Below are 57671 nucleotides of genomic sequence, written 5' to 3'. Positions count from 1 at the left end.
CCAACGTTTTTCCCGTTGCCAGCATCGGGTCGGTCAATATCAAGGTTTTTCCCTCAACGGAGGGCGATGCCAGATAATTTACGATCACTTCAAAGGCATCGCCGCCATCGGGATGGTGCCGAAATGCAGAAATATAAGCGTTTTCGGCCTTGTCAAAAAAACTTATAACCCCCGTGTGAAGGGGCAGGGCCGCCCGTAAAATGGAACAAACTACAATATCCGTTTCGGGTACTTTCATTTCCTTTTCCCCCAACGGCGTTTTTACCACTTCCGTTTTATAGTGCAGTGTTTTGCTCATTTCATAACTGAGAATTTCTCCAATACGCTCAATATTTTTCCGAAAGCGCATGGAATCCTTTTGAATGGAAACATCGCGCATTTCCAGAACAAATTGGTTGAGAACAGAATTTTCGTTGCTGAAGTCGTGGACTATCATAATCTAACTGAATAGGTACGAAGTTATAATTTCTTGCCGATGAATGGAATATTTCAATAATAATATTTCTGCTGTGTAACAAAAGTTACTGTTTTTTCAAATAAATAAAATCAATTTTGAAGAGTCTAATTGTCTCAATTTTATATGATTAAAATCATTTTAGGGTTTTATTCATTGATGTAAATTAGACATTTAAAACTTTCGAAAAATGTCAAAAATCGTAATATTGGGTGCAGGAATCTCGGGTCACGTAGCTGCCTCACACCTTCGCAGAAAACTGGACAAGACCCACGAAGTAATCGTGGTTTCGCCCAATAGCAATTATCAGTGGATTCCCTCAAACATCTGGGTGGGCATTGGCCGAATGAAATCAAAGGAAATACTTTTTCCGCTTGCGCCTTTATATAAAAAGAAAGGAATTGGTTTTAAGCAGGCGAAAGTTACCTCCTTTTATCCCGAAGGCGATAGCGAAACTGAAAAGCCATTTGTGGTGGCTGAATATGTTTCCGCAGAAAAAAAAGGCGAAACCGAAAGAATAACTTACGATTACCTCATAAACGCCACAGGTCCCAAACTCAATTTTGAGACTACCGAAGGATTGAACCCCGGAACAAACAAAACGTATTCGGTTTGTACCTATACCCATGCAGACCACGCCAATGAAGGTTTACAGGCCCTAATTGCTGAAATGAAAAAGGGTAAAGAGGCAAAAATTGTTATCGGCACAGGCCACGCAAAGGCTACCTGCCAAGGTGCTGCCTTTGAATATATATTGAATGTGGAACAGGAGCTTCGCCGTCAAAAGGTTCGCGACAAAGCTAAAATCACTTGGATTTCCAACGAATATAAATTGGGAGACTTTGGAATGGACGGTATGTTGCTAAGCTACGGCAGCAACATTATGAAATCGCACGAAATGGTCGAGATGGTTTTTGAAGATCGCAATATCGATTGGATTCTGGGCGCTGGCGTAAATAAAATTGAAGACGGACTTGCACATTATGAAACTTTGACCGGGGAATATAAAACCATTGAATACGATTTTGCGATGCTGATTCCATCCTTCTCTGGCCACGGATTCAAGGCTTTTGATAAAAACAATAACGACATTACGGATAAACTTTTTAAAGGATTTATGATCGTGGATGCAGACTACGCGCCAAAACCTTATGAAGATTGGACGGTGCAGGACTGGCCCGAAACCTATCAAAACCCAAACTATCAAAACATTTTTGCACCGGGGATTGCTTTTGCACCGCCGCATAGCATTTCCAAGCCCCGCAAAAGTCCAAATGGCACCGAAATCTTTCCAGCGCCACCAAGAACGGGGATGCCCTCTGGAATTACGGCCAAATTGGTTGCCGATAATATTATAGACAGTATAAAAAACAATACGGAATCCTTGCACCATAAAGGCTCTATGGGCAATATGGGCGCGGCCTGTATCGCCTCTGCGGGCTTTGGGATCACAAAGGGCAGTGGGGTTAGTATCACTACCTTTCCCATTGTGCCAGATTACAAAAAATATCCAGATACCATGGGCAGAAAACTGGGAAAAACCTTTGGAGAAATCGGGCTGGCAGGCCATTGGCTGAAACTTATGTTGCACTATGCCTTTATTTATAAAGCCAAAATGAGACCTTTTTGGTATTTAATTCCTGAATAATTAGGCATTAGGCAGTAGATAGTAAAGTGAGAATCATAGGTAGTATTCAAGAACCAATAATAATAGTAATAAAAATAAATAATAAGAAATGACACAGAGAATATCAAAATTCAAACGTTTTGTGATGATGAATCCCATCATCCAATTTTTTAAGTTTATTTTTTTAAGCATTAAAGTATTGCTCATTGTGGCCGGAGGTCATGGGGGTACGCGTGAAGTTCACAAGTAATCTTATTTCTATGCGCCTACTATTCATAATTATTGACTAATTTTACCTTTTGAATGAAATCACTGTTTGCCATATCATTTTCCTTGCTTGTCGTTTTTCAAAGCGTAGGTTTTGGCATGCAAGATATTTTTCTGCTTGGGCGCTTGGTCCAGCACGCCGAATATCACTCTGAAAATTACGGCGACGATTTCTTCACTTTCGTTGAAAAACACTACGGCTCCTTAAAAATGGAGCACCAGAAAAATCACAATGAGGAAGACGAGGAGCACGAAGAATTACCTTTTCAGCATATTTCCTGCCACCATCTTTCAACAGATGTGGTGCTGGTTCCTTTTGAAATTTCTATTGTAAAGGTGGAAATACATGCACGGCAATCGCACACCTTCCACTATCAAAATCTATACTCCTCACTTGAAAAATTCTCAATTTTTCAGCCACCTAAGTTTGCATAACAAAACGGGCCTTATTCGGAAATAATCGTTTCCAATTTCTTCTAGAGGCCACCATTTATCGCTTTAAAAGCGGTCAGTATCAATTTTTATTATTTCGATTTTCAACAGTTTTATGTTGAAGTTGATAAAACCATAATTTGTTATGCTAACTAAAATCATTCAATTCAGTATAAACAACAAGCTCATTATCGGCTTGCTTACTCTTGTGCTCATAGGATTTGGGGTGTTTTCGCTCACCCAGCTTTCCATTGGTGCCGTGCCCGATGTTACCAACAACCAGGTGCAGGTAATTACCACTTCCCGCAACCTTTCCACCCAGGATATGGAGCAATTCATTACCTATCCCGTGGAACTGGAAATGGCGAATTTGCCGGGTGTAAAGGAAATCCGTTCCGTTTCAAAATTTGGACTGTCGGTGGTTACTATTGTTTTTGAGGAAAATCTAGGCACCTATCTGCCACGCCAACTCATAGCCGAAAAGATACAATCGGCCTCCGAAAACATTCCCGAAGGTTTCGGCACGCCGCAAATGGGCCCGATAACCACGGGGCTGGGCGAGATATACCAATACATTCTCGACGTGAGACCGGGCTATGAGAACGCCTATACCGACACCGAACTGCGCACCATCCAGGACTGGATCGTAAAACGCCAACTCTCCGGCATTCCCGGGGTGGTGGAGGTAAACACTTGGGGCGGCCATTTAAAACAGTACGAGGTGGCCATCAACACCCATAAGCTGAACGCCATGAACATCACGGCCACGGAAGTCTTCACCGCCTTGGAAAAGAACAACAGCGTTTCTGGTGGAAGTTATATTGAAAAGGAAAACCAAGCCTATTTTATTCGGGGCGAAGGGCTGATTACCTCTTTGGAGGACATCCGAAATATAGTGGTAAAAAACGAGAACGGCTTTCCTATTTATGTGAAGGATATCGCCAAAGTGCAATTTGGAAGCGCCCCCCGTTTTGGCGCCATTACCGGCAACGGCCAAGGCGAAAAAATCCTCGGCCAGGTAATGATGTTAAAGGACGCCAACTCCAATCAGGTTATCAAGGATGTGCAGGACCGGGTGGCCGAAATATCCGAATCCCTGCCCGAAGGCGTGTACATCAATCCCTTTCTCGATAGGAGCGTGCTCATCGGGAAAACCACCTTTACCATTGCCGAAAACCTCATTCTTGGGGTGCTGATAGTGATTTTTGTAGTAGTGCTATTGTTGGGGAATTTCCGCTCGGGGCTCGTGGTGGCCTCGGTTATTCCGCTGTCGCTACTCTTCACGCTCTCCATGATGTATCTCTTTGGCGTGGATGCCAACTTAATGAGTATGGGCGCCATCGACTTTGGAATTATCATAGACGGGGCAGTAATCATCGTAGAATTTGTCGCCTTTAAAATCAGCAAGCACGCACCAAAGCTAAATGCCCTTCCTTCTTCCGAAAGGCAAATGGAAAAAGACGAGCTTACCGTGAAAAGCTCCTCAAAAATGATGAATTCCGCCATTTTCGGGCAGTTGATTATTTTGATTGTTTTTATCCCAATTCTCTCCCTCAGCGGGGTGGAGGGCAAAATGTTTATCCCGATGGCGCAGACCTTCAGCTTCGCCCTCATCGGCGCCATGCTGCTCTGTTTCACCTATGTGCCCGTGGCCGCCTCGGTGTTTTTAAAGCCCACGGTAGCTTCCAAAAGAAATATTTCCGTCCGCATTATGGCTTTCCTAAATCGCTTTTACGAACCCACAATCCGCTGGGCCTTGGGCGCGAAAAAGTTGGTGTTGGGCGTTGCGGTGCTGATACTTGCGGCAACCATCTATATCTTTTCAACTATGGGAGGGGAGTTTATCCCAACCTTGGACGAAGGCGATTTTGTTATCCAGCCCGTGCTGAAAACGGGAACCTCCCTTAGCAATACCATTGCCATCACCACCCAGATTGAAAAAATCCTGATAGACAATTTCCCCGAAGTGGACCAGGTGGTAAGCCGTATCGGTGCCGCCGAAGTGCCCACGGATCCCATGTCTATGGAGGAAAGCGACGTAATCATCACCCTAAAACCCAAAAAGGAATGGGTCTCTGCCAAGAGCAAAAACGAACTGGCAGAAAAATTTAAGGAAGCCCTCGCGATAATCCCCGGGATGGAAGTGGAGTTCACCCAGCCCATCGAGATGCGCTTTAACGAGCTTATCACAGGGGTTCGCGCCGACATCGCCATCAAGATTTTTGGGGAAGACCTCGACCTGCTCAGCAGCCTTGGCAACGAAATAAAAAACCTTGTGGAAAATGTGGAAGGCGCAGATGATATTATTGTCGAAAAAGTAGCCGGCCTGCCAGAGATGAACGTCTCTTTCAACCGTGCCAAAATTGCCCGCTACGGCCTAAACATTGAAGATTTAAACGAAATGATTGCCATGGGCTTTGCGGGGAAATCCATGGGCAGCATTTTTGAGGGCGAAAAGCGCTTCGACCTCGTGGTACGGCTGGACGAAAACAACCGCCGCGACCTTTCAAACCTGCAAAACCTATATGTGGATACCCCTTCCGGGGAAAAAGTGCCCCTGCGCGAACTGGCGGAAATTAAATACGCAAAGGGCGCGGCAAAAATCTCACGCGACGATACCAAACGCAGGATTGTAGTCGGCATCAACGTGCGGAGCCGCGACCTGCAAAGTGTGGTGGACGATGTACAGGAATTGATTGACGCCAACATCAAGCTGCCCGTGGGCTACACTATCGATTACGGCGGGCAATTTGAAAACCTACAAAGCGCCAAGGACCGCCTGCTGATAGCCGTACCCGTGGCCTTGCTGCTGATATTCGTGATGCTGTATTTCGCCTTTAATTCGGTCAAGGAGGCTCTGATGATTTATTCCGCCATACCCTTGGCGGCGGTGGGTGGCGTTTTGCTGCTCTGGCTGCGCGATATGCCCTTTAGCATCTCGGCAGGGGTCGGCTTTATTGCCCTCTTCGGAATTGCGGTGCTCAACGGCATTGTGCTGATAGAACATTTTAAGGAACTCAAAAAAGAAGGTATGACAGATAAAAAGGAACTGATAGTACAGGGAACAAAAGACCGACTGCGGGCGGTGCTGTTGACTGCTTCGGCTGCCGCCCTTGGGTTTTTGCCGATGGCCGTTTCAACAAACGCCGGGGCTGAGGTGCAAAGACCCTTGGCAACCGTGGTCATTGGCGGCTTAATAACCGCTACCATTCTAACCTTGCTTGTGTTGCCGGTGCTCTATTCAATTTTTGATTCAGATAAAAAAATAATCAGTTTAAAAAGAAAAGGTAAAAAGTTGCCTGTGGCCATACTTATTTTCTTGTTTGGTTTTTCGGGAATGGCGCAGGAATCCCCGAAAACATTGGAAGACTTACAGCAAATGGCTTTGGAAAACAATGCTGGCCTAAAAGCCGCTTCGCTTCAGAAAGAGGAAGCAAATGCCCTGATAGGGAGTGCTTTCAGTTTTGATAAAACTACGGTCTTTTATGAATTCAATGAAAATGATTTAGGACCAAACAACGAGCCGCTCGAAGTTTTTGGCGTGCAGCAGGGCTTTCTTTTTCCAACGGTTTATTTCGCTGAAAAAAATGTAAACAAGCGTCAGTTTGAAATGCAAAGCAGTCAATACGAACTTCAAAAGCGAAAAACGGAAGGTTTGGTGGCCGCTGCCTATTATCAGTTTCAATTTGAAAAAAACAGGGAACGTGTTTATCAAAGCTTGGACAGTCTCTACCAAAATTTTGCCCACGCTGCCCAACGCCGTTTTGAGCTTGGGGAAACCAATTATCTGGAAAAGATAACCGCCAGGGCAAAACAGCGACAGTTGGAAACCGATTATAGGCAGAGTAGGGAAGATGTGCGGATTGCAAGGGAACGTTTGAAGGCAGTTGTTCAATCCCAGGATAGCTTGCAAGTTTCAACCCAAACTTTGGAAAAACTGAAACTTTCACTTTCAAGTATGGAAGCGCACCCAGCAATAGATTATTATGAAAATAGAACAGATTTTTTTAATGCAAAGCGCAGTCTTGAAAAACAGCATTTGTTACCAGATATCAGTCTTTCCTACTCTCTGGGAAGCAATTCCGGTTTGAGCCAAAATCTGTATGCCTATCAAATAGGGCTTAAGATTCCGTTGCTCTTTAGCGGGAATGCCTCAAAAATAAAAGCTTCCAAAATTGCGGCGGACGTAAGCCAGCAGCAAGCTGAGGATTATAAAATCCAACTCAATTCACGAAAACTTCAATTGCTCAACGAGGTTTCAAAATATGAAGAAGCACTGAGTTATTATGAAACCGAGGGAAAATCTCTTTCCGAGGAAATTTTAAAAACGGCAAACATCGGTTTTAAAAATGGGGAGATAGACTTCTTTCAATACATCCAAAGCCTTGAAAACGCTTATGAAATTGAACTGCAATACCTCGAAAATCTGAACAATTACAATCAGGCGGTCATCGCCCTTAACTATTTAATACTCTAAAAATATTCGTTATGAACTATATAAAATCACTTTTGTTGCTTTCCATTTTAGTTTTGGCGGCCTGCAACAATTCAAAAACAGAAGAAGCCACTCTTGAAATGGCTTCGGAAGAAAATAATTCAGGAATAATCCATCTTTCAAAAGCACAGTTTGAAAATGCAAAGATGGAGGTAGGCCAACTCACCGAAAAACCCTTTGCGGAAACCGTGCAAACCAGCGGGATGATTGACGTGCCGCCACAGAGCCGGGCGGTGATAAGTGCCTTCGCGGGCGGATATATTAAAAACACGCCGTTGTTGGTTGGCAATAAAGTCTCCAAGGGGCAGCGTTTGGTAACCCTTGAAAATCCTGAGTTTATCACCATGCAACAGAATTATCTGGAAACCGCCGAGCAGCTTTCCTATTTAAAATCGGAGTTCGAGCGGCAGAAGATTATGTTTGATGAAAAAATCACTTCCCAAAAAAGTTTTCTAAAAGCCGAAAGCGAATACAAATCCAATTTGGCGCGCTACAACAGCCTCAAGAAAAACCTTGAAATGTTGAATATAAATCCAGCATCGGTCCAAGCGGGAAATATCGTTTCAGCTGTAAATATTTACAGTCCCATAGACGGCAACGTGACCCAGGTTTTTGTAAACACGGGTACCTACGTTTCCCCGGCCGATAAGATTATGGAAATTATGAATACAGACCATATCCACTTGGAATTAAAGGTTTTTGAAAAAGATCTCCTACAGCTTAAAAAGAAACAGGAAATTTTATTTACGGTGCCTGAGGCCTCAAAAGAAGTTTTTAAGGGCGAGGTACATTTAGTGGGAACTTCCATTGACCCGAACAACAGAACTTCTTTGGTCCACGGGCATATAGATGAAAAGGATGAGCAAAACTTCACTGCCGGAATGTTTGTTGAGGCGCAGATTGTTACGGGCACTTCAGACCAGTGGGCGCTTCCGGAAAACGCCGTGGTGGAAATGGAAGGGAAACACTACGTGTTAAAAATTGAAAATGAAACTGCCGACGAATTTGAAATCCTTCCCGTGGAAGTAAAAATTGGAGCAACTTACAATGGCTTCACAGTGATTGGGAAATCTGAGAAATTTAAACCTGAAACCAAGTTTTTAACCAAAGGTGCATTTGTGCTCTTACAGGAAGAAGGAGGGGGGCACGATCATTAAGAGCCGAAGGTCATTGCGAAGCGAAGCAATCTCCCCTTGCCTTCATTGCGAGCGCAGCGAAGCAATCTCCTGAGGGTTAGGCAATGCAGCCAACAGACTGCTTCAGTCGCTCCTTGGGTCGCTCCTTCGCAATGACCTCCTTTAACCATGCGCATAAGCGTCATTGCGAACGCAGTGAAGCAATCCCAAGCGCTGTTAACACCACCCGCTATAAACATTCAAAACATTTGTGTAGATCCCTGGGCACATCAGCATCGTCAGATCCCTTTAAAGGCTGGGTTAGAAAATTTTTGCTTTGTAGCACCTTATAGAACTCCAAAGCATAACGATCCAAATTGTTACGCCGAGCAATTAAAATATCCCTTATTTCCTTGCCATGCAATTGATGAATTTCCTTTGGCCAAGTGGCTAATGCGTGGTCTATAGCCGCATCTGTTAAATGGGTTTTGATATATGCTGCCTGAGCCTGGAATGTTTCCTTTGGCACCCCCTTTAAAAAATAGATATCAAAAGGATATACCAGCCCGGGCATATAATCTACTTCCTCCTGAAATGGACGCAATCGAGGCTGTACATTTTTGGATGAAATAATGCTGGGTAACAGGCCGTCAATGGTAAAAAAAGCATTGTCCCTATCACTTGCAAGTGGTATGGCGATATATTGGTCTTTCTTTTTTTGTAAAAACCATCCCCATTGCTTGGCGTGGCGATCCCAATCGCCTATTACAATATCAAAAAGCCTGTTTCTTACCAGTGCCGGGGTATCAATATGTAATTTATCCCGGTGTTTGAATTTTTGCTCCTGTAATTCCTCCGTGTCGATTATAGAAATAATATTTTCAAACGCTGACCAATTTTCTTCACCTTCGGTTTCATATTCCAGCCAGTACAGTTTATTGCCAAAGCCTTCATTGTATTTTCCCAAAGCCTCTTGGTTAGGAACAAATACCAACCGTGGGTGCGTATGAGGCAAGTGGACCGCCTCAGCTAGTTTTGCCACAACCATGGCTCCATAAGGATGCTGGGCGGTAATGCCGTCAATTATTAAATTCTCAATTCCCAATGTTTTGGCGAATTCAGGTATGAGCGGTTCAGGATCTTTTGCAACACTTCGTAAGGTGTAAACCAGACCTTTGCCACTTTTAAGTCGTAACGATTTTGTTTGTTTTCCACCTCCTTTTTTTAATATGGTTAGCCCTCCATAGGTCCGGTCCAAAAGAAGCACAGGTACCTTCACCGGGACTGCCCATTCCGCTCTGTATTGCTCACCTTGCATAACCTCTTTTAGCAACGCTCCCTCATACATGGTTGCCGCAGCCACGTTAACGCTATCCAGATCTTTAAAATTTAAGGTTTCCACATTTTGTTTCCCCACTAAAACATCAGTGTGTCCGGTATCGGGATGACTCCATAAGGAGAAGTAAATTATGGCGATAATAAATAAAATAAGGCCGAGTAAAATCAGTATTATTTTTTTCACATCTGGGTATTTTTAAAAAGTAAGAAAAGATTATAATTATATACAACTAATTTAATACTGGTACATAATAATGGAATTAAGACCTTTTTCCCAAAGCAGGTCTGTAGGTAATAGACCATTTTAATGTGTCAATATATTAAAATAGGGGAGTATGGTAGCTCCCCAATTTATAACTGTACATTATGCTGGAATAGTAGCTGCAATATCCATTCGGTCCCAATTGCGGTGTTTTTTTATGGCATCCTTAAATGTCTTGGCATCAACATTTATCAAAACCGCCTTGTCGTCGGTATGCTTTCCGGCATAGGTATTTTTTAGAAAGTCTTCACCTTCATTATCCACAGCTATTGCCTTGCAATGTTTAAAAGCCTCATTTACGAATTTGGTAAATTTGGCATTTTCCCCCAAGGCTTTGATTGATTTTTTCCCACCGGGAATATAAACGGCATCAAAAAGTACACTTTCGGTGGTCATAATGGAAGCGTCCACCGTATGCTCCATATTTTTATCGCATTTTATACTTCCGCCCATAGGGGCTATGATTTTTAGCACGGCTCCGTCTTTATTGGCAAGGGACTGCATTTTTTTCAAATTGGCCATATTAAAACCATCTGCGGCCAATACCGCAATCTGTCGGGTAGCAATGCTGTCGAATTTGGTTTTCGCTTGGCTCAGTGCAGGAGATTCATCCAAATAATTCTTTTTTGCCCCGGGCTGGTGTTTTTTCACATCCGCATCGGCCCCAATGGCTTGGTTAATGGGTTTCTCAATATTTTTTGGCACCTTTAAACCCAAACCTTTTGCCACTTGGGAGGCCAAATCATTGTCAATTTGATTTATAACCCAAAGCATGCGTTGCTTAATGGCATCCTGTTTACATTTTCCCAACTCAAAGGTATAGGCATTCGCAACGTGATCTTTTTCCCATTTTGATAAGCTGCGATAAAATAAGGCGGGTTGTGAAAAGTGATCGCTAAAGCTCTCGCTTCGAGTCCTGATTTTTCTAGCATCTATTCGTTCCTCATAACTCGTAAAAGCACCTTCTGCCATTTTTGATAGATGGGGACAACCCCCGCTGAGCATATTTGGGAAATAGGCTGTTTGACCTTTCGGGATTTCCATTTGCATGTGTCCGTCCCTTTGATTGTTATGATTATCTACCACTGGTCTATTGATGGGGATCTGGTGGAAGTTTGGACTGCCCAATCGTGATAATTGCGTGTCGCGATAGGAGAATAAACGGCCTTGGAGCAGTGGATCGTTTGTGAAGTCGATACCCGGTACTATATGTCCTGGTAAAAATGCTACTTGTTCGGTCTCCGCAAAAAAGTTATCGGGATTTTTGTTCAATGTCATTTTTCCAATAATCTTGACGGGTACCATTTCTTCAGGTATCAATTTGGTAGGATCCAGCAGGTCAAAATCAAATTTATGTTCGTCTTTTTGTGCTACCAGTTGTACTCCCAATTCCCATTCTGGATATTGGCCCGCTTCAATGGCTTCCCATAGATCACGGCGGTGGAAATCGGAATCGGCTCCGTTTATTTTAACTGCCTCGTCCCAAGTAACCGAATGAACCCCAAGCAACGGTTTCCAATGGAATTTTACAAAGTGCGATTCTCCTTTATCATTAATAAAACGAAAAGTGTGGATTCCAAAACCTTCCATCATTCTATAACTACGGGGAATGGCGCGATCGCTCATCACCCAGATTTGGTTGTGAAGGGTTTCGGTGGTATGGCTTACAAAATCGTAAAATGTATCATGTGCCGAAGCCGCCTGCGGAATTTCATTATTGGGCTCTGGTTTTACGGAATGGACAAGGTCTGGAAATTTCATCGCATCCTGAATAAAGAATATCGGCATATTATTTCCCACTAAGTCCCAAGTACCTTCCTCGGTATAGAATTTAGTGGCAAATCCGCGCACGTCACGAGCCAAATCTGGAGACCCCTTCGAGCCTGCAACAGTTGAAAAACGAACGAATACTGGCGTTTTTCGCTTTGTGTCATTAAATATGCCCGCTTTGGTATACTCAGGGATGGGTTCGTATAATTTAAAATAGCCATGGGCGCCACTTCCGCGGGCGTGTACTATGCGTTCCGGAATTCGCTCGTGATCAAAATGGGTTATCTTTTCGCGTAAAAGAAAATCCTCAAGCAGGGTAGCGCCCCGTTCTCCGGCTTTTAAAGAATTATTGGTGTCGTTTATCTTAAGACCTTGGTTGGTTTTCATGGTAGCTTCTTTTACTTCCCAAGAGTCTTTTTGTAGGTCTTCAATTTTTTTAGAGTGTTTTTTTTCGTCAGTTTTCTTTTTCATAATTTAATTATTGGATGAATAGCTTCCTTAAAATTAGATATTATAAAAATCGAAAAAGCACAAAGATTTCTTAAACTTTTTTCGATCAAGCGGATTTACTGTGTTTTAGATATTTATTTTACGATAAAAGTTTGTCTAGACTTTTAGAGTGTAGAAATAGATTGATAGTATCGCTAAAGCTACGGAAATACTGCCAATGCAAATTATAAAGTACTTTATGGCATTGGCCACCAGCCAGTTCCTCTTCATTTTGGTAAGCAACATACATAAATAAGTATAAATGGTATAGGTCAGCTTACTTTCGATTTGGGGATCATTAAGTAGGAGGTTAAAAATATTGTTCAAATTTCATTGCCGTTAACGCATTTCGAGATTTTCTTAACGGAAGAAAAAAAAGTCAATATTGGATGCACAAAAGAAGTAATCTATTAGCCTTGGTCTGGGATGGGTAAAGGATATATTTGGAACAGTAAATGTTCTTGCCGGAAATACACTCCCATAAATTAAAAAACCATCTTTAAGATGGTTTTTTTTTAGCTAATTCAGTTTATACTTTAAAATTATTGTGCTTTACAAAGCTTTTTAAAATAAGGGGTGCAACAATAAAGTCAAACCCCAAGTCTTTTCTTATTTTTTCATACATAACCTCCTTTTTTTTTATCTGTTGTCCTCTTAGCGGTATTTACAAAAATAAGTACCTATACCAATGTTTATTAACGGAATAGCGTATTATTTTACCTCAAAAATGTAGAATCCATTATAAGCTATGTATGGAATAAATTTAATTGATATTACTTCAATATCAATATCTTAAAAAATCCTTATTTAGATTTAATATAAATAATTTGCATATGTCGAGTCTGGGAAATACTTTTGGCGAAATTTATTATTTATATAACACCTTCACGGCCTTTAGAAGGAGCTCATGATTGGCTGCTCATTGTGAAATTTGTATTGTCCCGAATGGGTTAATTATAAAAAATCAAAAATAAAAACAAAGGGCTAAGAACTGAGAAACAATAAAGCTGAACAATATAAATAGAAAGCACCATATTTTAAAGGATGCTTATTTAACTAAAATCAAAGCCGAAATCTAAATCTATTTCATTCCTAGATGTTGCATCTATTGGTTTTTTAAATTGCCCTAATGGGCTTTCCTGCTTTACTAATTCTTCGGGTAGATTTTCAAAAAAATACGCACTTTCTTCTTCATTGGAAGCAAAGGGAGAATCTGTGCTGGCCTTATAGGCGTTTAAGGAATCTGTAGTTCTTGTAATTATCAATTCATTTTTTGCCCTTGTGAGCGCTACGTAAAGAACCCTTCTTTCTTCCTCAATTTCCTCTGAATTTCCTAAACTGTATGAGGAAGGATAGGTTTTGGGGGAAACATTGAGCACAAAACACACATCGGCCTCCAATCCCTTTGCGGAATGGACTGTAGAAATTATTACGTGGTCTTGGTGCTGTGTGGTCTGAATCTTTGATCCCTCCAAAAGATGATTACCTCCCAACCCAACTGAGTTATCCAAAATGCCTTCTGTTATAAACTCCCCCAGCGTAGAATAGTGTTCTGCCAACATTTCTAAAACAGGAAAGTCCCCTTTTCGCTTTTCCTGCCAATCCTTGGCATATTTGAGCGCCAGATCCAGTTCCATTTCTTTATAGAGATCTTTTACTGCAGCTTTCACATTGTGTTTATTCTCACTTACAGCCTCATAATATTTTTTAATTGTCTGCCCTTCCAACCCCGGAATAATAGATTCTAAAAATTCTCCATTGATCTGATCGGGTCCTACGGAAAGGATTTCGCGCAAATAGTTGCTCGCACGTACTTCGCCTATTCCATGAACAAAGGTGAGGTAACGCATCCAGGCTATTTGGTCCAAGGGATTGTTGATGACTCTTAACACCGCCAAAACATCTTTTATATGTGCAGCTTCTAAAAATTTTCTTCCCCCATAGGTTTCATAGGGAATTTTCTTTTGTAGAAAAACCGCCTGTAAAGGTTTGGTGTAATATTGGGAGCGACTCAGTATTAAAAAATCAGAGAATGATTTACCATTTTCACCAAAATCGGTTAATATTTTGTCTGCAATATAATTTGCTTCCTCAAATTGGTTGGAAACGTTTACAATTGTCGGCTTCTTTCCAGGACCTCTGTGGGCATTAAGTTTTTTATTGTACACAATAGGGGATTGCTCTAACAGCCAATTCGAGAGATCCAAAATTTCTTGGGTGGAACGGTAGTTTTTATTTAATTTTTTTATTTCTGAATTCCGTACTCTATCAGTAAAGGAATGCACATTTTTAAAATCGGCACCTCTAAAGGAATAGATGGATTGCGCATCGTCGCCAACGCAGAATAATTTACATATATTTTCAAAGGGCGCCAATAAAAACCATTGCAACGGATTGGTATCCTGCATCTCATCCACAAGAATATAATCGTAGGCATTCGACAGTATCCTCCGGGCATTCTCATCCTTATTTAGCCTATTGCCAACTACCAATAGTAAATCATCATAATCTAAGTACTTCTGTTGTATTTTAAGTTTTTGAAATTCCTTGATAACTATTTCCAAAATGGGGCGCAGTTCCTCTATTTCTTCATTGGTTTCCTCATCATCCTTCCCCTTGTGCAGTAGAACTCTTATGGCCTCGGTAAGATTTGTACGCGTATTTCTTGCAAAGGAAAACAGATCTAATATCTTCTGCGGTTTTATTCGCAATTTACCATATACCGCCTTCGCATTTCCACAGGCCATCTTCATTAATCCTAGCTGGTCGTCCGCATCTATAACGGTATAGCTTGAAGCTCCAAAGAGGTTCGGGAATAATGTAATCAATTGGTTGCACCAACTGTGAAAGGTTGAACCGTTAAGCGCTTGGGCACTGCGCCCGCTAATTCCCGCTTTTACCCGTTCTACAATTTCACTCGCAGACCTTTTTGTAAAAGTTAGGATTTGAATTTTTTCTGGGGGCGTTCCATTTTCTATAAGGTAGGCCGCTCTTCCCACTATGGTTTTGGTCTTTCCCGTGCCAGCTCCCGCCAGTAATAATAAATGTTTTCCGTCGAAGTTTATCGCTTCTTTTTGTTCTTCGTTATATACTTCCAAACTCAATTTTTTTTGTGAATAAAGATAAAGGATATTATTGAAACTTGGAAATATTCCATAATTTTGATGTTTATTCGAATAATATTTATTGTAAGTGAAATACTCCTTCATCGCATTATCTTCCTCAACCCCCAAACTTGCAACAGCCAAAATGCTACAAGTAGCTATAATCAATAAGGATGACGACGGAATTTACGCAAAGGAGGAATATTTTATCAAGCCCATCCCCAGAATTCCCAAACGGGAACTGATTGCTTTGGGAATTAATCCAAATAGTATTAGATCGGCCAGCGTTTTCTGTGATTTAGCCCCATTAATAATTGAAAAAATTGAGGAAACACAGACTGTCTTTTCAGATAAATTTTCGGAGCGATTATTTGTAAAAACCTTCAAGGAGATAGGATATCCCATGGGGAGTGCTACCCATATTTTAGACAAATTATTTAAACAAGCTGTAGGGGGCAAAATTCCTTACTCCTTAAAAAATGCCCAAAAGGCATTAGGCATTAAAATGAAAGTTTCTACTACCTTGGAAAAGTGTGAGCTTATCCAGAAGGTTTTTGAAAATATCCCTGAGATTGGGCGTAGCGTAAAGGTAGCAGGTGGAATTAATAAAACATTGGAAGATGCAATTCCCCATCTTCCAAACACTCCCGGCGTTTATTTTTTTCGAAATGCAAGAGAGGAGGTAATTTATGTAGGCAAGGCTATCAATATTTCCAAAAGGGTAAGGAGCCATTTTTCAAGCAATGCCACTTTTGAAAGAACATTATGTGCACAGACTACAGCGGTAGATTATGAGGAAACGGGTAGTGAATTAATCTCTCTCTTGTTGGAATCCCATTATATAGGTTCACTTTCCCCTGAATATAATTCACAGCAAAAAGAATTGCTACAACCCTACATAATTACTTCAAAGATAGACTCTAAAGGAATTTTAAGGTTACAGCCCATCCAAAAGAACTATGCCGATAGTGAAAATGAGTTTTATTACAATAGGGATTCTGTACTGGTTAAATTGATTGAAGTGCAACGGAAGTTTAAATTGTGTAAAAGATATGCTGGCATCGAGCGTACAAAAACTTCCTGTAGCGACACGATTTATTGTAAAGGAATCTGTAGGGGAGAAGAAGATAAAAACGACTATAATGCAAGGGTTAGGGATGCGCTCAACTATATTGATGGGCAAAGACCAAGCTATATTATAAAGCTAAAAGGCCGTCATAAAAATGAAATGGGTTTTGTAATGGTAAAACAAGGAATTTATTGTGGTTTTGGGTATATAGATTCAGATACCCCAATAAATTCGAGCAATGACATTGCCGGCTTTTTAAAAAATTACGCCCACAATTATTTTACTTCCAGAATAATTGATCAATTTCACAAGACAAACAAAAGGAGAGAGGACAATGTTTTTAAACTCAGCGTCTTGATTGATTAATTTGGCAGGCTGAAGACTTTTTTTAGTTATTTTAAATAGCTTTTTTAATATAACCTTTTATTAACAAGCTAGCGTTTGTAAACTGTCTATTTTAGTAAGAATTAAGCGCTGTACAGATAAGGGAAGTTTGGGTGTACGATAGAATATAATTTGATTGTAATTACTAAAAAAATAGCAAGATGAAAAGGATATTAATGATTATTACCTCTCACGAATTGCTTGATAACACCGATAGCAAAACAGGTTTGTGGATTGGGGAGTTTACAGACCCATAATATGAATTTATAGATAAGGGATACCAAGTTACATTAGCATCTCCTTTAGGAGGAAAACCCCCCATTGATCCAATGAGTGAGCTAACGGAAAACATTACTTCTGCCAATAGGAGGTTTCAAGATGATGAGACCGCGAAAAGGGCTCTGGCCAATACCGAGCGACTCGACGATATTAATGGAGAAGACTTTGATGCGCTATTTTACCCAGGAGGTCACGGACCTATGTTCGACCTTGCATCCAATCAAAAGAGTGGAGAACTGATAGCAGATTTTTTAAATAGCAATAAACCAGTCGCGGCAGTTTGCCACGGTCCGGCGGCTCTTATAAAAGCCGCGGAATTGGATCCCCTTATTTTAAAGGGCAGAAAGGTAACAGGCTTTTCCAATGCTGAAGAAAAATTGGCAATGCGTTATGCCAATATCCCGTATCGCTTAGAAGATCGTTTAAAAGAGTTGGGAGCCGATTATTCCAAAGCATTAATACCTTTTCTTACGCATACCGAAACGGCTGGTCTTTTAATTACAGGACAGAATCCGCTATCTGCGGGTCCTACTGCTCAAAAGCTTATGGAAATTATGGAAAAGGCATAGGTTATGCATCTGTATTCTTTACGGCACCTTTATTAGTGGGCTTCGGCAATTCGCTATTTTCAGCAATATCCTTTTCATCTTTAGCTACCTCACCATATTGGTTATGGCCTCTTTTCTTATCAAAACCATCTGTTGTATCGCTCATCTCATTAAATTTTAAATTATATCTAGCTACTCTTCTTCTTTAGTAGCTTTTGGCTTAAAGCCATCTTCAGTGGAATTATCCTTTTCACTATGTACCTTTTTACTGCCTCTGGCAGTTTTGGAACTTGAATCTGGAATTTTGTTGTAATCTTTTTTATCTGAACTCATCTTTTTATTTTTTAAATTTTTGTAATTATTTTTTTGACTTATCTATAGTATCCGTTTTAATCTCGTATTGCCTTTTTTGATATTCCTGGCAATTTTTAGCCATATCTTCCGGAAAGACCGTTCGGAAAAGATGTTTATCTTGGGGAATTATTTCCACCATTTTATCAATCATTTCTTGGGGGTCAAATTGATTCTCCGCCATTTTTTTTGCCGCCTTTTCTATTGGCTTTTTAGGGGTAAAGTGCAAATCGGTATCAAACCACTGCTTGTAAGTATCGTACATTCTATCGTTAAAGCCTGTTTCAAAAGGTCCTGGGTTAATGGTAGCTACGGTAACTCCCAAAGGTTGAAGCTCATCCCGTAAGCATTGCGCAATTACTTCTAGGGCATGTTTGGAGGCATTATACGGACCTAAAAAGGGATGGGTTGCCAAACCAGCTATAGAAGATAGGAATACTATTTTTCCTTTGCCTTTATCAACCATATCCCTAATTATTGGTTGGGAGAATTCGAGGGTGGAAAAAACATTAGTTTCCATAACTTCACGTATCAATCCTACGGGTATTTCAGCAATGGGACCAGTTTGTCCGATCCCTGCATTGTTTACCAAAATATCAATATCGTATTCCCAAGCTTTTTCGCAATCCATCATATCCAAGATATCGAGCTTGATAAACTCTATATTCTTTTCGTAGTCTTTGCCTTTGGTTTCATCTATAAACCGCGACATCTGTTCCCAAGTATGGGTTGCGGCAATAACGGTATGTCCTTGTTTAGCAAGGCCGATTGCGGTCCCTTTACCTAGACCTGAACCCGCACCGGTAATCATTATCTTTTTCTTTTTCTTCATTTTTTCTTTAAAGATAAACAAGAGGGCACAGCTATTAACCAATTTATAATAACTTTAATAGTTTAGTTCCCATCTTAAATTATTTGAGTTTTTCTTAAATATATTCAGTCCACAGGCCTACACCTGTATTCAAGATGGAAAACATAATGGTGGAGACGTCCATTGCTCCTCTTGATTTCCTAGATTTGATTATCTGGGGAAGAACTGCCAAGGTGGTGCCAACAAGGAAACCGAAGAATTTAAAAAAGCGATAGTAAAGCAGAGAAATTCGGAACGCGTGGAAGTGGCAGAAAAAATTCCAATTAAAGTTGTGATTTACCTGTTTATTTTTGAGTAAACACAATTAACTAAACCTTAACCAGCCTTTCTCATTTATTATGATTTGAGTGATTTACTTTTATAAGAAAATTAACCTTAAAAAATTAAGCTATGAGTGCATTTTCAGACAAAGTAAAAGGTAATTGGAATATTGCCAAAGGAAAAATTAAACAACAATGGGGCGACCTTACCGATGACGATTTAGATTACCAAGAAGGTAAGGAAGATGAGTTAAAAGGTCGTATTCAGAAAAAAACTGGCGAGACCAAGGAAAGAATCAATAAGTTTTTTGACGATATGAAATTCGATTAATTTTATCATCCCATTAAAAACAAGAAAATCTCGCAATTATGCGGGATTTTTATTTTAAAATCAATGCCAATAATGTTTTAAATAGCCAACAGCCGGGGTGTACTGCCCCGGTTTTTTTATCCCATCCCAATAATTACCCCAATTAACAGTTTTTGTTGCTAAAACAATATTTAATTTACTTTTCCACGTATCCAACCATGCAAAAATCCAACTATCCAAAAATTCAACAATCCAACCATCCAATTGTCTAATTACTAATTGTTCATGTTCATGGATTCACCCCTGGCCTTCGAAAAGATTCCGTAGAAAATGAATTTATTGGAGGAGCAAGCAAAAATCCTTTCTTGCACAAAACATCGTGGTATATTATAAACAATAAATAATTAGCTATCAATCTTAGCATTCACCAAGCTTTATTTTTTGCGCCGGAAATAAAGAAATTTTCAGGAAACTTTTCGTAAGCCTAGCGTTTTTTGTTTCTTTTTTGGGCGATGCAAAAAAGAAAAGGAAACTGCTCTACTATTTACCCAAAATTGCAAAAACAACCATCAACCATCAACCATCAACCCCCAACCGTCAACCATCAACCATCAACCATCAACCATCAACCATACTTTTCATCGATAAAAACACTTTTATAACACAACACTTCCCAATAATTAATATATTTATCCCTCTCCCCAGAAAATTTGTCGCCATTGCGGAATCCCGTAATGGGATGGATTACTATTGTTTTATATTTGAACCCAAACCATTAAATAATGATATTAAAAAAAGCTGCCGCCAAAATTATCCAAGGAAATTTGATCATATATGCAACTAGTTTATGCGTATCGGATTTATTGGAAAAAAATTTCTTTCAAATAGACCGCCTTGATGCAAATTTGAAAAATGAAAAGGGCTATCAAAGGGTATTGGATGAAAGACGAAAAAAAAAGTTTGCTGATTATTTAATAAATGCGTGGAAAGAAAATGATGCTTATTTGCCAACCTCAATATTCCTGGCTACAGATAAAGATATTATTTATGATAAAAACACTAATACAATTTCATTTGATACAAATGAAATCGGCTCATTTAATGTAGTTGACGGGCAACACAGAATTTCAGGATTAATTGAAGCTGTTGGTAAAATCCCTGAATTAAAAAATTTTCAAATTCCAGTAAATATTGCTGTCAATTTGGATGTTATTAGTCAAATGTGTCATTTTTTGATTGTGAATTCCACGCAAAAAGCCGTTGATAGAGCTATTGTCCAGCAAATTCAGGCAAGACTTACTAATATGATCCAAATTGAGGATACGCCAACCTTACCAAGGTGGATTCAACGGCAAGTTGATAAGGGTGAGGATAGAGATGCTTTAGTTATTGCTGAATATTTAAACAATCAAGATGACTCTCCATGGAAAGGAAAAATTTTAATGGCTAATGAAACTAATAGAGCAGCTACTACTATCAAACAAAATAGTTTCGTAACATCCATTAAAAAATATATCTTAAGCGCAAATAATCCTTTAATGCATACAGATGAAACTATAAAGCGCAATAAGATATTAAACAACTATTGGAAGGCTATCTCTAATATTCTAAATGAGGATGATACACTTTCGGATACAGCATTGTATAAAACTATCGGTTTGGACTTATTCAATCAAATTTCTCCTGCGGTTTTTGCACAATTATTTTTAGTCAAGGATTTTAGGGTTGAGAAAATTGAAAGTGTATTGCGAAATGCCTTTCGTAATTTGGATCCAGAATATATCAAAGTTGGTTTTCCAGATTTTTGGAAAAAAGGTAAAGACGCCTCAGGATTAAATCAAGCAGCTGTAAGTAAATATGCATCTGAATTAAATAAGGCTATTACCAATGAAAAAGATGATTTATCTGAAATTGAGATTTAAGATATGTTGATTGAAAATTTAAATCCAAAAATTGATATCACTTTAGAGTTTAAGCTATCAAACTATAAAAAAATTCCTACCTCTTTTGGATGTTATGTAATTTCTAATTTTAATTTTGAAATTATGTATGTTGGAAAGGCATCGAGCATCCAATTAAGATTTCTAAATCATTTAGATTCGCAAGAAAAATTAAGCCTTACACCATTGGGAAAAGCGTATTGGTTCTCTTTTAAAAATTGCCAAAATGAATACGAAATCTCAAAGTTGGAAAGAGGTTGGTTAAATAGTTATAGTTTAGAACACGGAGCTAAGCCCATTTTTAATAAAATTAATGCAAGTATATAATTCTATAATAATATGCCAACACTCAATTGGATAGGAAAAGAAAAGGTCGTTAGTCATCATCAAGATGTACCGTATAAGATATTAGAACACAAGTATGGTTTTGATGAGAATGGACAAACAGCAAATGAAATAAATAGCGGTAACAAAATCATTCACGGAGATAATCTTGAAGCTTTAAAGGCTTTATTGCCTGAATATCAAGGTAAAATTGATGTAATCTATATTGACCCACCTTACAACACAGGTCAAGAGAATTGGGTCTACAACGATAATGTCAACCATCCAAAAATTAAAAAATGGTTAGGAGAAATAGTGGGAAAAGACGAAGAGGATTTTACAAGACACGATAAATGGCTTTGTATGATGTATCCAAGACTTAAGATTCTAAATAAGTTGTTATCAAACGAAGGTGTGCTTTTCACCTCAATCGATGATAATGAGCAAATAAATCTTAAATATTTATGTGACGAGATATTTGGTAAGAGAAATTTTATTTCAACTTTCAGTTGGGAAAAGAAAAAAAAAGGTTCTCATTTGGATAACTATATAACGACTGTAAAAGAATATGTGCATTGCTATGCAAAAGACAAAAAATCCTTTAGAGGTTTAATCGGTGAAATAGTTACTAAAAAAGAAACTTATCCTTGTATTAATCCAGGTAATGCAATTAGTGAACGAATCATTCCAGCTGGAGTTCGGTCAAATTATAGTTCCAAAAATCATTTCCTTCCTAAAGGTTCTATAATTTCATCTGGTAATATGAGTCTTGTTTTGAAATCAGATTTAGAAATCAAAGACGGATTTTTATCTAAAGATGTTATTATTGAGAGTGAATGGCGTTATGGGCAAGACAAGATAAATGAATACGCAAGTACGGGTGCTTTGTATTTTACAAGAGACTTGTATTTGAGACAAACAGTAACAAAGCCACGTTACAAAAAGCTAAAGAACTTTTTGCCAAGAGTAGATAATGATGAGCTATTGAGATTGAAGGAAGAACTTATAAAACTTTATAAAAATTCTGCTTCTGCATCAAAAATTGAAAAAGTCAATAAAAAAATAGCAGAAATTGAGTCTTTAGGATTTTTAGATTTTGATATTGAGAATCTAAATTCTGGTGGTTGGGGTTCAAATGAAGATGGAGATGAAGAATTAAGAAACATTTTTGGCAAGAAGATTTTCGATTTCCCAAAGCCATCTAAATTAATCTCGAAGCTTATAGCCTCATACAGAAAAAAAGACGCAATTGTCTTAGATTCATTCGCTGGTTCTGGCACAACTGCACATAGTGTCATAAAATTAAATAAAAAAGATGGTGGTAATCGAAATTTCATTTTGATAGAGATGGAGGATTACGCAGATGATATTACTGCTCAGAGAGTCAAAAAAGTAATTGAAGGCTACGGTGAGTCAAAAAAAGTTAATAAGAACGTGAATGGATTATCAAGTAAATTTAACTTTTATACATTGGGTCAACCAATCTTTAAAGACAATGAAAACTTAAATGAAGAGGTAGGCGAAGATAAAATTAGAAATTACATCTATTATACCGAGACAAAACAACCACTTACAAGACCTCAATCAAAAGAGGCTAAATACCTATTAGATAATTATCAAGATACAGGCTACTATTTCTATTACGAAAAAGACAGTCTAACAACTTTAGATAATAATAGTTTAGGTATTATTTCAGAATTACAAGAGCAGTACATCATCTATGCAGACATCTGCTTATTAGATGAACAGTATATGCTCAATAAAAATATCATATTTAAAAAGATACCAAGAGATATAAAACGTTTCTAAGAATGGAATTAAAGAAATACCAACAAGAGGTTATTAACGACCTTACTCAATTTATAGAAGAGCTTGATAGTACCAGGCATATAGGACAAGCGTTTACTAACTTTTGGGAAAGCAAAGGAATTACAGTTCAGTCTTTAGATAATGACTTTCTTAAACCCTATGATAATTCAGTAAAAGGTGTGCCAAGAGTAACGGTAAAAGTACCAACTGCTGGGGGTAAAACCTTTATCGCTTGTAATGCGTTGAAACCTATCTTTGATAGTTTCCCATTGGATAAGCCTCAAGTAGTAGTTTGGTTTGTACCTTCGGATACTATTCTAAAACAAACTTATGAGAACCTCAACAATCCAACTCATCCTTACCGTCAAAGAATAGATGCGCATTTTAATGGAAATGTAAAAGTCTATGATAAAGAAGCCTTACTATTTGGTCAGGGTTTCAATCCTATAGAAGTTAAAGAGCAATTGAGCATCTTGGTGCTTAGTGTGCAATCTTTCGTAGAAACGGTTAGAAAAGGCTTACCGAGAGCATACAGAGAAAATGAAAACTTAGCAGAATTTGCTACACACTTTAGAGATTTAAAAGCCAATTTGGATAATGTAGATGATACGGCTTTAATTCAAGTAATTGCCTATCTCAATCCTGTAATCGTAATTGATGAAAGTCACAATTTTGAAGCAGATTTAAGGGTAGATATGCTAAACAATATCAATCCAAGTTTTATCTTTGATTTAACTGCTACACCAAGAAATAAGAGTAATATCATAAGTTTTGTAGATGCTATTAAGTTGAAGAAAAACAATATGGTAAAACTGCCTGTAATTGTCTATAATCATCAAGACACTACAGAGGTGTTGAGTAGTGCTATACAAATGCAAAAGACCTTAGAAGCTAAGGCAAAAGCACAAGAAGCTAAAGGCGGAAAGTATATACGACCTATTGTACTGTTTCAAGCACAACCAAAAACAAGTGATGATAACGTAACTTTTGATAAGATTAAAGATAGTCTAATCGAAATAGGTATTCCAGAAAATCAAATCAAGATTAAGACGGCCAATAAAGACGAAATTAAGAAAATAGACTTAATGAGTCGTGATTGTGAAGTACGTTATATTATTACAGTAAATGCCTTAAAAGAAGGTTGGGATTGTCCTTTTGCCTATGTGTTGGCATCCTTAGCAAATAAATCTTCTTCGGTAGATGTTGAGCAAATTTTAGGTAGAGTATTACGCTTGCCTTATGTAACCAAACATCAAGAGGATTTATTGAATTATTCATATGTATTTACATCTTCTAATAACTTCTTAAATACGTTAGATAAAATAATCTTAGGTCTTAATAAATCAGGGTTTAGTGCTAAGGATTACAGAATAAAGGAACAGCAAGTAGAATCTAAAATTGATACTACGACCGGTAAAGGTAGTTTTGAAGACTTGTTTGGAAAACAGCAAGAACAACCTACACCTACAACTACTGCTAATGATGAAGATGAAGTAGAAATAAAAGTAGATGATGTAAAAGAGCTTACAGGTTCAGAAAGAGGAACAAGCCAATTAGAGGACATTTTAAAACTCGCAGGAGATACAAATGCAGAGTTTGAGAAGAAAATGGAAGAATTGGACAAAGAAGATAACTTAATACCAACCGAATTGAAAGAAAAGATAAAATCATTCCCAATCAAAGAGGTGTTTAAAGAAGATGCAGAAAAAGAGGTTATACCAACATTTCATATCAAAACAGCACCTTCACTTATTGAGCCAGACAATTTAATTCCGCTTACCAAGAATTTATTATTGGAAGGCTTTGAATTAGATAAGCAGGATAGCAACATTGACTTAACACGTACAGCATCAAAAATGGCAAGTATAGACCTTGCAGAAGGTAGAAAAGATGAATATGTGCCAGAGTATAAGTATGTAGATAATCACGTAAAGGAAGCGTTTGCAGAATACCTTACAACACTTACGCCAGAGCAGAAAATTAATCAAATTGCTGGTCGCATTACTAAAATCATCAAGAAGATTGACCAAATACCAGAACCGCAAATAATTGCTTATGTAAAAAAGATTATTGGGAATTTAAACAGTGAAAAGATTGCTGAAATCACTAATAATGAATCTATTTATGCTAATATGATTAAGGATAAAATAGAAATTTTAAAAGAGCAATATTCTGAAAAGAAGTTTGATATTTTATTAGATAAAGGAACAATAGTATGCAAGCCTTTATTTAAATTCTCTAAAAAAATTAGTCCCAAAAAACCAATTAAAAGCATTACTAAAAATCTTTACATACAAGAAGAGGATATTAATGATTTTGAAAAACAAGTAATCAATGAAGTAGCAAATCTTGATAGTGTGGTGTATTGGCATAGAAATTTAGAGCGTGGTAAAGGATTTTTGCTAAATGGTTTTATTAATCATTATCCAGATTTTATTGTTAAAATGAAGAATGGAAATACAATACTTATTGAAACTAAAGGAGATTATTTAGATGGTTCTGATAGTCAACAAAAATTACGATTAGGCGAGAAGTGGGCAAGTAAAGCAGGAAATAATTATCGTTACTTTATGGTTTTTAAAGGAGAGAAATTAGACGGAGCAAGAACAGTAGCGCAATTGATAGATATATTAAAGGATATGAAATAGGATTATATATGCAAGATTTTAACGGAGCAAGGTGGTATAAGTGTGATTTACATTTGCATACTACTGCAAGTAGATGTTTTCAAGATAGAGAAGTAACGGCACAACAATGGGTTGATAGAGCGATTGAACAAGGTTTAGATTGTGTAGCAGTTACTGACCACAATAGTGCAAATGGCATTACAGAAATTCAAGAGGCTGCCAAAGGAACTAATCTTACTATCTTCCCTGGTGTTGAAATTACTTGCGATACATCAAAAGTTCATTTGTTGGTATTGTTTGATCCTTCCAAACAAGCAAATGATATTCGTGACTTTTTAATAAGATGTGATATTGATGAAGCAAATTTTGGTAACCAAGATGCAAAAACAAATAAGAGTATTATAGAAATTGCCGATATGGCTTTAAAGTATGGAGCTATTGTAATACCTGCTCATATAGACGAATTTAATGGCTTGGAATCAATTGGTAATCAAATATTAGAAGAGTTTTACAGAAGAGAAGATATTAATGCTGTACAAGTTGTACATAAAGCATTTTATGAGAATGAATATTCTACTGCAACGATAGGTAGTGTGGTAGCAAGTCTAAATGACTATTACAATAATCCTGCACCAGCAATAGATGATGCTACAGCTAAGAAATGGTATAATACAGTTAAACTATCCAAAGAAAACAACTTAGCATTATTAACTTTTTCTGATAATCCACACGAACCTAAAAACCCTAAGCACGGTTTAGATGGCATTGGTTCACGTTTTACATATATAAAAATGGACGAAATACCTTCTTTAGAAGGATTAAGACAAGCATTTTTATTGCCATCACATAGAATAGTTAATGATTTCGTTGATGCAAACTCTGTAACGGATAAGCCTGAGTTTTGGATAAAATCTATAACAATAACTAATACTACTTTAACAGGAATAGAGCCTTTTAAAATTGGATTTAACCCACAACTAAACACTATCATTGGTGGTCGTGGTAGCGGAAAGTCAAGTATTCTAAGATTTATAAGAGGTGTTTTTAACCGCACAAGTAATCTTGCAAATTTTAATGATTTACTTAAAGAGCATAATAGTTTTTATAAAACAAATGAAGTTAGAGGAACGGAGTCAATAGGTGTGTTTAATGATGAATCTACAATTGAAATAGAGTTTATTCGTAAAGATTTTTTATACAGAGTAAAAGCATCACACATAAAAAGCTCAGAAAGTCAATCTATTGAAATTCATAAATTAGTTGAGGGTAATTGGGTTGAAATTGAAGAAGAAGAATTTTTAAGTTTTTTAGAGTTTGAACAGTATTCCCAAAAACAAATATTTGAAATATCTAAAGACCCTAATGCTTTATTGGATAGAATTGACTTAAATGTTCAAGAAATAAGTGAGTTAAAGGATAAAAGAAAGGTTGCTAAAGAAAATTTCTTAAAATCTTGTAGTACCATTAGGACTTATCAGGTAAGCTTAAAATCAAGACTTAAATTAAAAACTGACATTGAGGATTTAAAAAAGAAATTAGAAACTTTAGATAAGGCAGGAATCAAAGAGTTAATGGCAGAAAAGAAGACATTTGCTGAAGAAGAAAAATTGCTCAATGATTACAAGGAAAAAATTCAGGATTTAGTTAATCAATTAGAGAGTTTAAAAGCTGAATTTGAAATTGAACAACCAAAGGAAGAAAGTTTTTCAGAAGAAAATAAAGAAGAAATTCAAGATATACTGTTTGAAGTTAAGCAATCTCTATCTGCAAAGGCTACAGAGTATGAAGCATTAATAACATCTATATCCCAAATTAAAAATGATTTAGCGACTAAATTGGCATCTTCACAATGGCAACAAGCATATTCTACAGCAATAACAAATTATGATACTAAGAAAGCTGAGCTTGAATCGGAAGGCGTAGAGAATATTGACCAATATGAAGCTATATCCAAAGATATTGAAGATAAAGAAGAAGAATTAGTAGCACTTGATGTAATAAAAGAAAAAGAAAGATTAGAGCTTATAGAGAGAGCTAAATATCAAGAAGAATTTATTCAACTATGCAAAGATATTACAGATAAGCGTAAAGAGTTTATCGATGCTAATGTAACAGACGATAAAATTAGGGTGAAAATTAAACCATTTAGAAATCAAACAAGCTTCGAGTTACAAGTCCGTAAAATTATTGGCAAGGATACATCTTTTGAAGAAGATTTTAGAAAACTCAAAGATTTATGCTTTAGAGGTCAAGTAGAACAAAAAATAAAAGAGGTAAAAGATGAACTACGTAAAAATTACTTTGATGATAATGCAGATATAGTTGGTGGGCATTTCAAGAATGCTGTTAAAGGTATTACCGATGCTGGTATGGATGAATTAGAGTTATTTATGCCAGAAGATGAGGTTGTTGTAGAGTATAAACCTGAAAATGCTACTGTGTTTAAATCATTATCAACAGCTTCTGCTGGACAACGTACAACGGCAATATTAACTTTTCTGCTTTCATTTGGGTCTATACCCTTATTATTAGACCAACCAGAGGATGATTTAGATAATAGGTTAGTCTATGATTTGATTGTAGATAGACTAAAAGTAGCTAAAGGTAGTAGGCAAATTATTGTAGTCACACATAACGCCAATATTCCTGTTAATGGAGATGCTGAATACATTATTTCAATGGATTCAGAAAGTCAATATACATCTGTATTACACTCAGGAACTGTAGAAAGAGAAGAGATAAAGAAAGAGATTTGCGATGTTATGGAAGGAAGTGAGAAAGCTTTCAAAATGCGTTCAGATAGATATAAAATAGTTTAAACATATATGAAAGGATTTAAGCTAATTGCATTAAAAACAGGAGCGGAGCAAAAACGTTTTATTACTATACCAGATAGTAATAGAAAAATTGACCCATACAAGGTTTTAGAAACAAATACAGTATACCCCTTCTATGCAAATTATTTCTTTCCAAATAAGGATTTTAGTAAAATAGGTATTAATAGTGATTCATTTGTAGATTTATTTTCATTAGATATTGAAGGTCACGAAATTGAAGTTAATATTAGTGCGGTAGTTGGCAAAAATGGGTCAGGCAAAAGTTCACTTATAGAATTGCTTTATTTAGCTACTTACAACTTAGGTGCATTTTTAAAACTTCTTAGAGATCCCAAAAGCAATAGAGTTCTTACACCATTTAAGGAATTGGAACTTGAATTGTTTTATTTAGTTGGGAATGATTTTTTTGTAGTCAACTTTTCAGAGGGTACTATTACTAAGAGTGTATTAAGTTTACAAAACGATTATCTGATAAAAAATAATAATGAATGTTTAACTTTTACTCAGTCTGATTTCAAAGAATATTTTTACACTATCACTGTCAATTATTCTCATTATGCTTTGAATGCTTTAGAAGTAGGTAGATGGGTTAATTCTTTATTTCATAAGAATGATGGTTATCAAACACCTATAGTACTCAATCCTATGAGAGACAATGGTAATATCGACATAGTAAGAGAAAATAAACTATTAAAGAGGAGACTTCAAGCTAACCTATTACAGGACATAAAAAATCAAGAGCCAATCAATTCTTTAAGAAATATTGCAAACAGTAAGATTGCGGAAAAAATAGAGATTAGCTATAATTCTGATAAATTGAAAGGGTTTGAGTTAGAGGCTCAGAAGAATAAGGAATTAAGGAAAAAGGTTATCAATTCTATTGAAAGGATTTTTAACTTTAATATAGCTAAAAAAGACTTAGATTCAAACTTGTTCTTTAATGTGTGTATTAATTACATCTGCAGTAAACTTTTAAAAATTGCCACATACTATAGACCATATCATAAGTATTACAACGAGATAGAGGATAAAAAACTACTTAGAAATATCAATGCATTTATAAAAACTGTAAATGAAAGCAATAGTCACATTTTTTTTAAGGTAAAAGGTGCTATTCTTTACCTTAAATATTATGAATTATTATTCGGTTCTATCGATAATATTAAATCTAAACGAAACGAAATTGTAATAAATGAGTTTGCAAAAAAAATCCAGCAAATTATAGATAAAGAATCATTCTTTGTTAATACTTATATGTTAGCGCCCCCTTCATTTTATGATACAAATATCATTTTGGAAGACGGTTCAAGCATCGATGCTCTTAGTTCAGGCGAGAAACAGAAAGTGCATAGCATAAGCTCTATTATCTATCACATCATCAACTTAAATTCTGTCAGTAATTATAATGCAAAGAATGTTTCTAACAATGAATTTCATAGTTACCATTATCTAAATATTGTATTGGACGAAATAGAATTATATTATCATCCTGAATGGCAGAGAACTTATATAAATGATATGTTAGATGCTATTGGTAAAATAACTTTTACAAATATTGCATTTATCAAAGGTTTGAATATACTTTTCTTAACTCATTCGCCATATATCCTTTCAGACATACCAATATCCAACGTTTTAAAATTAAATGAAGGTAATCCCTTAAGTTCATTGACAGAACCTCAAACCTATGGAGCAAATATTTACGATTTGCTTACTGATAGTTTTTTCCTTGAAAAATATTACATAGGCGAAAAAGCGAGGCTTGATATTGAGAAGATTATTAATACACTTCGCTCTAATGAAAAGAAAGAAATTGAACCTAATTTTAATGAGAATCCACAAGAAATAAAAAAGAGAATTGAAATAATATCAGAAGATTTCCTGAGAAATAAACTTATTCAAATGTATTTAAAAAAATATGATGACGATAAGGCGTATCAAAGAGAGCTATTACTACAACAATTGAGAGATTTAGATAATTAGTATGATACCACTTAAATCTGCCAATAATCTAATAGTTGACACTCATTTTGATAGGGTTTTCGAAAGATTACAAAAGAGCATAAAATATGTTCTTAAAAATGGATGTAAATATAAGAAGGTTAGATACACACCTGATGCAACTGAAAGAGCTTTTCTAAATACTTTAAAACAGAAAATAATTTTAAAAGGTTTGGTTACTGCAAGCCCTGAAAGATTACAATTGCTACGGCGCTATATGTTAAAACGCTTTCCTCACATTCATTTAAATACAAATAATTTAAACCGTTTGTTGTATAAGATTTTTGTTTTAGATGCTTATAGTACATTAGATAAGCACTCATTTATAGCTAAATTGGATACTGACACTTGTTCATATTGTAATAGGAATTACATCTATAGTCTTTCAAAGTCATCTAAAATAAAACCTGAATTAGACCATTTTTACCCAAAGAGCCTTTACCCTTATTTTGGTGTTAGTTTTTATAATCTAATACCAAGTTGTCAAACTTGTAATGGTTTAGGCGTAAAAGGAGAATTAGACCCTTTTTCGAATGAAATGGTTTCACCATACCTTACGAAAGATGATGACTATAAATTTACGTTTGATTTAACCAAGTTAGATTATTTGTCGCCACTTGACGGGAGCAGTAGTGTTGATGTAATATTGTTAAAACAGATAGATGGCAATGTTCAGATATTCAAGCTTGATGAATTATACAAACTACACAATGACCACGTTTTAGAACTTGTAGTCAAAGCGGAAGTAAATTATACCGCCAGGTATAGGGAATATTTAAATAATTACAAAGGCTTGACTTTTTCCGATGCAGAAATAGACAGGGTACTTATTAGTAATTATACATCACTAAATGAACTTCATAAAAGACCATTTTCAAAATTATACAGGGATATAGCTTTAGAATTGGGTTTAATCGTTTAAAAGAAAATAAGAGTTCTATTTGAAAACAGATATTTTAGTTCGCCTCGGTTATAGTCAAATCTTCACCCAAAGACATACCATTAAATCACTTCTAAAAGAAGTTGATATAGTGGATTCCTTAATACTATTAACAGCAATAAATAAGTACGAATATAAATTAAGAGAAAAAGACAATACAGAACTTCACTTTATATTGTCTGAGTGGCTGATAGAGGATAACTCAGATTTAAGGAATAAGATTATTGGTGCTTATGCAAAACACTCTGAAAAATTTGTTATAAATAATAAACCGCAAGCAAAACTGAAAACTGTTGTACTTGTCAATAGAATTTCAACGTTACGAGTTATTGAAATTTTGTGTTCGCTTTCACAAATAGATACTCAAGGTAAAGCAATAACAAGAAAGAGAAGTAGGGAGAATTTACTCAAACTATACCTATTGATTAGTGATGAAATAGCTGAAAGGCAGGATAGTGTTTTTAAGCAATATCATAGTAAGAATCCTTCTTATTTTGATGATATTCACTTTTATCTATTTTTTGGGATAACACAGCCGCTACATCATTACTATAGGGTCGATGCTTTGCAACCTGAGATATATAAATTTTTATTATTTGAAAAATGGTTTAGAGCTAATCCAAAGTATTCGAAATTACTTAGTGATTATATAGTTCACATCGGATTAGAAAATTGGTATCAATATTTCAATGATGTTTTTCAATTAAGTAAAATAGCAACAACTTCTAATATTGTTTCACTTGAAGATTATCCTGTTATAAAAACATTAGTAGAGCATTTAAAGATTAATACATCTAATAATCCCTCTTGGGATGAATTTGTTCAAATAAGAAAAAGTCCATTATTTAAGATTAGTGAGCATAAATATGCAGTATTAGATTTTGAGTTTTTATTAAATAAGTTCTTTAGCAGTTTATATCACGACATTCTTGGATATAGTAAAGAAAATGGTTTTACCAAGTTTGCTCAAGACTACGTAAAAGAATTTGTTGAGGTAATACTGCTTGAAAACGTATTTCAAACATCATTTGGTAAATCCTACATTCAATTTCCAGAACATCGCATAAAACAATTAGGCGGAAAAAGGATTGAAAATATTAGCTTGCCAGATTACTATATCCGTAATGGTAATAATATTATAATGTTCGAATGTAAAAACTCATTCCTTTCTAATAATAAAAAAATTTCTCTCAATACGCGCAAATTAATAAAAGAGATTCAGGATAAATTTTACTTCACTATAAACTCAAAAACAAACAAAAAACGTCATAAAGGTATTTTACAATTACTTGATTATGTTATCAACTCAATGAATGGCCAGTATCAATTTTTCGATAGAGTTAAAAAACCGGAACGTTCAAACTATTTTCCAATATTAATAGTGTTAGACCATTCATTTACTTCATTAGGCTTTACTCAGCTACTGAACTATTATTTTCAAGAAGAATTAAAAAAATCGTCCATCAAAAATAAGGATAAAGTCAAACCCATAACCATCATTCATATTGATGATTTTTTTAAGCATCAAGTCCGGTTAAAGAATCTAAAAAAACTCATAGTCAAATACCATAAGTACATTAAAAAGAATGAACTTTTTGATTCAATGATTTCTTTTTCAGACTATTTAAGTATTGAAGAGTTTCCAAAATCGTTAAATTCTAAAAGAGAAAACATTAAGCATATATTGGAAGATTCATTGTTACCACCAGAATAATAATTCCCCAGACAATAAAACCCAGTTTTTTAAAATTAAAAACTATGAAAAAAAGTAAAATTTTATTCTTTGGAGGATTGGTATTTCTATTTCTTACCTCATTTTCTTATGATGTTTCCGATGTTTATATCTGCAAAGGGCCTCAAAGCAAAAAGTACCATTATAAAAAGGATTGTAGAGGTTTAAAAAATTGTTCAACTGATACTTATTCAGTGTCGTTGAGTGAGGCTAAAAATTTGGGTCGGTCACTTTGTGGGTGGGAAGATTAAGTTGAGAGGTTCTATTGAATAGTAGTATGGATTCTACTTTTTTAATGAATCGTATTTACTTTTTATTGTTGCTTTTAATTTACGATAATATTCTTTTTTTTCATTATTTAATTTTTGATCAAGTTTGAATATTTCATCTACAATTAAAAGTAATTCATTTTGAGGCAGGGGTAGAAATAATTTATTAAAATCAATATTTAATTCTTGACTTAATATGTAAATTTTATCCCATCCACTCACAACTTCTGCACGTTCTATTCTGCCAACAGTTGTGGAAGTTGAATCAATAGCAGCAGCTAAATAATGTTGCGATATATCTTTTCTTAATCGATTTACCTTCAGAATACAACCAATCTGGATATTTAATAATCCTAAATATTTTTTTTCATCCTCATCCATTAAGTAAAAGTTGTAATAAAACAGAATTTTATTCGATACATATTTGTACTGAATAAATATTTTATTATATTGCAGTCTATATTATAAATTTGCGATTCTTCTAAGAGCAAAACATTAGAAGCATTCGCTTTGAATCTCGACTTGAAAACTGGTAATTTTTAGACAACGAGAGGATAAGCAGATTGCTCACGACCCGGGCGTGGGCTCTCTTATCGTTGTCAGGTATACCAGTACCCCAAGTCGGTAAGTTGAGTTCCGCGCCTTTTTGTATTTGGCTTGGTCGCTTTTTCTTCCATCAACTTTCCTTCAAGGCAACTGTTTCTTCCACCAAGAAGCTTCGCGAGTAATATTTAATATAAATGATATTGCTTATGAAAAGTACGAATTGTGAATTGAAGTCATAATCAATCCCCCCTTCGGAGGGGGCTAGGGGGATGTTTTGCTAAGGCAAACATCTCACGCCTCACGCTTCACGACTCACTAAAAAAACAGGGTCCTCACCCCCTTCGGGGGCCAGGGGGACTACCTAAAAAAACAGGATCCTCACCCCCTTCGGGGGCCGGGGGGACTACCTAAAACAGGGTCTTCTCCCCCTTCGGGGGCCGGGGGGACCTACAAAAAAGCCCGCTCCCCGGTTATGAAGACGATTGGAGCAGGCCAGTAGTTAAATGTAAAAGTAAATGAATAGCATTAACAAATATCAAAAACGGCCTACCGAAAAGTTGCCGTATAAAATTTGAAGTGAAGGAGCCGTAAAATTTTAGGCTGTTTAAGGGCCTCGCCCGAGTTCCTAAAATGCTTGTCTCCGACGAGTATGGCGAGAGGAAGGCGTACTTTTTTGGCCTTGCATCCGACGAGGGAGGCACGATAGAGAGGAATGCATAAAAAAGAATAGTAAGAAATTAAAAAAATGACCCACTCCCAGTAGTCGAACACAACGGAGCAGGCCAGTAGTTAAAATAATGTATAACACTTTAACCAATGCAAAATTATGAAAAATAATTACAGGCATAGCCTTGCGCTTGCATTATGTTTTGCCCTTTTACTATCCTACAACTCTCCAATTTTTTCACAGAACCTTCCACAAAAAACCATAAGTGGAACAATTACCGATGCCGATGGCCCGCTCAGCGGTGTCAATGTCTTGGTAAAAAATACCGCCCGTGGCAGCATAAGCGATCTGGAAGGCCGTTATGCCTTAACTGCCACGGAAAAGGATACCCTAGTTTTTACCTATTTAGGATATAAAACCCAAGAGCGAGTAATAGCTAATAATAGCTTCCTAAATATAGTGATGCAACTTAATGAAACCTCTTTAGACCAAGTGGTTATAAATGCAGGCTATTACAAGATTTCCGATAAAGAGAAAACAGGAAGTATTGCCCGTATCACCGCAACTGAAATAGAAAACCAACCCATTTCCAATCCCCTTGCCGCTATGCAGGGCAGATTGGCAGGGGTCAATATAATTCAGAATACGGGTGTACCGGGTGGTGGTTTTACAGTCCGCATCCGAGGCCGCAACAGCATCCGTGCCGATGGGAGTGAGCCCCTTTATATAGTGGATGGGGTGCCGTATCCTTCGCAGTCGTTGGGTAGTTCCTTTGTTTCAACCGTCCTCGGTGCGCCCCAAAGTCCGCTCAACGGTATCAACCCAGACAACATTGCCAGTATTGAAGTACTCAAGGATGCAGATGCTACGGCTATTTACGGCTCCCGTGGCGCAAATGGGGTAGTGCTAATAACAACCAAACAAGGTACTAGTGGTAAAACTACTTTAAGCCTAAATACCAGTACAGGGGTAGGCCAACTGACCCGCCGCATGGATTTGTTAAATACCCAAGAATATCTAGCAATGCGAAGGGAAGCCTTTGCAAACGACGGCATCACCGAATACCCCTTTAACGAATATGACATTAACGGTACTTGGGACCAATCCCGATATACCGATTGGCAGGAAGAGCTCTTGGGGCATACGGCCTACTTTAATGACTATGGACTTTCCCTTACAGGAGGCAATGAAAACACGCGTTACCTATTACGTGCAAGCCACCAAAAACAAACGACTGTTTTCCCGGGCAATTTCAATTACAAAAAGTATGGGGCCCTGGCCACTGTCACCCATAATGCTGCCGATGATAGGTTGTTTGTATCCTTTACAGCGAATTATGTTGCAGATGAAAATGACCTACCCACTACAGCCTTTATTACCCCTGCGCTAAATCTTGCACCAAATGCCCCTGCGCTTTACGATGAAAATGGTGAGGTAAACTGGGAAGATGGCACCTTTTTTAATCCCATTGCCCAATTAAAGGCAAAATACCTGTCAAACTCCTCCACCTTATTGGGGAGCTCCACAATTTCCTATCAACTTTTTAAAGGCTTCAACTTAAAGACTAATCTTGGCTATAACGAAATCCATTTGGAAGAAAGCCGTACTTCCCCCAATACCATTTACAATCCAGCCTATGGTTTGGATAGTAGCTATTCTTCCATATCGGTAAACACCTCCTCCCGAAAGTCCTGGATCGTAGAACCGCAAATAGAATACAACACCCAAATGGGCGATTTGGAAATAGCTGCTCTGGTAGGTACAACCTTCCAAAACGAAAACAGCAACGGCTTACTCCAGTATGCGGGAAATTTTACCAGCAATGCCCTTATTTATAACCTGGCTTCGGCTGCGGAACGTGAAGTGCTCGCTAGTACGGACGATGTTTATAGATACAATGCAGTATACGGAAGGCTTAATTTTAATTGGAATAAGAAATACATTCTTAATCTCACAGGTCGGCGCGATGGCTCCAGCCGCTTTGGCGCCGACACCCGCTTTGCAAACTTCGGGGCGGTGGGAGCAGCTTGGCTTTTTGGCGAAGAAAAGTTCATCAAGGAGAATGTAACCTTTCTAAGCTTCGGGAAAATACGGGGCAGTTACGGTACAAGTGGCAACGACCAAATAGGCAATTATGGTTATCTCGATACCTACATCGGTTCTGGCCTTTCCTATCAAGGCATCCCTACCTTGCAACCAACCCAACTTTATAACCCAAATTTTGGATGGGAAACTAATAGAAAATTAGAGTTAGCCTTAGAACTTGGTCTGTTTAAAAACAGTTTCGACATTTCAGGAGCTTATTACCGCAACCGCTCATCCAGCCAATTGGTGGGTATTCCCTTGCCGGGCACAACTGGCTTTCCCACGCTTACGGGAAACCTCGATGCCACGGTCCAAAATACAGGTTGGGAGTTTGAATTTGATGCCAAATTGCTAAACAATGATAACCTTAATTGGACTGCAAAAGCGCAGTTGACCATCCCCCGTAACGAGCTTATCTCCTTTCCTAATCTGGAGTCTTCTACTTACTCAAACCGCTTTGTGATAGGTCAGCCATTAGACATAGCATTGTTGTACCATTATTCCGGGGTTGATCCGCAAACAGGCTTGTACACCTTTCAGGATTTTGATGGCGATGGTAACATAACCAGTCCTAACGATGCAAAACAGGCCACAAAAGTGGGCGTGGATTATTATGGGGGGATAACAAATTCAGTTTCTTACAAGAATTTTTCTTTGGACTTCCTCCTGCAATATGTAAAGCAAACGGGCTATAACTATTTATATACCTCAGCCCTCGCTGGAACTATGGCAAATCAGCCTACCGCTGTCCTTGACCATTGGGAGCAACCCGGCGATGGGGGTTTTACCCAAATGTACTCCGCAGGCTATAGCGATGCCGCCTATACGGCCTACGGCAACCTCCTAAATAGCGATGCGGTGGTAAGCGACGCCTCTTACCTTCGATTAAGAAATATTTCCCTCTCGTATAACCTCCCCATACAGGCCACCTTAGGCGCTAAATGCCGCCTATATGTCCTAGCCCAAAACCTATTTACAATTACCGATTTTCTCGGTATGGATCCCGAAACCCAATCCCTCGACCAACTTCCGCCCTTACGTGTAATAAATGCGGGTCTTGAAATCAATATTTAACGCTTAAAAATCTAAAGATGAAAACAATAACTATAAAACGATATGCCACAGTTTTACTCTGGGGACTCTTTATTTTTCTTTCAAGCTCCTGTGAGGATTTTTTGGAAGTGGATACCCCCAATTACCTCTTAAGTGGGGAAACAATTTTTACCGATACCAAAACCGTAGAAGCCGCAATGGTCGGTATCTATGCACAGTTGCGAAATAATGTATTATTAACGGGAAATCCGCAAGGTTTGAGCGTCCTGCTGGGTACCTATACAGACGAATTGGATTATTACAGTCCATATCCTTTACCGGAAGAGCCCTTCCATAAAAATACATTGTTGGCTACAAATCCTACGGTTGCTGAAGTGTGGAATGGCTGCTACAATCAAATATATGCGGCAAATGCCATTTTGGAGGGGGTAGCGGACTCCATTTATTTCACGCCCGATGAAATCGCTTCTTTTAAAGGCGAGGCGCTATTTATAAGAGCACTTATTCACTTTTATTTGGTGAATATCTATGGAGATATCCCATACATAACAACTACCAATTATCACATTAACAAAAACGTGGAACGGGAAGCCAAGGAAATTATTTATGCTAAAATTATTTCCGACCTAGAGGAAGCTAGGCAATTGCTACCCGCCACAGATCTAAGCGGGAAAAAGGTTAGGCCATACCAAGCCGTTGCCACTGCACTATTGGCAAGGGTACAATTATATGCCGAAAATTGGGAGCAGGCATCACAATTGGCAACGCTTGTAATAGATGAAACACCTTGGGAATCAGACCCTACTAACGTTTTTCTAAAGGAAAGCCCTTCAATTTTATGGCAGTTTCAACCGGAATTTGAAGGCCAAAATACTTTTGAGGCACAAAACTTTATATTTGAAGCTGCTCCACCTCCTGCTAGGGCATTAACGACTACCTTGATGGATGCGTTTGAGCCGGGCGATTTAAGAAAGGACTTATGGACAGGCGCCGTTACCGATGGTTCACAAACATTTTATTATCCCTATAAATACCAACATCGGGCAGGTGAACCATTTAATGCTGAATATTCAGTAGTGCTAAGGCTTGCCGAACTCTATCTAGTAAGAGCGGAGGCCAATGCAAACTTGGGTAACCTCTCAGCCGCAGCTTCAGATATTAATAAAATTAGGGAACGCGCTGGCTTGTCACCAACTACCGCAACTGCCCAAGAAACACTTTTGAATGCCGTTTTAAAGGAAAGGCGGGTAGAGCTCTTTACCGAACACGGACATCGGTTTTTCGATTTAAAACGTACAGCCAATTTGGATGGAACTTTAATAAGCTCCAAACCCAATTGGAACACTACAGACCGCCTGTTTCCCATCCCTGAAAAGGAACTGCTGTTAAACCCTGCGTTAAACCCTCAAAACCCCGGATATTGATGAAAACTATAATACCTTGGATTAGCATTCACAAACTAGTTTTTATTATTTCTTTTTGCTTGGCTTGCCCTCTATGGGGGCAGGTCAACAAAAAAGACCTTAAGGAAAAAGACTTTGCTTTATGGCATTCGCTTACCGCTCCTTCCATTGCTGCCAATGGAGCGTGGATATCCTATCATAAAATCTATGATAGTGGCGCAGATACCTTAGTCCTTCAAAATACAATTACCAAAACCCGATATCTCTTTCCCGAGGGTGCGAGGGAACAATTCTTAAAAGACAACAATGGATTTCTATTGCTTGATAAAAAAGGACTTACATACTTCAATCTCAAGAACGACGCTCCAACACACTTTGAACAAGTATGGGACTATAAGACCACTTCAAATGGAGATTATTTTGCTGTCTTAAGGAAAGACAATGCTGATACTAAAAAACAAGAGCTTTTACTTGTAAAGAGTGGGGGAGCAGTGCAACGTACCATTCCCGATGTCTATGAATATTCTTTTGATGAATCCAATAGCTACCTCGCTTTTTCACAGAAAATTGCCGATACCTATCAGCTTGGTTATTTGGATTTTCAATCAGCTACTATAATCCCAAAGATTATATACTCCAGCAAAAATCCTTGTAACAAACTTGTCTGGGGAGCTAATGGAGCCCTTGCATTTTTTGAGGAGGTAAAAGAGGGTAAACAGAAAATAGTCCACTGGCTCCCATCAGTACTTAACAAGGAAAAAAACATCTTTGATACCGCCAAGCAAAAGTATTTTGATTTCCCCATAACACTTGTGGATAATTTAAGTACTACCCTTCATTTCTCCCCCGACGCCACTAGACTATTTTTCCATATTAAAAAAGACATGGAAGTAATGCTACCACAAGACCATGGGTCTAAAGTCCAAGTGTGGAACAGCAAGGATATTTTAATAGCTCCTGTTCGGGAAGAAAGCCTTGGTTTTTTTGACAACCCTCCCATAATGGTAGTCTGGAATAGGGAAGAGGATACGCTGTATTCTTTAGGCAATAGAGAAAGTTCCAAAACGGCCTGGGGAAGCGAGAATGCCTTTGTATTTACCTATAGCTTTCTGGATGACCAATCAGGCAGTGATGACCCTTGGGAGGAAAGACCAATCATGGTATATAATACCCGAACCGGAGAAAGCAAATTTGTAGTATCTCGAACCCCTTATATGCCTGTTCAAGTTTCGCCAACTGGGAGATACTTAAGCTATTTTGATGAAAATAATTGGTGGATTTATGATGCGGTAATGGATAGTCATAAAAACATAACTAGAAATATTCCTGCCACTTTCCGAAATAGTGAATATGATTATTCTGGAGTTGCACCGCCTTATGGCTTGGCAGGATGGACCGAAAATGATGTTGAGGTCTTGCTTTATGATCGTTATGATATATGGGCGTTTGCACCAAATGGTGAAAAATTTAGAAAGCTTACAAGTGGAAATACAAATAATATAGAGTACAGGGTTTATAACCCCAAAGCTGTAGTGGATAAGTTTAATGGATATTTGGCAAAATCAATAGCTATGGAACACGGCCTATTATTAGAAATGGAAAACCCCACTACCCACCAAATGGGCATAAGCTTATTATCTAGCAATGGCAACTTACAGCAGCTAATATATGGAGGCTTTTATATTTCAAATTTAGTAACGGATGCTGTAAATAACACGGTTATATATACACAGGAACGTTATGATGTACCCCCAGGAATAATGGCTTGCAATACTAAGAGTAAAAAGAGTGAATTGATCTTCCAGAGTAATCCCCAACATTTCAATTATAAATGGGGCAAGTCAAAATTGGTTGATTATAAAATAGAAAATGGCGATATGCTACAAGGTGCCTTGTTTTACCCGGCCAACTATGTTGCCAATACCAAATACCCAATGGTGGTTTACATCTACGAAAAGTTGAGCAACAAACTCCATAAATATGAAAACCCATCTCTTTTTAATGGAGCCAATGTCAATATCACTAATCTAAGCCAAAGAGGGTATTTTGTTTTTTGTCCAGATATTGTATATGAATTAAACGAACCAGGTATTTCTGCCCTCCGTTGCGTAACGGCAGGGGTAGAGAAGGTGGTGGAAACAGAAAAGGTAGATAAAAAACGCTTGGGACTCTTCGGACATTCTTTTGGCGGCTACGAAACCTCTTTCATTATTACACAGACCAATCTCTTCGCAACTGCCATCAGTGGTGCGGGTTATCACGATACTCCTAGTTTTTATTTATCAGTGGCTTGGCTGTGGGATAAGCCGCAGGCGGGAAGATTTTTAAATGACCAACAAAGATTTGAAAAAACGTATTTTGAAACCCCTGAATTGTATAAAGCTAATTCACCAATGGAGTTTGTAGAAAATATTAAGATACCCCTATTAACCTATACAGGAGATCAAGATACAAATATCAATTGGCAACAATCTATAAAAATGTACAACGCCCTTAGGGTTTTGGGTAAGGAACATATAATGCTCCTTTATCCTAATGAGGGACATGATCTTTTTAGTAATGAATCACAAATTGATTTTACCAATAAAATGTGGGATTGGTTTGATCATTATCTAAAAGGAGCCCTCAAAAAACCGTGGATGCAGGAATTTAAATAAAAAGAAAGGCTGGATTTTCCAGCCTTTCCTTCATGCTACCTAAAGTTTAAAGGCAGGCAGGTCACAACGTGTTCCCGAACCGTTCATCCTAAAGGCGGTTTGTGCCCCACTCTTACAGGCGATAGTTCCTGTTGTGGAACATTGCACCGAGATATGGCAGGGTAGAGGATTATCAATATAACCCAATACTGGCACAGCTTCAGCTGTAGTTGTATTGCTAGCAAAAGCACTGGCAATCGCGATGGCAAATACCGCTATGGGTAGTAGCCATTTTTTTCTCATCGTTTTCATAATATATAAATTTAAATTATTATTAATGCCTACTCTTTTCTACAGGTTTTCGGCTTCATCCCTGGCTTCGCGCAAAGTATTTTTTAGTTAGGATAATCCAGAAACTCATCTTTTAGTTTAAAATGATACAATCTGTTCCCCATTAAGGCATAAAGTTGTCTTTTCATCAGCCAAAATGAAAGCAGCTTTTCAGTTGGGTCGTGATACAGATAGAAACTAAAATCATAAGTTTGCTCCCTTATATTATAAACATCTATGATTGATGCATTTTTTAATATATCATCAGTTTCATACCTACCCAAACGGTCAGAATTGATAAATAAATAATTGCCATAGGTAGCTACTAGCCCGTGTACTCGTACCGATTTTCCTCCCAATTGCTTTTGTTGGGAAGATTGTAATTCCTTAACGTCAATCTGAGGTTCCTTAATAGTATCAATGGTATTGTAGATCTGTATATCTGTTAACTTAGGAGTGCCAACCAGAAACTGATTTTTATAGTAATACACATAAATCATTTTATAAAGTTGGTTATTAAATAATAACTGTCCATCCCTATCAAAATAACCGTCTAAATTGCCTTGAAGAATGTCGGGCTGCAACTTTACTTTAGGGATGGAATCCAATTCAATTATTCCTAAAATATTATTGCCCGTATCGCTACTTACCGAGCGGATGATGAGTGTTTTAAAGTCAATGGGTTCGGCAAAAGTAAAGTAGGCTTTTGGGTGGAAGGTTTTTTGAACCCCCCAATCTTTTATACTGCCAGTATGAACGATGGGCACGGTACCATCAAACAGAAAGAAGGTACTGTCTATGATACGTAGGCGTGGATATTTATAGTCTATATTGCTTTTTGGTAATTGGATATACGAATAGGTAGTATCCGTAAAGTTGTATGAAACTTGCAATACCTGTTTAGGCGCGGTGAAATTCCCTAGATAGAATTGTTTGTCATTTCCTCCCGCAAAATAATAGGAATTATACCTAATATCAAAAGTGTCTTTGGGTACAATAGGATGATGTGGATAACGTCGTAAAAAGGCATTGTTTCGATGCATTTTCTTTTCCGAAAATGCAAACAACAAAGTCACTATTCCTATCCCTATTATAGCAAGTGTCACCAGAAAAAGCAAAATCCTTTTTGGTCTATACCTGCCTGCAAAAAAGACCGCCACCCCTGCCAGAAGTATGAAAAGAACATTAAAGATAAGATGCTGCGTCCAGCTCAGTTTTTCGAGCACCCCACCGCAGGAGCAGGGTATAAAGTCGGAAAAATTAAGAATGATAAAGATATAAGCCGTAAACATAACCATCAAGGTAAAAGCAGCATATTGGGCAAGGGTTCTAAATCGTTTTATCATTAATAATACGGCTATAACTATTTCCACTCCCGGCACCAACCAAGATATAATCCCTGCATAAGCACTTAGTAGGGGAGATTGCGCCAATTGCACCCTAAAGGTTTCATAATCTAAAAATTTACTTGTGGCAGCATATACAAATAGTAATGTAATGGCCATTGTTATAATATCTATAACAAGTGTTTTGTTTTTTCCATGTATAATTCCCATTCTTAACATAGCATGTTCCCAATTGCTTAAAATTAAATCCTTAAAAGGGAATGGAAGTAAGGCTGAACAATAGAAATAGTAAGGTTATAACCCTACTTTTAGGGGGTGGAAACTATGGTTTAAGGCATTATATAAAGCCTTTTTCTCTGGCACGCATTATGAGGTCAACATCATTGCCATCCTCTACTTCAAAAATTTCCTTTAACCGTTTTTTGCGCTTTTCTATACCTGCCATTGATAAGGGAATATATGTAGGTAGATCTTTAGTAAATGTGCCAATGGATATATAATATAGCATCAATCTATCCCACCTATCTAAATGTAATTTGGTGAGTTGCTGTTTTCTCAAAAATTTGGTTACCGCCTTGCTGTAGTAGGGTGGATCTTCCAATACATCCAAAACTGCCTGCGGAAAGTTGGAAGGGGTCACATCGCTTTTTATCATCAACCCTTCTGGATTGATACTTTCCAAAAGATTCTGAATTAGCAAATTATTGTCAAACGTTGTAATAACAATAATTTTGGTGTTTGGAAAACGTCTTCTTATCTCAATGCCTAAATCCTCACCAGTTTGGAATTTCTTATTACTGTATTTGGGCAATTGTATATCTAAAAAAACCAAATGTAAAGGTCGGTAGTTAAAAGTTTCATCCAAATTATACAGCGCTTCTTCAAAGGTGGTGGCATGATATATTTTAAAAGCGTATATAAGTGCTTGTTCGTTTAATACCTCAATCGCACTGGAATAGCCTACCAAGGTCATTTTGTGGTCGTCAATCATTAAAACATTTATCTCTTTTCGCTCCATGTTTTAACTCTTTTTAAAATTTAATTTCCACGGTGGTGCCAATGCCGACTTTAGAGCTTACAGTTAAGTGTCCCTTCATTTTATTCGCTCGAATTTTTAGGTTCTTTAAACCGATTCCCTTGCGCACCCAACTTTTGTTGAATCCTTTTCCATTATCTGCAACTGTAATAATATAATGTGGGTCCTCTACCAAAAATGTAATGGACACATAAGTTGCCTCCGCATGCTTAATGATGTTATGAAGTATTTCGTCCAGTATTCTACAAATATTGATTTTGTACAAGTAATCTAAACTTTCCCACCTATCAGAATCTCCATAGTTCAATGAGGTCTTAAATTGGCCTATTTCGCTTCGCTCTTTTATACAATTTTCAATTTCATTCCTAAATCCTAATTCCTCCCAAATAAGATCGTTTCTTAGGTCGTGGGATACATTGCGAATCTCCGATTCAATATCGGTTAAAAGTGAAATAGATTTTTTATGCTGCATTAAACTTTCTTCATCTCCATCTAATTGTATAAATGACCACTTAAATCGAATGGCAAATAATCGCGCCAAAATACCATCGTGCAATTCCTCTGATATCCGTAATCTTTCTTGACTCCTGCCACGTTCCAAAGTGGTTTTTTGCTCCATGGCCATTAAAAACAAATCTTCGTTATATTGTTGTTGCTCCCGCTCAAAAAGCAATGCTTTGTTTCTAGCACGTTGTCTAGTATTTAGATATATAAATAATAATAGTAGCGTAACGATAATAGCACCTATTGTAATCCAAAGCTTTTGTTTAAAAAGCCATTTGTTCTCCCTGATATACTTATCAGTTTCATATTGGATTGCGGTAAATTTATTTCTGAGATTTCGGTCCCTGGCGCTAAGGGTCTTTCCCAGCGCAATATGTTTTTTAAAATAGTCCACTCTATTTTCTTGGTCCAGCTCTGCCAATAGTTCGAGAGCATCCAGCAAATCACGGGAAAAATAGTTTTGTTCTGCCAAATGCATTGCATCTTCCGCATACTTTATGGCTGAAATAGTGTCGCCAATCTTGGCAAAATAAATCGCAAATCGAAGTCGGCCAATAGTTGAACCCGCACGGTCATCAATACTGTCACGTAGCGTTAACGCTTTTTCCATAAAGGGCCTTACATCCCCATACTTCCCTAGAGCTAAATAACTAAATGCCTTATTGTCCAATAATTTTGCGTAGAGGGATGGAGCTTCACTCAGAGTTTCTTTAAAACCCAAAGCCTTGTCAAAATAGATAATGGCATTTTCGTACTTCCCTATCTTATGTAAACGTACACCCATATTATTCAAAAGCTCTAACTGATAGTATTCCGAATTGTTAATTTTTGGTATAAATTTCTCTGCAGCAGTATAGTAAACCAAAGCTTTATCATATTCCTCCATATCATCAGCGTTGGTTCCCAATAGGTTATAACACAAATAAAGCTGTTTAAAATTGGTGGTGCCCTCAAAATATTTAATGCTGCGAAACAATAGAATTTCCGCACCAGTAAAATCGTTCGTTTGGCTTGATATATAAGCCATATTGTAAAGCATTTTTCCGGCATAATAATTTTTATTTACCTGTTGAAAAAGTTTATATGCACGATCGTAATGGAAATAACTGCTGTCGTATTTTTTTTCATTTAAGTAATAGGCACCGTAATTCCAATGCGCGTCTGCAATGAAAGAAGGATTTTTTAAGTGCTTGGCAAGTTTTAAACCCTCCATAGCAAATTTGTGAAAAAATATAGAATCCTCGAGATGGGATGATGCTACCACCACTTTACTGATGCTGGAATATTTAAGACTATCTGTAGGGGTATATTTTAAAGCTTCATACGCAATATGTAATAGCCTAATTCTGGTATTTAATGACAGCGAGTCTATCTGGGCTTTCTGATAATATTTTTCAAAAAGTTGCTGTGTCCGATCGGGTTGGAAAAAATTGGGCAATGAGAATAAGTGTAGTGATAACAGCATCACAAGAGGAATCTCCCAATAATATGATAGCTTAATTATGCTCATATTCAATGTATAGGGGGAGTTTACAAATGTAAGAAAAGCCTTTCTAAAATAAAAGGCTTCTCTTGTATTCAGGATGTTATAAATCTCAATCCTTATCATTATCAGGTTCGGCACTGTGTTCTCCCCCCGTATTATAAATTGGAGGGGTTTGTGCACTGGTTTCGTCAATTAACGCATTGGGTGTACAATTGGTGAGCAGGCTAGTAAATATTACTAGACCGAGAAAAGTAATTTTTGTTTTCATCGTGAGCGATTTTAAGTGAATAAAATAGTTTTCCCTTTTTAGGAGGGCGCCCATTGTGCACAATGAAACTAGAACTAGAATTAAATGTAAGCTAGTTCCTTAGTGCTAAGATAATTGTGCATTTATAAAAAATGCATTCGGAAGGTGGTTAGTAAGTGAAAACCACAGTTGTAAAAGCAAGAAGTGAGGCTATGGCAGTAAATGAATCGACTTTTGTCCAAAAAGCGGATTCTCAGGATCTGCTAAAATCCGTTTTACTGTTTCTATATTGTTAGTATAGGTTTTTGAGAATTTGAGAACCTGTTCGGAATAATGTAAAATGATTTCCTTTTTCCCATAATCAATCCGCTTTACATAGTAAGAATTTATAACGTAACTTCTATGGATTCGCTGGAAATTATGGGGTAATTGATGATGTGTGTTTTTAAGGGTTTTGTAGCCGTGTAAGATAGTCCCGTCTTTTAAAATAAAATCAGTTGTGTAATTGTCCGCTTTTAAAAATAAAATATCGTCTAAATGAAGATATCGATATTTATAATAATAATGAATACAATATAATTTAGTGGGAAAATTTGCAGAGTGATAACGAGAGATGGCTCTTTCAATTTCTTTCGGTGTTTCCCACTTGTCAACTACATCCACGGCACCCTTTTTATATGCTTTAAAAGCTTTTTTGTAACAAGAGGTCAGCACTATGTATTTAGGAGGAATACCAAAGATTTTATTTATTTGTTTTATGGTTTTAAATGGGTTCGCGCTTATTGCATCAAAATTGATAAGTATTAATTCCGGATTACATTTTAAACTGTTATTCAGTTCTAAAGAAAAAGAACTATTTATTCCTGCACAACTATATTCAGATAGTGCAGAAAAAGCCTCTTGAATAAATTCAATTGTCTTTGTATTGCTATCGATAATTAAATAATATCTCAAAAGGAAGGATTAATACCCGAATATTAAGAATTACCACTGTTTAAAGAGTAAGGTTCAACCTTACTCTTGCTATGGATTATTATAGCTTCAAATAAAGCCTTATTGCTAATTTCATAGTATTAAACAAAATTAGCCCCAGCATGAAACTTTTTCAACAAGAACTTACGCATCTGGAAAATAACCTGGAACAACTGGAATTGAACGCTACTCATATGTACTCCAGTGCGGGAACTGCGATTCAGTTATGCACGGATACAATAAACAATATGCGCGAACAGGTTTTAAAAAAAGGTTTTATAAACCTCCGTGACGAATGCCTTTTTTTTAAAACTATAAAACCAAAAGTCGTAGGGTATCTTATTTATTATTGGAATTTGGTACATATTAAACGCTATAGTCCACTGGAAAGCTGGAAGGAGAAACACAAATTTTATATAGAATATATTTCCATTTTAAAAAATTACTTTATCGAAAACCATGAGATATATGAGTATTATATCCGCAACCTTACGCATCTTGATGATCAATATTTTATAAGGAATTCTTCGCCTGTTGAATTGCATTGCGATTCAATTGCATCATTGATCGATATTAAATTTTCTACCGCCAAGGATATGGTATTTGCCCAGATAATGGGAAATACATTAACCATAAATTTCCTTAAACATAAAATTTCACGAAAAACAAAAAACCCATTTTCTAATATTGAAAATACCAATATGTTAAAATGGACTGGCGCAAAGGTAGATTTGGTCGAACTGGTATATGCGCTCCATTCAACTGGCTCAATAAATCACGGCCGTGCAGATATTAAGGAAATTGCTAAAGCTTTTGAATCTGTAATGCACATAGAATTAGGGGATTATTATAGAATCTTTCTAGAAATAAGAAATAGGAAATTGCATCCAACTAAGTTTTTGGATCACCTAAAAGATTGTCTGCAAAATCGTATGATAGAAGCTGATGGATAATAATTTAGAGGCTATTTGAATACGTTGTCATTTTTATTTTTACACTCAATCGGACAAACATCCAACAACCCCCAGTTAACTGAGAAATAATAGCTAACTGTTAAAGTATCGTAAACTGCTGTTTTCTATCCAAATTTTGGTTTTAATTTTAAAGAAAAAGGATATTATGAGATCAATCTGGAACGGTTCAATCAGCTTTGGCCTAGTGTCAATCCCCATAAAAATGTACAGTGCTTCCGAAGATAGAAAACTTGACTTGGATATGCTCGATGTACACGACAATGCACGTATTCGATACAAGCGGGTCAATGAGGAAACAGGAAAGGAAGTAGAGTGGAAAGACATCGTAAAAGGGTTTAAAAAGGATGATAAATATATAGTCTTGGAAAAAGAGGATTTTGAAAAAGCGAATATGAAAAAGAGCAAGACCATCGATATAGAAGAGTTTGTTGAGGAGGCTGAGGTGAGCGATCTACTTTTTAAAAGTCCGTATTTTTTGGAGCCCCAAAAAGAAGGTGGAAAAAGCTATAATTTATTGCGAGATGCCCTAAAAAAAACGAAAAAATTGGGAGTAGCAACTTTCGTAATGCGCCAAAAGGAAAATTTAAGCCTTATTGGAGTATACAAAAACGCTTTGGTACTGCACGTTATCCGCTTTGCAGATGAAATTCGTGACCCTGCCGATTTAAAACTCCCATCTTCCAAGGTCTCAAAAAAGGAAGTGGATATGGCCCTTTCGCTTATCGAAAACTATACTACAAGTTTTAAACTGGATAAATACAAGGATGTTTACAATAACCAATTGATGAAAATCATTAATAACAAAGCCTCGGGCAAGAAAACCCGTGCAAAGAAAGTAGACACCACGCCTACCCAAGCTGACGATTTAATGGCAAAACTTAAAGCCAGTCTGGAAAAGAAAAAGAAAAAAAGTAAAGCCTCCTAACCGTGGCATTAGACGATTATATAAAAAAGCGCAAATTCAACTCCACGCCTGAACCCACGGGCGAGTTGGATAAGGAAAACGCATACCGCTTCGTAATACAGCGCCATCAGGCAAGAAGACTTCATTACGACCTTCGGCTTGAAATGGATGGCGTTCTTAAAAGTTGGGCTGTACCTAAAGGTCCGTCCATGAATCCATCGGACAAACGCCTGGCAATAATGACCGAAGACCACCCGGTGAAATATCTCTTTTTTCACGGAACTATTCCCAAAGGCAATTACGGCGCAGGCGTAATGGACATTTGGGACCAGGGCACCTATAAGGTTTTGGAGAGTGGGGAAGGTAAAGACCCGGTAGAGCAATTGGAAAAAGGTGACCTGAAAATTGAATTTTTCGGAAAAAAAATAAAGGGAGTTTTTGCTTTGGTACATACCCAAAGAGGGGAAGAGAAAAACCAATGGCTCCTCATTAAAAAGAAAGACAACTATGCCACCGATTTAGAATATGACGCCGAGGTTTTTGCGAAAACGAACAAGGAAATAAAAGCTGGAAAAGTAAAATCGCTTAACCCCAAGGAATTTATAAAACCGATGCTCGCAAGCCCGGCCAAGAAAATATTTAAGGATCCCGATTGGGTTTTTGAATTGAAATGGGATGGCTATCGAGTCCTGACCAACATCAACAACGGTGAGGTGGAACTGTACTCGCGCAACGGGATATCCTATAACAGCAAATTTGCGTTGTTAAAAAGGGAACTGGAAAGCATCCCCCACGATTGTATATTGGACGGCGAAGTAGTGATAGTAGATAAAAAGGGGAAGCCAGATTTCCAAAAACTTCAAAATTACGAAGCTGGAAAGCCCAAAGGCGAGCTTCGGTATTATGTATTTGATCTACTTTATCTAAATGGCCACGATACCATTTCCCTTCCCTTATTGGAGCGTAAAAGTCTGTTGCCCGATATTTTGGAGGGTTTGAAACATATTCTTTTTTGCGACCATATAGAGGGTATGGGACCTACACTCTATGAACGCGCCATTGGGGCGGGTATGGAGGGTGTAATTGCCAAAAAAGCCGATTCGCTATATTTCCCGGCTTACCGCAGTGAAAAATGGCTAAAAATAAAAGATACCCATACGGAGGAAACTGTTATTTGTGGGTTTACCGATTCGGTAAGCGGCGGGGCAATTTTTGGATCGCTTATCCTCGGGATGTTCCAAAATGAAGAGCTTACCTACGTGGGCAATTGCGGCTCGGGTTTTTCCGCTTCGGAACAAAAGTCACTGTTGAAAAAATTAAAGGCCTTGGAAATAGAGACCAATCCGTTTGGAAAGAAATTGGCACTTAAAGGAAGGATTCCGCACTGGGTCGAACCACAATTGATTTGCGAGGTCAAGTTTTCGGAATGGACCAAAAGCGGCCTGATGCGCCACCCAATTTTCAAAGGTTTGCGAAACGACAAGGAGTTGGAGGAAGTAACGTCGGGCTCGCCTAAAGAATCAACTTCAAAATCCAGCAAAAGCAGTAACTCCCATTTGGAAGTGAATGGTATTTCCGTTCCCCTTTCCAACTTGGAAAAGGTATATTGGCCAGATGCCGGATATACTAAATACGATTTAATTGACTATTACCTCAATATTTCGGAAACCATACTACCATATCTGTTGAACCGTCCGCAAAATCTACATCGGCATCCAAACGGTATTTCAAAACCCTCCTTTTATCAAAAGGACAATGAAACCTTGCCCAATTGGGTAGAAACCGTAAAAATATATTCTGAATCCTCCAAAAAAGAAATTGACTACCTGCTGTGCCAAAATGAGGCCACGCTGCTTTATATGGCAAATTTGGGCTGCATAGAGATAAATCCTTGGAACTCTACCATCCAAAATTTAGAACATCCCACCTATACGGTAATAGATCTGGACCCTTCCAGCAAAAACACCTTTGAGCAGGTGATTGAAGTGGCCTTGGCAGCAAAAGAGGTGTTGGATTTGGCAAAGATAAAAGGGTTTTGTAAAACTTCCGGCTCTTCAGGTTTGCATATTTATCTGCCATTGGGTGAAAAATATAGTTACGAAGAAGCCCGTGACTTCACCAAACTTTTGTGCTATTATATACAGGAAAAACTACCGAAGCTAACCAGCATGGAGCGTGCGGTAAAAAACCGCAAGGATAAAATCTATTTGGATTATCTGCAAAACCGCCGTGGACAAACCTTGGCAGCGCCATATTGTGTACGTCCGAAAGTGGGAGCCCCTGTTTCTGCCCCCCTTTCATGGATGGAAGTGAAGCCAGGGCTGGAGATTTTAGATTTCACAATTAAAACTATGCCCGACCGAATAACAAATATGGGCGATTGGTTTAAACCTGTTCTTGGAAAGGGCCTTGATATGGGAAAGGCTATTGATAATCTAAAATAACCTAAAACAGCTTATTTCCAATTTTTATAGGTATCTGGTGGGTCAAGCAAATAGAATAACACTAATTCCATCTCTTTGCTAGCCCCCTTTCATTATTTAATTATCCTTTAAAATTCCGTAATGAATAGGTTTAAAACTTCCTCCGTTACTATCTTCTGCAGAACAGGCCGTAAGAGCAACTATTAAATCCATTTGCGCCTCAAAAAGCACAAAATCGTTGGGTTTGCTTAAAGGTGGAAGTACTGAAATTTTCCCCTTCGCATCAAATTGGACATTCATAAATATGTTAAAGGCCGTGGGCACATCATCAGCTGATATACCATAAGGCTCCAGATTTGTATATAGATTTTCGAAACAACTGGGATGGTATTCCGGGTTATTGTACATGATCTTAAATGTCTCCGGACTACATGGTGCCAACAAAAAATCGTTCCGGCCATTGGTATCTTCCAAAATCTCCATCATCTTTCTGCTGCGATTGCTCCATAAATAATTTCCCTTAGTGATAAGTATGCATTCCTCAAAATCAAGCGTTTTTCCTGAGGAAATCTTTTCGCGTGGGTCCTGCTTATTAAACAACACCATATCGCTTACCTGTTTTCCCTGTGGGTCAATAACTTTTAACTTTTCACCTTTTTTCAATGTAAATGCAACTCCAGTCTGGGCCGCGATCTCCTTTATCATAATGCTATGTAATTTGTGATTGGTTTTTATGGTTATTGTTGTAAATTTTCTTGTTGTAATAACCCAGAACCAGATTTATAAATACTATGATAAGCGTGCTGGCAGCCAATTCAATATACATACCCAAAGCTGCCAAACACCCTAAGGCAGCACTGCACCATATAGCTGCGGCAGTTGCCAGTCCAGAAATTTCTCTTTTGCGCTTAACAATAACCCCCGCGCCCAAGAATCCTACGCCTACAATAATTTGTCCTGCTATCCGAGTTAAATCCACATTGGGCAAATCAATATACTGAAAGGAAATACCAATAAATATAGCGGCACCTACTGCTACCAATGCATTGGTCTTAAGTCCCGCATTCTTATTTTTCATCTGCCGTTCTATCCCTACACAAATTCCAGCAATCATGGCAATAATGGTATTTAATACAAATTCAAATGTAGTAACTGCCTCCATCCTTTTCATTTATTTATGATGAAATGGGCACTTCCAATTGCCTTCCACCTTTCTTCCACTATATTGTTTCGCTTCACTATCTTCCCCAAAATCCTGTAATACTGGATTTATATCTCCTTGTAAATCAATATCACGCTTACGTATCTTGTCGCGAATCTTATGATAAACTCCCATCTCCCGTAACTTCTCAAATTGGGCGTGTAAATTAAATACTAACGTGGGGTAGGGGGCCCGGCGTGCCTTTCTGGATGCCTTTGGATGCAGACCCACTACATAAAAGGCTTTCCCGCCTATGCTAAAACTAAATTTAGAATCTTCTGGATCATTGCTCACACTGCTATCCCAGGGCTCGTTGTCCATTTCGTGTAGGAATTGTAATTGTCTCCACAATAAGTTTTCAAATTCTATCTCACTAAAAACTTCCATATCTGGAAATACAGCAATATAAGACTCAAATTCCTTGCTGTCAAAATCATATTGGGCAATATACTCACTTAAATCCCCAAACAAATCCCTTGCAGTTTTCTTACTTCCCAAACGTCCGTAAACGTTAAGTTGATAGTTCTCCATTTGGAATACTGTATTTGCCATTATGCAGGGATGATTATCATGTATGACAAACTTTTTAAAATCTTCAGAAATGTGTCTATTTCCACAGGTTGGTATTGATGGTTTCATAACTTTTTTTCTGAAAATTATCAATTTGCTTTAGGATTCTCATTTCTTTTAATAATTTCTTAGCTGCTATTTAAAGCCATTTTAACATTCAACCAAAGAACTGTGGCAAAAGTGTTAATCTTCCGTTTTATATCGCATCATTATAAACAACATCGATGCGTTTAATAAAAAGGAAATTCCATTGGTTATTATGATGGGATAATCCATTTTAATAATTCCATATATTACCCATAAACCCACACCCCCTAGTAAAAGCATAAACATCGCGGGGGATATATCCAAAACCTTCTTAGTCTTCCATGATTTTAATAGCTGGGGCAGCACGGCAATCGTAGTTAGCAGGCCAGCAATAAACCCTATTATTTGAACCTCCATCCTTAAACTGCTACATCGGTTAGGAGCCAGGACTTTAAATTTTCGTTCATATCCTTGCTGTGCAATACCGTTATATCTCCCGTCGTTTCAAAAACAACTGCCTGAATGGCTGAATAGTCGGTTACGTTGGCCTCCCTCAACTTGGCGCGTAAATCGCCTTCCGTTACCCTAGCCTTTCTAAGGTTTTCCTGCAATATTTGGTCCTGTTGCATTAATAATAAGGGAGTATTGTCTATAGCATCCCGAAAGTTCTTATACCGCCTGAAAAAAGCGGCGGTAAGTTGAAAAAAATAGATTGCTAGCAGGCCAAGGGCACCTTCTGCCAATGATACGGTGCTGGATAAGACCGTAGTAGCTATTAACGACCCCACCGCCACGGTCATGGCAAAATCAAAACTGGACATTTTACTAAAACTTCGTTTTCCGAAAATACGCGTAAATGCAATTACCAATATATATATTCCCAAACAGCTAATTACTATGCGGCCAGCACTGGATATTGTTAAGTCTAATAATTTTTCCATAACTTATATTGTTTTAATTATTAATAAAAAAAGTCCGTGTTAAACGGACTTTGATATAAAATTAATCAGGGTTATTTAGCCTTGTCGTTTAAACGTTTCTCGGCCAAATCGTTCAGTTTTTTATCAGCATTGTATTCCTCGTCCAGAGTTTTTTGAAGTTTCTTGGCAATATCCTTATGGCCCAACTCCTTGGCATAACGTACTGCTGTTCCGTACCCAGAAATCTCATAATGTTCAACGCGTTGGGCTTCTGCAATCATCCCAGCATTTTTTACATCATCGTCCTTCACTTCATCTAGAAAATCTTCAGCTTCCTTAATCAAGCCTTTCATGGCTTTGCAGGTTTCCCCACCGGGATCAATACCAAGTTCCTCACAAATTTCCTCAAGGCGTTCCTTGTGCTCTTTTGTTTCTTCCAAATGATCCTCAAATGCTTTTTTTAATTTTGCATCTTTGGCATTTTTAACCATTTTGGGCAATGCTTTTGTCAATTGATCTTCCGCGCTGTAAAGATCCTTCAATTGATGTTCAAACAATTCATTTAAATTTTTCATAGTGTTGGATTTTTTTGTTTTTATCGAAATTAGAAAACATCCAGCACAGGAAAAACTACTTTATCATTGTTTTAACGCACATAATTTAAATGTGATACTTTTTTAATTAAATGTATCAATATATCCTAATAAAAAGCTATTGTTTAAAATATTTTAAATAATAGAGTAATCAATTTCTATTATCTTTTGAAAAGCCGTAATAGTCCATCCCACAAAGAAGTTTTATGATTTTCCTCACGCTCATCATCTTCCTCTTTCCCAAAAGTGTGTTCCCTCAAAAAATCACTTTGCGACTTGGAAGAGTCGTATTTTCTTCTTTCAGAACGCAACTTGTCCTGTTTCTCCTTTTGGGTTTCCATTATATTTTTAAATAGGGGCAGCATACGTTCATTTAAAGTGTTTACGGGCTCCTTAATAAAAAATCCCTCTGCACCACTTTCCAATAGCTTTTCTTTATCTGCCTCATATTTTAGATTACCGGTGATAACTACCACTGGAATTTTGGTGTTGTAGTTTTTTGTAATTCTAAGCACATCAAAAGCATTCATACCCACAAGATTGAAATCGGTGAGTACCATATCCGGAATATAGGTTTTGAGTGCGTTGATTAAACTTATTTCACTGTCCACAAAGCGTATTTCGGGATGGGCGCAAATTTTTTTTAATTGTCGCTGTAATAAAAAGGAATCTGATACTTGATCTTCAACGATCAGAAAGTGTAATACATCTGGTAGGCTCATTAAATGTAGGTTCTTTAATACATGATTTATTTAATAGCTAATTTTAATAAAGATAAAAATTTAAGACAAAAATTTATTATTTTTTCACTGATGTTTTATAATTAATTCCATCCTCTTAAATTTATAATAAAATCAACTGACCATCTCTATGAAGCGAATACGAAAAGTAGGCCTAACCAACTTTATACTCTTAATTTCATCCCTTATCCTGGTAATTATACTAATAGGTTTCTCCTTTATAAGAAATGCAACTTCTGCAAATGAAATAGCCCATACCTGGAAAGTTAAAAGCAATATTAGCCAAATTTCGGCTACCATTTCACGTATGGAAAGTTTTGGCCTAGCCTATGAAGCCACCGGGAAAATAAAATTTAAACAGGCATTTCGCGACGCACAGGAAGAATACGATTCACTTTTGACATCCTTGGAAAATCTGGTTGCCGATAACAATGACCAATTGCAGCGCATCAATATTATTTCCCAACAAATGCAAGGCAATATTGCTTTATTCCAACAAAAATTAGACTCAGGATACTCTTTAGAGAATTTGCAGCAAAAAGAAATAGAATTGCATTTTATGATGGATGTTGAAAATAAGCTCGAAGAACTGATCGCAGTGGAAGATGCGCTCTTGGAAGAGAGAAACCAAAAATTTACAATTTGGAAGTATATTATTGTGGGGGCTCTCGGTATCGCAACAATTATTGTCTTTCTGAGTCTATTTAACCTTATAAAAAAAGTAAAACCGCTTATTGAAGAGCTCTTGGCTACCCAACACGAATTGGAACAAACCAATCGGAATATGGAAAAGGCACTTGTGGAACTCAAAATCCTAAATGAGGAGAAGGAAAGTGAAATTTTGGCAAAAGAGGCAGCCATAGGGGAAGCGGAAAAATTAAACGAGTCCCTGATTGCAAAGAACCAACAGTTGGACCATTTTGCCTATGTAGCCTCCCACGACTTACAGGAACCCCTGCGTACCGTTTCCAACTACTTGGAAATATTTCAGGAAGATTTCCCCGAACGCTTGGAAGGTGAGGCAACTATGTATTTCCAGTTTATCAATAAGGCAGTGGAACGAATGCGAAATCTGATTAGCGGACTGCTATCCTTCTCCCGCCT

General features: G+C 37.4%; 44 protein-coding genes (2 of these 44 cut by a window edge). 23 read left to right on the top strand and 21 right to left on the bottom strand.

Translation table 11 applies throughout. The annotated features are described in order from the left end of the window. Positions 1-436 carry the 5' portion of a uracil phosphoribosyltransferase gene (gene upp, locus LS48_RS02090; protein WP_062619474.1) on the bottom strand. Its footprint begins 218 nt before the window's first position, so the window shows 436 of its 654 coding nt (coding positions 1-436); it begins with the start codon at positions 434-436; the stop codon falls past the left edge of the window. Between the two features lie 208 nt (positions 437-644). Here upp and LS48_RS02085 point away from each other — a divergent pair, with 208 nt between their 5' ends. The 5 genes from LS48_RS02085 (at position 645) to LS48_RS02070 (ending at position 8432) form a co-directional block, all read left to right on the top strand. Further along, a complete protein-coding gene (locus tag LS48_RS02085) occupies positions 645-2102 on the top strand; it encodes an NAD(P)/FAD-dependent oxidoreductase (RefSeq protein WP_062619472.1) in 1458 nt (485 codons plus the stop codon). Positions 2103-2190: 88 nt separating this feature from the next. Continuing rightward, the gene (locus tag LS48_RS15470) at positions 2191-2331 is read left to right on the top strand and encodes a hypothetical protein (protein WP_165586682.1); all 141 of its coding nucleotides are present in this window, start codon (positions 2191-2193) and stop codon (positions 2329-2331) included. A gap of 53 nt (positions 2332-2384) precedes the next feature. Continuing rightward, positions 2385-2783 (top strand): hypothetical protein, encoded by a 399-nt coding sequence (locus LS48_RS02080; RefSeq protein WP_062619470.1) that lies wholly within the window; start codon positions 2385-2387, stop codon positions 2781-2783. Positions 2784-2925: 142 nt separating this feature from the next. Further along, a complete protein-coding gene (locus LS48_RS02075; protein ID WP_062619468.1) occupies positions 2926-7257 on the top strand; it encodes a CusA/CzcA family heavy metal efflux RND transporter in 4332 nt (1443 codons plus the stop codon). An 11-nt stretch (positions 7258-7268) separates the two neighbouring features. Next, complete coding sequence (locus LS48_RS02070; protein ID WP_062619466.1) at positions 7269-8432, top strand: efflux RND transporter periplasmic adaptor subunit; 1164 nt, start codon at positions 7269-7271, stop codon at positions 8430-8432. A gap of 208 nt (positions 8433-8640) precedes the next feature. Here the strand turns inward: LS48_RS02070 and LS48_RS02060 are convergent, their stop codons facing one another. The 3 genes from LS48_RS02060 to LS48_RS02050 all read right to left on the bottom strand — a co-directional run bounded on the left by LS48_RS02060 (position 8641) and on the right by LS48_RS02050 (position 15353). Continuing rightward, positions 8641-9912: a hypothetical protein gene (locus tag LS48_RS02060; protein ID WP_062619462.1), complete on the bottom strand. Its 1272-nt coding sequence runs from the start codon at positions 9910-9912 to the stop codon at positions 8641-8643. Positions 9913-10092: 180 nt separating this feature from the next. Next, positions 10093-12231, bottom strand: coding sequence for a catalase (locus tag LS48_RS02055; RefSeq protein WP_062619460.1), 2139 nt, complete (start codon positions 12229-12231; stop codon positions 10093-10095). Positions 12232-13301: 1070 nt separating this feature from the next. Further along, the gene (locus tag LS48_RS02050; RefSeq protein WP_062619774.1) at positions 13302-15353 is read right to left on the bottom strand and encodes an ATP-dependent helicase; all 2052 of its coding nucleotides are present in this window, start codon (positions 15351-15353) and stop codon (positions 13302-13304) included. A 145-nt stretch (positions 15354-15498) separates the two neighbouring features. On the opposite strand from LS48_RS02050, the gene LS48_RS02045 reads away from it, so the two are divergent. Beyond that, positions 15499-16788 carry a GIY-YIG nuclease family protein gene (locus LS48_RS02045; protein ID WP_062619458.1) on the top strand — a complete coding sequence of 430 codons (1290 nt, stop codon included), beginning with the start codon at positions 15499-15501 and terminating at the stop codon, positions 16786-16788. A gap of 347 nt (positions 16789-17135) precedes the next feature. After that, on the top strand, positions 17136-17654 hold the full coding sequence (locus LS48_RS02040; protein ID WP_369038044.1) for a type 1 glutamine amidotransferase domain-containing protein: 519 nt from the start codon (positions 17136-17138) through the stop codon (positions 17652-17654). Position 17655: 1 nt separating this feature from the next. Here LS48_RS02040 and LS48_RS15285 read toward each other — a convergent pair whose 3' ends face one another. From LS48_RS15285 to LS48_RS02035, 3 genes are read right to left on the bottom strand one after another with little or no spacing between them, the layout of a single operon-like run. Then, positions 17656-17799, bottom strand: a complete 144-nt coding sequence (locus tag LS48_RS15285; RefSeq protein WP_157881712.1) for a hypothetical protein — start codon at positions 17797-17799, stop codon at positions 17656-17658. 26 nt (positions 17800-17825) lie between these two features. Continuing rightward, on the bottom strand, positions 17826-17966 hold the full coding sequence (locus LS48_RS15280) for a hypothetical protein (RefSeq protein WP_157881711.1): 141 nt from the start codon (positions 17964-17966) through the stop codon (positions 17826-17828). 25 nt (positions 17967-17991) lie between these two features. After that, entirely contained in the window at positions 17992-18816 is an 825-nt protein-coding gene (locus LS48_RS02035) for an SDR family oxidoreductase (protein ID WP_062619456.1), read from the bottom strand. Positions 18817-19245: 429 nt separating this feature from the next. Between LS48_RS02035 and LS48_RS02030 the strand changes: the two genes are divergently transcribed. From LS48_RS02030 to LS48_RS01985, 9 genes are all read left to right on the top strand, one after another. After that, a complete protein-coding gene (locus tag LS48_RS02030; protein WP_062619454.1) occupies positions 19246-19446 on the top strand; it encodes a CsbD family protein in 201 nt (66 codons plus the stop codon). A gap of 761 nt (positions 19447-20207) precedes the next feature. Beyond that, complete coding sequence (locus tag LS48_RS02020) at positions 20208-21347, top strand: DGQHR domain-containing protein (RefSeq protein WP_062619450.1); 1140 nt, start codon at positions 20208-20210, stop codon at positions 21345-21347. Between the two features lie 3 nt (positions 21348-21350). Next, positions 21351-21692, top strand: coding sequence for a GIY-YIG nuclease family protein (locus tag LS48_RS02015; protein ID WP_062619448.1), 342 nt, complete (start codon positions 21351-21353; stop codon positions 21690-21692). Positions 21693-21704: 12 nt separating this feature from the next. Beyond that, positions 21705-23498 (top strand): site-specific DNA-methyltransferase, encoded by a 1794-nt coding sequence (locus LS48_RS02010; RefSeq protein ID WP_062619446.1) that lies wholly within the window; start codon positions 21705-21707, stop codon positions 23496-23498. A 2-nt stretch (positions 23499-23500) separates the two neighbouring features. Then, a complete protein-coding gene (locus LS48_RS02005) occupies positions 23501-26146 on the top strand; it encodes a DEAD/DEAH box helicase (protein ID WP_062619444.1) in 2646 nt (881 codons plus the stop codon). Between the two features lie 8 nt (positions 26147-26154). Beyond that, the gene (locus tag LS48_RS02000) at positions 26155-28944 is read left to right on the top strand and encodes a TrlF family AAA-like ATPase (protein ID WP_062619441.1); all 2790 of its coding nucleotides are present in this window, start codon (positions 26155-26157) and stop codon (positions 28942-28944) included. 6 nt (positions 28945-28950) lie between these two features. Beyond that, entirely contained in the window at positions 28951-30945 is a 1995-nt protein-coding gene (locus LS48_RS01995) for an AAA family ATPase (RefSeq protein ID WP_062619439.1), read from the top strand. A 1-nt stretch (position 30946) separates the two neighbouring features. Then, on the top strand, positions 30947-31885 hold the full coding sequence (locus LS48_RS01990) for a hypothetical protein (protein WP_062619437.1): 939 nt from the start codon (positions 30947-30949) through the stop codon (positions 31883-31885). 19 nt (positions 31886-31904) lie between these two features. After that, complete coding sequence (locus LS48_RS01985; protein ID WP_062619435.1) at positions 31905-33617, top strand: hypothetical protein; 1713 nt, start codon at positions 31905-31907, stop codon at positions 33615-33617. Between the two features lie 302 nt (positions 33618-33919). Here the strand turns inward: LS48_RS01985 and LS48_RS01975 are convergent, their stop codons facing one another. Then, positions 33920-34285, bottom strand: coding sequence for a helix-turn-helix transcriptional regulator (locus tag LS48_RS01975; protein WP_062619431.1), 366 nt, complete (start codon positions 34283-34285; stop codon positions 33920-33922). A gap of 991 nt (positions 34286-35276) precedes the next feature. Here LS48_RS01975 and LS48_RS01970 point away from each other — a divergent pair. Genes LS48_RS01970 through LS48_RS01960 form a run of 3 tightly spaced genes read left to right on the top strand, consistent with a single transcriptional unit; the run spans position 35277 to position 42315 of the window. After that, positions 35277-38276, top strand: a complete 3000-nt coding sequence (locus tag LS48_RS01970; RefSeq protein ID WP_062619429.1) for a SusC/RagA family TonB-linked outer membrane protein — start codon at positions 35277-35279, stop codon at positions 38274-38276. Positions 38277-38293: 17 nt separating this feature from the next. Further along, a complete protein-coding gene (locus LS48_RS01965) occupies positions 38294-39679 on the top strand; it encodes a RagB/SusD family nutrient uptake outer membrane protein (protein WP_076692396.1) in 1386 nt (461 codons plus the stop codon). Further along, positions 39679-42315, top strand: a complete 2637-nt coding sequence (locus LS48_RS01960; protein WP_062619427.1) for an alpha/beta hydrolase family protein — start codon at positions 39679-39681, stop codon at positions 42313-42315. Before LS48_RS01965 ends, LS48_RS01960 begins: the two co-directional genes overlap by 1 nt. Positions 42316-42354: 39 nt before the next feature. Here the strand turns inward: LS48_RS01960 and LS48_RS01955 are convergent, their stop codons facing one another. The 6 genes from LS48_RS01955 to LS48_RS01930 all read right to left on the bottom strand — a co-directional run bounded on the left by LS48_RS01955 (position 42355) and on the right by LS48_RS01930 (position 48197). After that, positions 42355-42606, bottom strand: coding sequence for a DUF6520 family protein (locus LS48_RS01955; RefSeq protein WP_062619425.1), 252 nt, complete (start codon positions 42604-42606; stop codon positions 42355-42357). Positions 42607-42689: 83 nt separating this feature from the next. After that, the gene (locus LS48_RS01950) at positions 42690-44180 is read right to left on the bottom strand and encodes a MauE/DoxX family redox-associated membrane protein (RefSeq protein WP_062619423.1); all 1491 of its coding nucleotides are present in this window, start codon (positions 44178-44180) and stop codon (positions 42690-42692) included. 127 nt (positions 44181-44307) lie between these two features. Further along, on the bottom strand, positions 44308-44988 hold the full coding sequence (locus tag LS48_RS01945; RefSeq protein WP_062619421.1) for a response regulator: 681 nt from the start codon (positions 44986-44988) through the stop codon (positions 44308-44310). Between the two features lie 13 nt (positions 44989-45001). After that, positions 45002-47020 carry a tetratricopeptide repeat-containing sensor histidine kinase gene (locus LS48_RS01940; protein ID WP_162266490.1) on the bottom strand — a complete coding sequence of 673 codons (2019 nt, stop codon included), beginning with the start codon at positions 47018-47020 and terminating at the stop codon, positions 45002-45004. A gap of 85 nt (positions 47021-47105) precedes the next feature. Continuing rightward, a complete protein-coding gene (locus LS48_RS15430) occupies positions 47106-47264 on the bottom strand; it encodes a hypothetical protein (RefSeq protein ID WP_162266489.1) in 159 nt (52 codons plus the stop codon). Between the two features lie 189 nt (positions 47265-47453). After that, entirely contained in the window at positions 47454-48197 is a 744-nt protein-coding gene (locus LS48_RS01930) for a LytR/AlgR family response regulator transcription factor (RefSeq protein WP_062619414.1), read from the bottom strand. Between the two features lie 140 nt (positions 48198-48337). Here LS48_RS01930 and LS48_RS01925 point away from each other — a divergent pair, with 140 nt between their 5' ends. The 3 genes from LS48_RS01925 to ligD all read left to right on the top strand — a co-directional run bounded on the left by LS48_RS01925 (position 48338) and on the right by ligD (position 52537). Further along, positions 48338-49168 carry an RteC domain-containing protein gene (locus tag LS48_RS01925; RefSeq protein ID WP_062619412.1) on the top strand — a complete coding sequence of 277 codons (831 nt, stop codon included), beginning with the start codon at positions 48338-48340 and terminating at the stop codon, positions 49166-49168. 166 nt (positions 49169-49334) lie between these two features. Further along, positions 49335-50114 (top strand): non-homologous end joining protein Ku, encoded by a 780-nt coding sequence (gene ku / locus LS48_RS01920; RefSeq protein WP_062619769.1) that lies wholly within the window; start codon positions 49335-49337, stop codon positions 50112-50114. A 2-nt stretch (positions 50115-50116) separates the two neighbouring features. Beyond that, positions 50117-52537 carry a DNA ligase D gene (ligD, locus tag LS48_RS01915; RefSeq protein WP_062619410.1) on the top strand — a complete coding sequence of 807 codons (2421 nt, stop codon included), beginning with the start codon at positions 50117-50119 and terminating at the stop codon, positions 52535-52537. A 96-nt stretch (positions 52538-52633) separates the two neighbouring features. Here the strand turns inward: ligD and LS48_RS01910 are convergent, their stop codons facing one another. From LS48_RS01910 to LS48_RS01880, 7 genes are all read right to left on the bottom strand, one after another. Further along, positions 52634-53221 carry a DUF1989 domain-containing protein gene (locus tag LS48_RS01910; RefSeq protein ID WP_062619408.1) on the bottom strand — a complete coding sequence of 196 codons (588 nt, stop codon included), beginning with the start codon at positions 53219-53221 and terminating at the stop codon, positions 52634-52636. A 4-nt stretch (positions 53222-53225) separates the two neighbouring features. Further along, positions 53226-53687: an MgtC/SapB family protein gene (locus tag LS48_RS01905; protein WP_062619405.1), complete on the bottom strand. Its 462-nt coding sequence runs from the start codon at positions 53685-53687 to the stop codon at positions 53226-53228. Beyond that, on the bottom strand, positions 53688-54356 hold the full coding sequence (gene gntA / locus LS48_RS01900) for a guanitoxin biosynthesis heme-dependent pre-guanitoxin N-hydroxylase GntA (protein ID WP_062619403.1): 669 nt from the start codon (positions 54354-54356) through the stop codon (positions 53688-53690). 114 nt (positions 54357-54470) lie between these two features. Next, positions 54471-54731: a SemiSWEET transporter gene (locus tag LS48_RS01895; RefSeq protein ID WP_062619401.1), complete on the bottom strand. Its 261-nt coding sequence runs from the start codon at positions 54729-54731 to the stop codon at positions 54471-54473. Between the two features lie 2 nt (positions 54732-54733). Next, positions 54734-55255 carry a DUF421 domain-containing protein gene (locus LS48_RS01890; protein WP_062619399.1) on the bottom strand — a complete coding sequence of 174 codons (522 nt, stop codon included), beginning with the start codon at positions 55253-55255 and terminating at the stop codon, positions 54734-54736. A 71-nt stretch (positions 55256-55326) separates the two neighbouring features. Further along, positions 55327-55809, bottom strand: a complete 483-nt coding sequence (locus LS48_RS01885; protein ID WP_062619396.1) for a YciE/YciF ferroxidase family protein — start codon at positions 55807-55809, stop codon at positions 55327-55329. 179 nt (positions 55810-55988) lie between these two features. Next, a complete protein-coding gene (locus LS48_RS01880) occupies positions 55989-56549 on the bottom strand; it encodes a response regulator (protein WP_062619395.1) in 561 nt (186 codons plus the stop codon). A 148-nt stretch (positions 56550-56697) separates the two neighbouring features. Here LS48_RS01880 and LS48_RS01875 point away from each other — a divergent pair, with 148 nt between their 5' ends. Next, on the top strand, positions 56698-57671 hold the 5' portion of the coding sequence (locus LS48_RS01875; RefSeq protein ID WP_062619393.1) for a sensor histidine kinase. Its footprint extends 463 nt past the window's final position; only the first 974 of its 1437 coding nucleotides appear in the window; the start codon lies at positions 56698-56700; its stop codon lies off the right edge, out of view.

It is taken from the genome of Aequorivita aquimaris, from assembly GCF_001573155.1.
In the GTDB taxonomy this organism is placed as follows: Bacteria; Bacteroidota; Bacteroidia; order Flavobacteriales; family Flavobacteriaceae; genus Aequorivita; species Aequorivita aquimaris.
The sequence above is the reverse complement of the archived record's forward strand: the minus strand, read 5'-3'. Positions and strand labels throughout refer to the sequence as shown.

Coding starts and splice junctions, on each gene's coding strand:
- LS48_RS02030 (WP_062619454.1), top strand. CDS start 19,246: ATGAGTGCATTTTCAGACAAAGTAAAAGGTAATTGGAATATTGCCAAA.
- LS48_RS01890 (WP_062619399.1), bottom strand. CDS start 55,255: ATGGAAAAATTATTAGACTTAACAATATCCAGTGCTGGCCGCATAGTA.
- LS48_RS01995 (WP_062619439.1), top strand. CDS start 28,951: ATGAAAGGATTTAAGCTAATTGCATTAAAAACAGGAGCGGAGCAAAAA.
- LS48_RS01960 (WP_062619427.1), top strand. CDS start 39,679: ATGAAAACTATAATACCTTGGATTAGCATTCACAAACTAGTTTTTATT.
- LS48_RS01940 (WP_162266490.1), bottom strand. CDS start 47,020: ATGAGCATAATTAAGCTATCATATTATTGGGAGATTCCTCTTGTGATG.
- LS48_RS01950 (WP_062619423.1), bottom strand. CDS start 44,180: ATGGGAATTATACATGGAAAAAACAAAACACTTGTTATAGATATTATA.
- gntA (WP_062619403.1), bottom strand. CDS start 54,356: ATGAAACCATCAATACCAACCTGTGGAAATAGACACATTTCTGAAGAT.
- LS48_RS15280 (WP_157881711.1), bottom strand. CDS start 17,966: ATGAGTTCAGATAAAAAAGATTACAACAAAATTCCAGATTCAAGTTCC.
- LS48_RS02005 (WP_062619444.1), top strand. CDS start 23,501: ATGGAATTAAAGAAATACCAACAAGAGGTTATTAACGACCTTACTCAA.
- ku (WP_062619769.1), top strand. CDS start 49,335: ATGAGATCAATCTGGAACGGTTCAATCAGCTTTGGCCTAGTGTCAATC.
- LS48_RS01880 (WP_062619395.1), bottom strand. CDS start 56,549: ATGAGCCTACCAGATGTATTACACTTTCTGATCGTTGAAGATCAAGTA.
- LS48_RS15470 (WP_165586682.1), top strand. CDS start 2,191: ATGACACAGAGAATATCAAAATTCAAACGTTTTGTGATGATGAATCCC.
- LS48_RS01885 (WP_062619396.1), bottom strand. CDS start 55,809: ATGAAAAATTTAAATGAATTGTTTGAACATCAATTGAAGGATCTTTAC.
- LS48_RS02085 (WP_062619472.1), top strand. CDS start 645: ATGTCAAAAATCGTAATATTGGGTGCAGGAATCTCGGGTCACGTAGCT.
- LS48_RS01965 (WP_076692396.1), top strand. CDS start 38,294: ATGAAAACAATAACTATAAAACGATATGCCACAGTTTTACTCTGGGGA.
- LS48_RS01925 (WP_062619412.1), top strand. CDS start 48,338: ATGAAACTTTTTCAACAAGAACTTACGCATCTGGAAAATAACCTGGAA.
- LS48_RS01955 (WP_062619425.1), bottom strand. CDS start 42,606: ATGAAAACGATGAGAAAAAAATGGCTACTACCCATAGCGGTATTTGCC.
- LS48_RS01910 (WP_062619408.1), bottom strand. CDS start 53,221: ATGATAAAGGAGATCGCGGCCCAGACTGGAGTTGCATTTACATTGAAA.
- LS48_RS01975 (WP_062619431.1), bottom strand. CDS start 34,285: ATGGATGAGGATGAAAAAAAATATTTAGGATTATTAAATATCCAGATT.
- LS48_RS01895 (WP_062619401.1), bottom strand. CDS start 54,731: ATGGAGGTTCAAATAATAGGGTTTATTGCTGGCCTGCTAACTACGATT.
- LS48_RS02040 (WP_369038044.1), top strand. CDS start 17,136: ATGAGTGAGCTAACGGAAAACATTACTTCTGCCAATAGGAGGTTTCAA.
- LS48_RS15430 (WP_162266489.1), bottom strand. CDS start 47,264: ATGAAAACAAAAATTACTTTTCTCGGTCTAGTAATATTTACTAGCCTG.
- LS48_RS02010 (WP_062619446.1), top strand. CDS start 21,705: ATGCCAACACTCAATTGGATAGGAAAAGAAAAGGTCGTTAGTCATCAT.
- LS48_RS01970 (WP_062619429.1), top strand. CDS start 35,277: ATGAAAAATAATTACAGGCATAGCCTTGCGCTTGCATTATGTTTTGCC.
- LS48_RS01945 (WP_062619421.1), bottom strand. CDS start 44,988: ATGGAGCGAAAAGAGATAAATGTTTTAATGATTGACGACCACAAAATG.
- LS48_RS02055 (WP_062619460.1), bottom strand. CDS start 12,231: ATGAAAAAGAAAACTGACGAAAAAAAACACTCTAAAAAAATTGAAGAC.
- LS48_RS02080 (WP_062619470.1), top strand. CDS start 2,385: ATGAAATCACTGTTTGCCATATCATTTTCCTTGCTTGTCGTTTTTCAA.
- LS48_RS02070 (WP_062619466.1), top strand. CDS start 7,269: ATGAACTATATAAAATCACTTTTGTTGCTTTCCATTTTAGTTTTGGCG.
- LS48_RS01990 (WP_062619437.1), top strand. CDS start 30,947: ATGATACCACTTAAATCTGCCAATAATCTAATAGTTGACACTCATTTT.
- LS48_RS01905 (WP_062619405.1), bottom strand. CDS start 53,687: ATGAAAAGGATGGAGGCAGTTACTACATTTGAATTTGTATTAAATACC.
- LS48_RS02020 (WP_062619450.1), top strand. CDS start 20,208: ATGATATTAAAAAAAGCTGCCGCCAAAATTATCCAAGGAAATTTGATC.
- LS48_RS15285 (WP_157881712.1), bottom strand. CDS start 17,799: ATGAGCGATACAACAGATGGTTTTGATAAGAAAAGAGGCCATAACCAA.
- LS48_RS02035 (WP_062619456.1), bottom strand. CDS start 18,816: ATGAAGAAAAAGAAAAAGATAATGATTACCGGTGCGGGTTCAGGTCTA.
- LS48_RS02000 (WP_062619441.1), top strand. CDS start 26,155: ATGCAAGATTTTAACGGAGCAAGGTGGTATAAGTGTGATTTACATTTG.
- LS48_RS02045 (WP_062619458.1), top strand. CDS start 15,499: ATGCTACAAGTAGCTATAATCAATAAGGATGACGACGGAATTTACGCA.
- LS48_RS02075 (WP_062619468.1), top strand. CDS start 2,926: ATGCTAACTAAAATCATTCAATTCAGTATAAACAACAAGCTCATTATC.
- LS48_RS02015 (WP_062619448.1), top strand. CDS start 21,351: ATGTTGATTGAAAATTTAAATCCAAAAATTGATATCACTTTAGAGTTT.